Source organism: Arthrobacter sp. P1_B3 (genome assembly GCF_056406615.1).
Genome location: NZ_JBFTZV010000012.1, coordinates 1 through 57,671, shown reverse-complemented (window position 1 = coordinate 57,671; position 57,671 = coordinate 1). Strand labels below are relative to the sequence as shown.

The window sequence follows — 57,671 nt, the reverse complement described above, 5'->3', positions numbered from 1 at the left end:
AATGCACGACGTCAAGACTTCCGTCACGGGCCAGATCCATTAGCCGGGTCCCAGGATCTGCCAGCGAAACCGCGGGACGGGACGGCAACGTCTGGAGCGCACCGTATCTTGCCTCATCGAGCGCAGGCTTGTAGTATCAGGCGCCGTTCTGGGCAGCCATGCTGCCTTGGGCCGGATCACCATCACGGTCCACGAATTCATACCCGCTGGATTCTCCAGGCTCGCAGCGTCAAAAGTATGTACCTGATCGGACTGGACAGCCTCCATGTACCCCAGCTCAAGCGACGACAGAGAGCGGGACAAGTAGCCGCCCGCCGGACCACCCCGATGGCCGTAGACCGTCGCCGATTCAAAGACCGATCCCAATGGCTGACCTGGCCGATCCGCAGTAGTCGCGCTGCCGTCGTGCCGGTAGGCGAACGCCATCGACCCCACCGGGCAATTCGCTCCGACGGCTGCACGCGGGAAGTGGTGGAACATCAGCGGTCTGCAGCACAGACGATACGTCCGTGCCTCGAAGCCGAACCGACAGCGGGAGAAGGGATCCTGCCGGCGATCGCGCTCTCCGGAGTCGTCCGGGGCGCTGTTGTCCCCACGGTACTCGCCGTAGTCGAGGACTAGCGTGACCCTCCAGCGGTCCGGTGCCAGAGTCTCGTGCACAAACTGGCTGTATCGGTTCCCGTGGTGCATAGCTTTGAGATAGCGATTGGCGAAGCAGCCCGGACCGCGGTGCTGTTCGTGCGCGGCGGTGAGATCCACTCCGTCACTGTTCTCGGCAACGTACTCGTATTCGCCGGCATTGCCCTTGTTGTCGTAACTGGCACAAATCAGCCAGGTGAAGACGTGCTCGCTGCAGGCCCAACGTTCGATGCGGGTGAACAACACCTCGGTTCGTGGGCGGTATCGCAGTACAGGATACCTGAAACCGCCGGCCGTCCGTGGATGCTCGTCTGGCTTGCCTGTGGCGTCAAACATGGGCACGAGGTGCACAGTCCCGGACAGCAGAAACCTATCGTCCTCGTCGTAGCGGCGCACCCGCCTGTCGGTCGTCCGCGAGATTCCCGGCAGCGCCAAATCCCAGCCGAGCCCGAAGACGCCGTGGCCCTGCCCAGAGTCATATGTGAGCGAAAGATCCTGCGTGAATCCAGGACGGCCCGGGCTCAGCGGCAATGGAATCGTAAGGTGTGTGGACCCTGTCGCCGGACTCGCGGAGAACTTCTCGCCGATACCCCTTGCCGCGCTACCGCCCTTCGGAATGGTGACAGTGGGGGCCACCGCAATGCTAGGCAGTGGTGGGGCCGCGAAGTTCGGGCCAGGCGACCGCCGCAGCCCGTCACGGCCGCCGACTGGCGCGCCGCTGCGAGCCAGGGCCGTACTCAGTGACTTCTCCTCTGCGGTCAATGCATCGCCTCCGACCCGTCGCGTCGAAATTCCATGCGGAAAGCCGGTACCGCGACCACGTGATCGGGTTGCTGGCACGGCGCCAACCGGCTGGTCCAGAGCCGGCGCTGAGCTTGATTAGACACGTCCGCGCGTTACCGCGCCGTTACTGCGGCCCCTCAAGCGCGGAGCAGTAGGTCGACGCCTCCCTCCGTGGCGCGACTGCTTCGCCGCGGGCGCCAAAAAGGCACGTAACAGGTCCTGTTTGGAGAATTTCTGACAACGGTACCGATGGCCGGCGCAGAGACCTTCTTCGCCATAGAGCTTCACCAGATGCCTCTGCGGTGCGCGCAGCTAAACAGTATGAATCGGGTGGGTGGAGCCGGCCTCCTCGCATGACGTCGGATAGAAGCTCATGCGGTCGGGATGGGTCATCCGGATCATGTTGCAGTTACCTTCACCAGGCCTCTTCACAGTAGCTGGGGATCACGGTAGGGCTGGCAACCTGCCTTAGATCTCGAGCGCCGATGATCTTCCCCAGCCGCCCCTCTGTGGCGGCATTCCCCTTACTGATTCCTCCGCGCCGTTATGGCGCATGCCCTCTTCCCCCGGCTCTTTCCACAGTCGGCCCATGACGATGGCCGACCTCTCGACTGGAGAATCCTTGTCAGATACATCTTTCCGCACCGAAGACGCAGCCCAGGAGGCAGAAGAAAGTATCCGGTCCATGTATATGGAACGGCGCGCAGCGGCGAACCTCTCGGTCGTGTTATGTACGATCGCGGGCTACCGCCAGGTGGTCGACGGGTCATCACTAAAGAGCCCGGTAAAGAGAACGCTGCATGTCATGGTCGACAACTCCGTCGGCAACCAAACCACCATTGACAGGGCAAGCCTGTGTCTTCTCACCGGGAAACGGGATGTGTCCACTCTCATCGACCACTGGAATAGGGCTCGCGCCGCCGGCCTTCTGGAGGGTCAGCCCAGATTCGACAACAGCTCCATCCATACGTTTCTCATCCCCGGGACCAACGCTTCTGCGGGAACACCGGTTAACTGGCATTCCTGGACAGCCGACGAAATCGCGTGGTGGGACAGCCTCGATCCGGAGCACTGGACCCTCCTCCATGGCATCCCTGGCAGGGCCAGAAGCCGCCCTTCTAAAAATCCCACTCTAAATAAAGAGAGCTATAGCCGTAAGGCTTGCGAACTTTATGGCCGTCCAGTGGCATCAGGGCGCTGCGGCCAAGTGCGCCCTGATGCCAAAATCTTCCGGGACGAATAACACGAAAGATTCTTAGGCCGTGTGGTCGCATTGGCGACCACGGCAACGCCGGCTCGATTCGACACGGTTGCCCGCCAAGGGCAACCGGTATGCGGGGTGTCGAACTGTCCTCGACACATTATGTGTCGCGGACGGACCGCGTCAGGTGCGGTTCCTGACCCGTCGGCCCACAAAGGCCGACGGATCGATGGATTACCGAACCGGGACGCTGCCGGGGCGTCGTTCGCCCCGGCCATCAAGGTGCAGGAATAAATCTTATTTAATGGCTTCTAAACCCGTACGCGATACGAACCGCTATGACGGCCGGGCGGGACGGCCGGACGCGTGGGGGGTCACCCCCACCCGTCCAGATAGGTGGCGCATGGTCCCGCGACAGGACCGCTCACCGCCAATTTAGTCCAGCACCGGGCAGGCCCCCAGCCTGACCGCCAGCGTCCCGACACCGGCACCTTCCAAGTGCCGGTAAGACCATATCAACGTCGTCATTACCTAAGACAACGTAGGTAAGTGGCGCCGGTCCAGACAGCTGTGCGGCGCGCGGCTTCGGCCGGGCCAAGGCCAGAAGGTGGGTGCGCGCATCTCCGTGGAGGGCTCTGACGCCGCTCGCGGCCCCGGTCAACACAGCGAACCTCTACATTTGGAGGGACGAAGACGAGCCCTTGGCCGAGCTGGCCGACTCGGACCCAAGGGCTATGAGAGAAAGCAACGTGGCGGTCCACAATTGATGGTGGACCGCCGCGTCCGCGTCACCGGTTCGGCTACACGACCGTCTCCCGGACCAGCGCGGCGCTCACCGCACGCTGACCCAGGCCGCTGACGCTTGGGATGCCTCCTACGGATGAACTGAACCTAGCCCCCGGATCACCTGTTGCTGAGTCTTATGCGTCCTCCGGGGCAGGCAAGAACAAATAGCCCGGCCGTGCAGGGCCCCGGATCACAACGGTTCCGGGGCCAGGAAGCACAACGACCACTTTGACATGGTCGACGACTTCCTGCTCGGCGCTCGGACGCCACTCAGCGGCCCTGCGCTGCTTTCCTTTGACGCCCTGAAGCGTGTCCTGGATCTGAAGGGCTTGGAAAGTCCGTGTCGTCGATTTAGCGCTGACCACCAAGGCCAACGTCCTGGCCATTGCCGCCGGCCCGCACTTCCGCGGGGTGATGGGTGTCCTGCAGCGAGATGTCTATGTCAGTGCTGACGATGCGCGGGCCGGCCATTTGCTCTTGACAGAACCTCACTTGTGACTTGCCGGACGTGTGACCCATGTGTGACGTGCAGGTAATTGGATACGATGACAAGGAATAGTGACCTGACCTCCGCAGTAGGCGTCACACAGTGACCGACCGATATACTCGAGAACGTCAAGTGACTCACCCTTCCGAGAAGGCTTCTCGTGACGCGTCTTACGACGTGTCGCGCAGGGCAAGCCCGGCCCTGAGTATGTTGTCCGCCGCATTGAAGTCGGCGTCGTCCCGATGCCCGCACGAAAGACACTGGAATACCTTGCCGTTCCGGTTGGCCTTCTCCTTGTGCCCGCATTTAGGGCAGGTCCGGGAAGTGTAGGCGGGGTTGACCTGGATGAACTCACGACCGGCGCTTTCAGCCTTGTTGCGTATCATGCCCAGGAACATTCCCCAGCCTGCATCGAGTATGGACCGGTTGAGTCCGGTCTTTGCACTCCCTCCGTTGTGTTCGTAGCCGCCGGCCCCGTCGGGCCGCGGTGCCGCACGTCGGGTCATGCCGGCGATGTTGAGATCTTCGACGACGATGACGTCGTAGCTGTCCACGAGCCGGCGGGACGTCTTGTGGAGATAATCGCGCCGCTGGTCGCGGACCTTCCGGTGAACGCCGGCAACCTTCTCCCGGGCCTTGCGGTGACGGTTGGATTCCGGCTCGGTACGAGACCCTGACTTCGTGCGGTCCAAGGCCCGCTGGGCGGCAGCCTCCGTGACCTCGGCGGCCCGCCTGTAGGCCGGGTTCCCTATCCGCTCCCCCCGGGACGTGTACGCCAGGCCGTTGGACCCGGTGGCGAGGTCTATGCCGACCACGGCGCCGGTCTTCGGCAGCGGCGCCGGCAGGTCCTGCTCCGCATAGAGCACCACATACCACCTGCGACCCTCCCGCTTGACGGCGATCCTAGTGATCCGCAGGGCCACGACCGGGCGGTGCTGTTTGACTTTCACGTGACCGACGCCCTGGAGGTAGACCCGACCCTGGCTGGACTCCTGGGCGGGGATCCACTTGGCCCCGCCCCCGTTGCGGTGGTCCGCCGTATTGAAGCGGCCAGCCTGCTTCCACCGCGGATAGCCCGGCTTCTCGCCGGCCTTCACCCGGCGAAAAAAGGCCTGATAAGCCAGGTTGACCCGGCGGAGAACCTGCGTTTCGGCGTCATAGGACCAGCGGGAGTAGTCCGGGTCGTTCGCCCGGATGTCCTTCAGCTGGGCGTCCTGGCCGGCGAACCGGATCCTTGCCCGGGACTGTTTCCAGGCGCCCTTGCGCTCCTGCAGGGCGGCGTTGTAGAGGAACCGGAAGTCATTCAGCATCGCAACGAGCGAGTCATCCTGCTTCGCCGTGGGGTACATGCGGAACTTGTACGCGCGGATCATGGCATCCGCTCGTGGGCTTCCATAGTTCGCACCGTCTTTCTCTCCATGAGATGGACCGAATTGATGCATGTATCACTAGTAGAGCAGACAAGACTGACGTTGTCAGTTGACATGGATAAATGCCCACCCGCCCGCACCAGTCCTCCGAGGAGCAGACAAGCCGGTGGACGGAACGCAGGGCGATGGTCGGGGCACGAATACGAGAGCTGCGGCTCGAACAGGCGCTCTCTCAGGAGGCTTTGGCCCTGGAGTCCGGATTGAGCCGGAACATGATCATCGGCATCGAGTGGGGACGGAAGAGCGTCGCTTACGAGCGACTTTGGGATATCGCCGACGTGCTTGAAGTACCAGTTACCGCCCTACTCCTCCCTCCAGATTCGGCGGTAACGAAAGCGCCATACCGTGGGGGCCGACGACCAATGGGGGCGTAACCCGGCGGGAAGCCGCGAATCGTTGCCCCCGGGAGGCATCGATACGCACAGCAACGAGGCATCAGGAGCGCCAGGTCAGTCCCAGGGAGGACCGTCACATTCGCTTACCCCGGCTCCCCGCTTTGCTGCGGGATGGAATATATGACTACGGCCTCGGTTCGCCGAGCCAGTAGAGCGCGAGATCGACATCGCTCGCATACCAGATGCGACGAGGCGAGTCACTGTCGACCGCAGAAACCGGAGACCGATTATGACCCGGGGATGGAAGGCTTGGCCCAGCTGATTGCCGAGGGCGAGTCCATCATTCCTGAGCTCGTGGCCACCGTCTAGCACACAAGTGGTTCGGCGAGGGTACAGAGCCGGAGTAGCCCGCCGCCGCAATGAAGGCCCTGGCGGCCGACCTTCGGGCCTCGGAACATCCAAGAAGCTGGCATAGCCGGGCGGGACTCGCGGGCGACTCCATCGCCGTCTGGATCCAGATGCTTCGTGTAACCGGGCTCGCCTTCCTTTGACGGACCTTGGCCGCCGGCCCCCACGTCGTAGCAGCTCGCAACGCATAGGCGCCAGAGTCATTGACCGGCGCCGCCCGCACCGCCTTGGGCTTCTTGCAAGGCGTAGGATTGGTCGACGGTTGCGGTTCGGCCGCGGCCGTTGGCACCGGTGCTGCTCCACTGGCTGCCCCCAGCAGCCCAGATCAGACGGCTGGCCTTCCGGAGCTTGGCGGCCTTGCGGGTACTGGCGCATTCACGTAGACCATGCGTAGAAAGCTGGCCGGCGCCGGTGGCTATTTCTATAACCCCGTAGCTCGAAGGGGTTTGGGCAAGAGCTGCGAGGGTGCTGTGCCGGCACCAGCCGGTGTATTGGCGGAACTGGTGGGTTCAGCCCCGTTTCGCCTTTGGAGGTTTGGAAGGCCTTCCTCGGTGGTCCAACGGGGCGCCGGGATCCGCACCAACAACGCTACTGACTCCGTGCAAACAGGGGCGGTCACCGTCCTCCTTTCTTGATCGTCTCAGCGATCGTCTTGTGGATGCGCGCGACGTTGACGATCACGCTTCCAGGGCCGAAGACCCCCCAGGGGCCCGTGATGCATACTTGGTACACCAAGAGCCCAGGCGTGACGAGTGTCGGTTTGAGATCAACCTGGAACGGGCATCCGCTCACGGTCAATGACCGCCCCAGGGGAATGGTGTGCTTAGGGTTGTATGCGGTTCCTGGCCCATAAGGCAGTCGGAAGTCTGCCATGAGCCCAGCAATCTGGGTGAGTTTGGCGCCGCCGGCGGGGACACCGGTGAGCGAGTACGGCTTGATCTCGTAGTACTCGCGGGGAGAAGCGAAGCTCACGATGTCTGGTCTGCTCTGCGACCGCACGCGCTTGCGGAGTTCCGCCTCCCTCGGGTGTAGGTGCGGATTGTGCCGCACCAGCCCCAGCGTGAGCAGGTCGGCTCGTTCGGATTCGTCGAAGTAGACATCGACACCCTCCACGCATCCCTCGCCCAAGACACGGCAGAAGTCTTTCTGTATGAGTTCCTCGGCGACATTGCCCCATATCGCCGCGATGTCAGACCCTAGGATCGTTCCGGGGGCGACGCAGATGGTTCTCGGATCACCGCAGTTGTCCTTCCTGCGTGCCGCGGGCTGGTCTTCGATACGTGGCGCTCGATCGGGCGTCGGTGGCACCACTGGGTCGATGGGACGACCGAGCTCGCGCAGTCGTCGCCCCAGTTCCTTTGCGGCGCTCACGTCTTCGCTCCCAGGCGTGGGCCGCGGAGCAAGCGCGGCCGAAGCGAGCACAGCAGCACCCAGAGCCACGATCACCGCAAGCGGGTTCCCGACCGTCGTGGTAGCGCTCACGGGCCCGAACCCGCCACCGCCGGTCGTCCCAATCGCTTCCCGGTAGATCTCAAGGGCAGCCTCCGCGCTTCGAATGCGTGCGTGTATTTCGACGAATTGACGCCAGGTGACCTTCCGCGATTTGTAGGCCAGTATCGCTTCTCTGCGGGCGCGGTCGAGAGCAGCCTTTGCTGCCCGAGACGTCGCATTGTCTCCGGGCTTCACTCGCGACGGGATCACTCGTTGCGCGACAACGTTACTAGTGGGCAGTGTGGAGGTGCGAACAGCCCCGTGATTTGTCGCGCCCGCAAGCGATCGACCCTGGATCGACTGCGTTGCTACCCGGGCGTTCGACGTTGCCGTGGTGTTGGGTCTTGGGCTGATCCCCGATGTAAGCAACGCATGAACAGGCGATAGGAAGCCCGAAGAGTCACCCTCCCCAGCCCTTCGCTGCAGTGGCGCCTGGGCCGTCTCCGGATTCTCGGCATCCTGCTGGTGAACGTCCTCCTCGAGATGCTTCGCCGCGTATTCAGCATGCTCCTCGTCCGAACAGTTGCAGGGGGTAGGACCGCATCGCTGGAGTTCGAGGGCACCCGGGTGATTTCGGCCAACCGCCGAAGATCGCTGCATAGGCAGGTGTCGGGCCACGGCGGCGTTGCCGGCCGTCCGTTGCAGCCCCAAGACCAAGGCGGCCAGCGGGTCGGGCCTCGAGCCGACCACTGGCTTACCCCGGAGGCGCGCCTGGGTGACCGGCGCTCGACCGACCTCGAGAAGAGTTTGCGTGTTCATCCAGTCCCTCCATGCCACCCAAATTCATTCTCCTTCCCGACAGTTGAGCATGAAAGATGCGAGGGCATGAACTGCCCCTTCGGGCAGCGGGTTCGGCAACGCGCACGAGAATGTATGGGCGCAGGCAGCTTCCAACGTGCTGAAGAGGATTGACAGCACGGAGACGGACGAGGGTGCTCAATTCGGACGAGCCCGCTACATGGAGCTGTCTACGGTTGGCCTGCGAAGCGAGTCCGCACATTCACCCAACCAAGGTCCTTGGTCAGCACAGCTAGGGGGTCACATCCCTCTACTCTTTGCGTCGGCGTGCTCGTGATGCCGGGTCATGGCAGCACGCCGTCTTCGATTTCCCCGGCCGCGATCTTCTCCGCTGTGACCCGGTATGCCTCGGCGACGTAATTGTCCAGGTCAGCGTTTGCAACGCGCCACAACCCGCGTTTATCCTGACTCGATTCCTGCTGTGAGGATCGTGCGTTTGGGCAGGATCCCCCTCCTTTGCTGACACTTTTCCCATGCGTGTGAGGATGGCAGCGGTGGCAGACATGACACCTGCCCGGGTACCTTTGCGCGCGCTTTCACCGGAATCCCCAAGCGCACTGAATCGGAGCATCGGCGCCCTTGCCGGTGGGGACCGTCTCATGCAGCAACAAGCGTGAGTACGGTCAGGTCTGGTGCCTGTTGGGTTTCGGGACGCCTGTGGCCGAGCTGCCAGGATGTCTGGCCGTTCTTCTAGTCCTTGCGCAGTATTCCGGTGATGCCGGCCAGCAGTAGCGCGGTGAGCAGCCAGGCGAAGCCCTTGATGGCGGCGAAAACGCCCGGCAGCCAGGTGTTTCCGGTGATGTGCCATGCACTGGTCTGGCCGGTCGCAGCCGCTGGGATGGCCGTGTCCACAGCGTACAGACCCTCGTTGAACTGCGGGTAGTTGGAGGGAGGTTCAGTGGCTCCCGTGGCAGGAACTCTTTCCGAGCCGTTGTTCGTGGTGATGGTGACCATGGAGGCGCGGGAGTCACTGGGGGTAAACGCCGAGGCGTTAAGGCAGCTCAGTACTAGGACGGTGAGCCACAGCGCAGCCAGCCAGCCGATAACGATTAGCGGGTAGTAACCGTATCCGACCAGCGCGGCGTACGGCCATCGGACCAGCTTCGATGTCCAGGGCGCCACCCGTGTTGTCCTTCGGGCAGCCCAGAACCGGAACCGGCGGGCATCTTCTGGCCGTCCGATCTGGTCATAAATCTTCGCCATCTCCTTCCACGGCTGGGACTCGAATTCCTTCCTGCCCCCGGTGCGGGGCAGGGTATCGATGGTGTCCAGCCATGCGGAGGCACTTCTCCAGTCTCTCCGCAGGAAACCGTGGACCGTGCCCAGCGTCCAGCCCAGGGCGCTCGACAGGGGCGGCAGCCCCCTGTCGGGTTTTGTCACCCCCACCGACAGGATGCGGATGGACGCGAAGGAAAAATCTATTCGACCCTCCGCGATGTGGGCACCTTTCAGGAAAAGGGTCCCGAGGGTCGCACCCGAGAGATTGAGCGCGATTTTGTCCGGGTTGCTGAGCTTCGCCCCGTAGAGGACAAGTCGGTGATCGATGCGCGCGCTGACGGCCCGGAATTCTCCGGTAGTCTCCATTCCGTTCAGGAACGCGCCGAGGGTGATGTCAGCCCCATCGAGGGTCAGCGCGTTCCCGCCCTTGTTGCTGAGCTTCCCCCCTCTCAGGACAAGCTGGCCGCCAATGTGCGCGCCGCGGGCTCGAACTTCGCCCGTGGCCACTAGCACGTCCAGGAACGCGTCCCCAGTGATGTCAGCCTGCTCAGTCCCGCCCAGAAACGCGTCCCCGGTGATGTCAGCCCCATCGAGGGTCAGCGCGTTCCCACCCTTGTTGCTGAGGTTCGCACCGTTCAGGACAAGCTGGCCGCCAATGTGCGCGCCCGAGGCCCGGACTTCGCCGGTGGCCACCAGGCCGTCCAGGACCGCGTCCCCGGTGATGTAAGCCCCGTCGAGGGTCAGCGCGTTCCCACCCTTGTTGCTGAGGTGCGCACCTTTCAGGCGGAGCTGGCTGCCGATGCGGGCGGCGAGGGCCCGGACTTCAGCGTCGGCCACCAGCCCGTCCAGGAAAGCGCTGCCAGCGATGTCGGCCCCGTCGAGGCTCACCGCGTCCCCGTCCGGGTTGCTGAGATTTCCCCCTCTCAGGAGAAGGTTGCCGCCGATGTGGATGTTTTGTGCGGATACTTTCCCTGTCGAGCGGAGGCCAGTCAGGTCGGCGTCACCGGTCAGTCGGGCTGAACGCAGCAAAAGGCCCGGTAGTGCAACGCTTTCGAGGACCAGTTCAGGCAGGGTTGCCTGCTCGAAGATAGGCGCAGTTTCGAACCGGCAGTGAGTGAACACCAAGCGGCAGGGGATCTTCGCGTGGTCGAGGTCCAGTGTCCCGGTCACGAGTGCTCCGCGGACCTGTAGACCTCGGGGATCAGTCCTTAGGTCCGGTTCCAGCAGCAGTGCCCGGATGTCTTCGGCGGGAAGCTGCCGTGCGAACACATCGGCGCCGACGTCGGGCGGATCGGCCTCGTCGTCGATGATACCCGGAGCCAGATCAACTGGTTCCCCCGATCCTGCCGCCTTGCGCAGCCGCTCCATCCACGTCGCACGATCTCCGGTATCCGCCGTCATGGTCAAGTCATACCACCCGGGCCCTTAGCGTGACACTGCCGTTCGACATCATGGAATGTCCCCACCCCCCGGCACGTCGGGACAGTTCACTCAAGTGAAACAGGGACTGCATGCCAGGGTCGGGCACTCCGCCAGTGACCGGCCTCCGGCTTCCGTTTGGAGGCCAGCCGGGAAAGTGCCCCCACAGCGTTCGGCTTACAAACCAGCGAAATGGCTGAGCGACAGTGTTTTCTCGCTTCAGTCGGACCGTCCGCTTCTCAGGATCTCGCAGAGAGCCAATGGACCCAGGAATCGCTCATATGCCGAATCGCCGTCTCAAACTATGCAGCTGGATCCCCTAGTGTTCCTTACGAACCGCACAGAAAACTGAACACCGTCAGTGGCACTGCCCAATGATTGCGGGGCAGCACTGGCCGTGACTGAACAATTTGCACAAGATAACCACGCCCGCCAATCTGGATCCCCCGAAGCTCTCCGGACTTCAGCAGCATCCGCACGGTAGGCAGCCCCACATTCAACTCATCGGCAACCTGTTCAATTGTCAGGAACCGGGGCCGCTTAGTCGCCCCATCTGCAGCGCAGTTCATGCCGGCTACGAAAAATTCTTGAGTATGGCGCCGAGGTTTGAGTGAAGAGCCTTCAGTCCGTCCAGTTCCACGTGCAAGCTGGAATTTTGTTCCACATCATCCCCGGCCTCAAAGAACTGGAGGTCCATTATGGGGTGTTCGTCTTCTTCATCCTGACTCGCGACAAAAGCGATCCACGAGATGTCTGCGGGCCACCCACCGAGGGCCTGCAATTGAGCAGCGGGGGATCCCGGCGCGGGCGCCGTTTTCTCTTCAGTGCCGTCATCGTAAATCACGAAACGCGTGTAGCACTCGCTCATGCCGGAATCTTGATGGTCAGTGCACCAAGGCTTGCAGTTCGGTGTCGCAGTCATGGCTTCCCCCAAATTGATTGTTCCTGAACCTAGGCTACTGACAGTACGGTAGCTTGCTCCGCCTGTCCTTGCAGCGATTCGGGTTGTCAGGCCCCCGGCCTAGTATGCGTCCCGAGGTGAAAATCGACCCGGATGCCGTAGCCCGGATGCTGACCCGAGGCACGTATGTTTACGGCATGGCTTCATTCACGCTCGACGGCGAAACGCACGAGTACTTAAGACCGGACCCGGACCACCAGCCGGAAGACACAAAGTCATGGGCCTACGGAAACTTTCCTAAAGTGCTAGCCGCCCTGCCCCTCGCTGGCGGCGGCACAGTCGCTGTCTACGCCGTCGCGGAAAGCTGGAACCCCTCACACATTCTTGTGAGCTGGGCAGACGACGGCCGGCACGCTCACTGGGCATGGATCCCTGCCGACAACGTCGAACGCGTCACCCGATTCCGAATGGGACATTGAGGAATACCGACGCTGCCCGGTTAATCTACGCGCTGTGCGTTGGGGAAACTGTTTACCCGGATTCCTGTCCCCATAGCTGAAGCGGACCCAGCAGGGCTGGGCCCAGCCGAGGATCTAACGATAGCGATCAGCAAGGTATCTAGGGGACCGTCTGGTATTGCTGGGAAGAGGCCGCACCGTCGCTTGGCAGGACCGGGCCCGCCGGGAGCTAAAGCTGACCTCAACGCCACCGCCTCAGAACTTCGCCTGATGCTCCGCGAACGGAGCCATCATCCACCAGGAACCAATCAGGTGAGGATGGACGCGGACAGGCGGGACTTCATAGCTGAGTGTGGGGAGGGTCGAGCTGGTCCAGCCTGGGTGTTGTGCTTACGGCTACCTGTCCGAGGATGCGGTGACCGCGGCGCCTGGCCCCAACCGCCCGGCTGAGACGGCCGACTGCACCAGCGGGACGCCCGAGAGCACAGCAGTAGACCGGTGTCGGCTGCACTCCCAGCCCGGCCGTGGCAGGATGAGGTCCATTATGGACAGGCGGTTGCGGCGAGCTCCTGACGCGGAATGGGTGCTGATGTACCGGCTCGGGCTGAGCCGGAAACGCATCGCTGCCCTCGTCCGCGTACCGCCCGCCGTCGTCGGATACCACCTGGTTATCGCCCGCAGCCTGGATCCGGAACTCGAGGCTAAACATCAGGCCGTCGCCGGTACCGTACCTTACCCGTCCCACAGGGATCTCGCCCGTATGAAGGAGGTCATCGCCTGGGTGTCGGCCGAAGGCCGGTTCCCTGAAGGCCGTTCCGGCGACCGGGGCGAACGGTCGATGGCGCGGTGGCTGTCGGTGCGCCGGCGCGAAGCGGCCGAGGGGACCCTTGCCCCCGCCTACCGTGACGGGCTTGCCCGGGTGCCCGGGTGGCTGGACAACCGCAGGGAAGCCGAGGACGAGGTCCGCTGGCACCACCGCCTCGCCCAGCTCATCGCCTACCGCGAGGACGGCAACGACTGGCCCCGCCACCGGAAGACCGACTCGGAACGTGAACACACCCTCGGGGTCTGGATCCACACCCAGCGGTACAAACGCCGCCGCGGCGAACTCGACCCCGTGAAACTCAAACTCCTGGACGACGCCGTTCCCGGATGGCAGTCAGGGAGGACCAGGGGCCGGCCTCCCCGGCAGTAGCGCCGGTTGTACCCACTGTGGGCCTGGCGTCCCTGATCCAGGGCCCGCATCCGGGTGGCATCCACCGCTTCTTCCGGTTGGCGGTTCATGCGGCACGGTCAGCGGAGATCACTGGTTAACGCCAGGCCTTGCCTCAGTGCAGCAGGTAACGGCTGTCTCTCAAGAGCGCGTGCTCCGGGGGAGTCATTGCGAGCCCCTGGAGATTGCCCGCAGCCCCGGCGCGTGTTTGATGCGAACAGGTGGAGCAGGAGGCCTGGTATGTTCGACCCACGGCTAGGTGCTGAACAAGTGCATGAGCGCAGGTGACATCTGACTCAAAGTGTCCAAATGGGGATGAATGAGAGGTCGACGACCGGCTTGGATCACGCGACTGTATCGGCCACGCTCCGACAGGCCGGGCCGAAGGATCCACTCCACACGATGTTGCGCGGCAGTGAGGTTTTCCGATTCCGTCGATGCCGCATGACATCCTGAACACAGGCGGATCGTTGCGCATAGCGGTCCAGTCAATCGAACGAGTGTTGGGATTACGTTGTACTGCGAAACATATATGGGACTTGGCTATCAGCCATCTGCAACTTACGACAGCTCCGAAGGAGGTTTTTCCTGGTGGCGCGCCTGACACTGCCGCAGCTTGAGCGGCACCTGTTCGCCGCAGCTGACGTTCTCCGCGGCTCCATGGAGGCCTCGGCGTACAAGGAATACATCTTCGGCATGCTGTTCCTGAAATATGCCTCCGACGAGTTCGAGGCGGCCCAGTCGCAGGTCATCGAGGAGCAGATAGCCAAGGGTCGGACGAAGGAAGAAGCCGAAGCACGCGCTGAAGCCCCGGCGTTCTACCGGGGTACGTTCTACGTTCCGGATGAAGCCCGCTGGCCGCACATTCACGGTCACCTCCACCAAAACATCGGTGACGGCCTCAACGCCGCGCTACAAGCACTTGAGAACCAGAACCGCTCGCTCGAAGGCGTGCTCCAGCACATCGACTTCAACCGCAAAGTCGGTCAATCGAGCATGTCGAACAAGAAGCTGCGCGAACTGATCGTGCACTTCAACAAGGTGCCTCTGCGAAAGGCCGACTTTGAGTTCCCGGATCTGCTCGGCGCCGCTTATGAGTACCTGATCCGCGATTTCGCTGACTCAGCAGGCAAAAAGGGCGGCGAGTTCTATACGCCGCGTGACGTCGTCCGCCTGATGATATTAATCGCCGACCCGAAGCCCGGCATGAGCGTCTACGACCCATGCCACGGCTCCGGCGGCATGCTCATCCTGTCCAAGGACTACGTCGAGGAGAACGACGGCGATCCCCGTGACCTTGCCCTTGCAGGCCAGGAGAAGGACGGCAGCGTCTGGGCGATCGCCAAGATGAACATGCTGCTGCATGGCATCCCGGATGCGGACCTGCGCAACAATGACGACGGCACGCTCGAGGACCCCGCCCACGCCTCCGGCGGTGAACTGCAGCGCTTCGATCGGGTGATCACCAATCCGCCGTTCTCACTGAACTACAGCAAGGACGGCATCCAGTTCCCCGAGCGTTTTGGCTACGGATTCACTCCAGAGAAGGGCAAGAAGGCTGACTTGATGTTCGTCCAGCACATGCTGGCCGTCACCCGCCAGAACGGCCTTGTCACCACCATTATGCCGCACGGTGTGCTCTTCCGGGGCGGTGACGAAGGCAGGATCCGGACCGGCCTGCTCAATGACGACATCGTCGAGGCTGTTATCGGGCTGGGCCCACAGCTGTTCTACGGCACCGGCATCCCGGCCTGCATTCTCGTGCTGCGGCCGAAGGGATCCAAACCGACTGAGCGCATGAACAAGGTGCTAATCATCAATGCCGACCGCGAGTATCGCGAAGGTCGAGCCCAGAACTACCTCGAGCCCGAGCACATCGAGAAGATCGTTTCGGCATACCGGGAATTCAAGGACATCCAGAACTTCAGCCGCGTCGTCAGCCGCAACGAGCTCAAAGATAATGACGACAGCCTCAACATCCGGCGCTACGTCGACACCGCGCCGCCGCCGGAGCCACAGGACGTCCGTGCTCACCTTCACGGTGGCGTTCCCAAGGCTGAGGTTGAGGCCAAGGGCGATCTGTTCAGCTCCCACGGATTCGACGTCGCCAAGGTATTTGTTGAACGAAACGCCGACTACTACGATTTCGATCCGAAGTTGGCGACCATGCGCCAGCTGAAGGATCTTGTCGAATCCGACTCAGGGTTGCGCGCCGCCGAGACGGTTATCACGGACACAATCGACAAGTGGTGGGCCGCCGAGCAGTCGCGTCTCGACAGCTTGAAGTCGACTGCGCAGCTCGTGCCCCTGCGTCAGGAGTGGCTCGCGACGTTCGCCGAGTCGTTGGCATCGACCACAATGCTCGACCGTTTCCAGGTCGACGGCATTATCGCTTCATGGTGGGGTAAGTCCTTGGCTGATTTCAAGACTCTAGCGACGCTCGGTTACAAGGGCTTGATCGAAGCGTGGGTCTCGACGGTGCTTGACGCCCTCGCGGAGGAGAAGGCAAAGATCGATCCCCTCGACCATAAGGTCGCCAAGGCCCTCCTGCATGACTACCTAGACGGACTGGCCGAGATTGAGGCCAAGGTTGCGGAGCTGGACTCAACGATCAAGGCGACGACTGTCGGCGACGGCGAAGAAGGCGAACCGGCGGACGAAGACGCGCTATCCGATGCTGAAGTCAAGGATCTCAAGAGACAGCTCACGGCCGCGAAGCGAAAGCTCAAGGCCGAGCGAGCTGTGTTTGGAAAGATGCTGGCCGCCGCATCCGCCTCGCTTGACGATGCTGGAGCACGCGAGCTCGCGTGTCGAACATTCAACGCGGAGCTCCAACGGGAGTCGGCCGTGAGAGTAGCCAGGCAACGTCGCGCCCTATTAGAAGCACTCACTTCATGGTGGGACAAGTACAGCGTGACATTGGCCTCGCTCGAAGCCGAGCGACAGTCGGCTGCCAGCCGCGTGGAGGCCTTCCTAAAGGAGCTCGGTTATGAGTAGCCGGGTTTTGACGGCGCCGTTGTCAGACTTCGTCACTCGTGTAGTGGGAGGAGGGACGCCCCCTCGGTCCGTGGAAGCAAATTGGGAGGGCACGATTCCGTGGGTTTCGGTCAAGGACATTGTCGAAGGCCAGACTGAGCTATCTGCCACTCAGGAACACATCTCGGAAGGTGGCCTGTACGGGTCAGCGGCGGCCTTGATCCCTGCGGGTACGCCAATCGTGTGTACACGCATGGCGGTCGGACGATCGGCTATCCCGACCGTCGACGTCGCGATCAACCAGGATCTGAAGGCCCTCTTTCCTGCCCACGATGTTGACGGTAGATATCTGTTGCACTCACTAACCCACCTGCGTCCCCGACTTGACGCGATAGCAACGGGCTCGACCGTCCGTGGGATCTCAGTTCGCGAGCTGCTGGCGTTCGAGCTCCCTAAGCCCGATCTTGGGTCACAGCGACGAATCGTTGAAGGTCTCGATGCCATCGACCAGCAGATTGCACTCACCAAGCGTGTGATCGCCAAGCTCGACGGTTTACGTCGAGGGCAAATCGCTGACATGTTGTCGACAAACGATGCCGACTCGACTGTTCCGCTTGGGAAGATCGCGAAAGTTGCGTCCGGGGTCACTCTAGGTTCCGAGCCAAGTGGTCCGGGCACGGTCCGGCGACCATATCTACGAGTCGCRAACGTGCAGGATGGCCATCTTGATCTCGCCGAGATCAAGTTCGTCCGAGTTCGGTTGTCGGATCTCGAGAGGTTCGAGCTCTCTCCAGGCGATGTGCTCATGAACGAGGGCGGCGATGCTGACAAGCTGGGGCGAGGGACGGTTTGGAGGGGCGAGATAGCTGGGTGCCTCCATCAGAACCATGTCTTCCGCGTGCGTTGCTCACTTTCGGTGCTCGATCCTGATTACCTATCGATCGTCACCGGCTCGGAAATCGGAAAGCGCTATTTCATGGCGGCTTCTAAGCAGACAACAAACCTTGCCTCGATCAACTCGACGCAGATCAAGGCGTTCCCCGTTCCACTGCGTCCGCTTGCACGTCAGCAACAGATCGTTGACGCGTTGCGTGCAACCGAAACGCTTGCCTCGAAGGAGCGAGCCGCAGCCATCAAGCTGAAGATGCTTCGATCGGCGCTCTCGGATGATCTGCTGTCTGGCCGAGTCCGTGTGATGGGAGGTGACGCGGCATGAACAACGGCGCTGAGTACACTCAGGTCGAGAGGCCTCTTCTCGATCAACTTGTCGGGCTCAACTACACAACATTCGTTGGCGATAAGTACGATCCCTCGGTCACCGATCGCAGCAACTTCCGTGAGGTGATCCTGCAAGGTAGGCTCCGCATGGCGCTCCACGACCTGAACCCTGGACCCGACGGCAGCCCGTGGCTCGACACTGCCCGTATCTCGGAGGCAGTTTCGGCTCTCACTCGTCCTGGAGTAGGAAAGCTGCTTGAGATCAATGCGCGTATGACGAACCTGCTGCATGAGGGCATACCGGTCTCCGGTCTGCCCGGCTGGGACCAGGGCCGCAACCAGCGGATCCACTTCATCGACTGGGATAACCCAGAAAACAACGACTTTGTCGCGATCAGCCAGTTCCGGGTTGATGAGCCGGGCGGCCAGTCGAAGAAGTTCATCCTGCCAGATGTCGTTCTGTTCGTGAACGGTATCCCGCTGGTCGTCATTGAGTGCAAGAGCCCGTACATCGTTGATCCGATGGGCGAGGGCATAAACCAGCTCCGTCGCTACACGAACCAGCGCGATCTCGGGATGCCGGAAGGCAACGAGAGCTTGTTCTGGACGAATCAGTTCATGGTCTCGACATACGGCGACAAGGCTCGCGTCGGAACTTTCACGTCGATGCCTGAGCACTTCCTGGAGTGGAAACATCCGGCGCCACTTACCAAGGACGAGCTCGCCCTGCAGCTAGGAAAACCAGCCAATCAGTTGACCGGCCAGGAGTTGATGGCCGCAGGGATGCTGACGAAGACCAACCTGCTCGACATCGCGCGCCATTACACCCTATTCACTGAGTCTGGTGGCAAGCGCTTCAAGATCGTCGCCCGCTACCAGCAGTACCGGGCGGTGGGACGCGCGCTGCAGCGGCTGCGGACCGGCAAGACCCGGCTGCAGGACGGCGAGCACGACCGCCGCGGTGGCCTCATATGGCACACGCAGGGGTCGGGCAAGAGCCTGACAATGGTCTTCCTTGTGCGAGCCATGCGTTCGGACCCGGTCTTGCGCGTGTTCAAGGTTGTCGTAGTGACAGACCGAACTGACCTGGAAAGGCAGCTGTCCGAGACCGCCAAGCTGTCCGGTGAGGTTGTCGAACGCGCCCGCAAGTCTTCCAAGCTCAAGGCGCTGCTCACCGAGCACGGACCAGCGCTCGTCTTCGCCATGATCCAGAAGTACCGGGCCAACGACGTCGCCGTCGCGGGTGAGGGCGGGCTGGCCGACGACGACGCACCTGAAGCTTTCGGTGAGCTCAACGCCGATGAGTCGATCGTCATTCTGGTCGACGAAGCCCATCGCTCGCAGACTTCGACCTTGCACGCCAACCTCATGGCCGCACTGCCGAATGCCGCAAAGGTGGGTTTTACCGGCACGCCGATCATGAAGGAAGGTAAGAAGAAGACCGAGTCGATCTTCGGCACCGGAATCGACAGCTACACCATCCGGGAGGCCGAAGCCGACGGCGCCGTCGTGCCAATCTTCTACGAGGGCCGCACGGCAAAGGGTGCCGTGAAGGGCGGAAGCGACCTCGACGAACTGTTCGAGGACATGTTCGACGAGCGGACTTCTGAGGACCTTGAAAAGCTCAAGGCGCGCTTCGCGACCACCGGCGCCGTGCTCGAAGCGCCGCTTCTTATTGCCGACAAGGCTCGTTCGATGATGTGGCACTACATCTCGACTGTCATGCCGGGTGGCTTCAAGGCCCAGGTCAGCGCGACCAGTCGGCTCGCCGCAGTGCGCTACCGTGAAGCCCTGATGGCCGCCCGCGATGAGATCGTCGATCAGATCGAAGCCCTGTCGCCGGATCTTATTGTGCAGGTCGTGGAGGGCAACGTCGACATCGACTCGCTTGAACGCAAGACCAAGATCCTGCTGCGCGCCCGCCTGCACCTCGAGCTGATCAAGGTGCTCGAGTTCGTGCCGGTAATCTCCGGCGACCACAATGACGACCCCACCTGGGCCGAATGGACTGACAAGCCTAAGCAGGAGACGGCCATCGCCAACTTCAAGAAGGCGCTGGGACCCTTGAGCGACAAGAACAGTCCGGTTGCCTTCTTGATCGTTCGCACGATGCTCTTGACCGGATTCGACGCCCCGATCGAACAGGTGCTCTACCTCGATCGCTTCATTCAGGACGCGGAACTGCTGCAGGCCATCGCCCGCGTTAACCGAACTGCGACAGGAAAGAACGCAGGTCTCCTTGTCGACTACTACGGTGTGGGCGCCCACCTGCAGAAGGCCCTCGCCGCCTATGCGCCTGAGGACGTGGCGGATGTGACCAGCGCGCTTACCTCGATCGTCGACGAATTGCCGAAATTACGGGACCGCCATGCTCGCGCCGTGGCTGTCTTCGCTCCGGCCGGCATCGAGACGTTTGACTTGGCGGAGGACATCGAGGCAGGCGTCGGCGTCCTGGCGGACGAGTCGCTGCGGGCGAAGTTCAGCGTGCTGCTCAAATCGTTCCTAACCACGCTCGACACGGTCTTGCCGCGCCCCGAAGCGTTGCCGTACGTGCGCGATGCCAAGCAGCTCGGCCTCATCCAGAAGATCGCCCGCCGTCGCTACCGCGATGACGGTGGCGACTTCGACGCCTCTCTATACGGCTCCAAGGTGCGCGAGCTCATTGACGAGCACGTCACCGCCCTCGACATCGCAACCAGGATTCCACCGGTGTCGATCACCGCACCGGACTTCATCGCTAAGGTGAAGGGACTGAGCTCCGACAAGGCCAAGGCATCGGAAATGGAGCACGCGCTCCGCTTCCACATCCGAAAGAACTTCGACGAGGACCCCGCCCGCTACACCAAGCTGTCCGAACGGCTCGATGAGATCCTGAAGGATCTCACGGGCAAATGGGACCAGCTCGTACTGGTTCTCGAGGACCTTACCAACGACACGAAAGGCGGAGACGCGAATCCAGCCCATGATGATCCGCTCGTGGCACGCTTCGTCGGCGTGCTGGAAGCCGAGTTCGTGACCGACGCGGATTTCCACGACGGTGGTCGACTGAACCTCCTCGATCTCGCTGAGGCGGTCGCTACTGTCGTCGTCCATCGGGCTCTGATCGTCCGCTTCTGGCAAAACCTGCACGCGCAGGACGACCTGCGAGCCGAGCTGATCAACTTGCTCGACGACCGGGACATGTTGCCCTTCGAAAAGCTGCCATCGGTCGCTGACAAGCTCGTTGAACTCGCGAAGGCAAATCAGCCGCTGATTTCCCAACGCCGGCCAGGAGTAGATGCATGACGGGTGTGCTCGTGCTGGATGGCATGACTGTCCCTGTCGAGCGGGCGGGTGGCAGCCGCCGCGCCCAGTTGACGATCGAGCGCGACGGCAGCCTGCGACTGCGGGCGGCTGATGACGTCGACAACGACGAGCTGCTGTCCTTCCTCCGCTCAAAGCGTAAGTGGATCTACACCAAACTCGCAGAGAAGGAGCGGCTACACTCCGAGCCGATAGCCAAGAAGCTAGTCGACGGGGAGGGCTTCCTCTACCTCGGACGTAGTCACCAGCTCCGTGTCATAGACAACGGGGCCGAGCACGTGCAGCTCGAACGTGGCCGGCTCGTCCTGCCGAAGGAGCAGCTCGATCATGGCCACGAGCTCATCATCGACTGGTACCGCAGCCGCGGCCTGAGGTGGCTTCTTCCGAATGCGTCGAACTGGGCGCTGCGGTTGCGTGTCCAGCCCGAGCGCATTGAGGTCGCCGACCTCGGTCACAAGTGGGGCTCTGCGACGCCAGACGGGCGCGTCCGAATCCACTGGGCGACACTGCAGTTGCGGCCAAACTTGGTCGACTACGTCCTCGCCCACGAGCTGGCACATCTGCAAGAACCGCATCATGGACCTGCGTTTTGGGCGCTACTTGGCCGGGTCATGCCGGATTATGAAGATCGGCGCGCGCGACTCGCGCGAGATGGTTCAAAGCTGTGGTTCGGTACCGTAGCTGCAATCGGCTCAAGCCAGGAGAGATCATCCAGCCATGAATAATCGTGTCACTGGAACCGCATGTGGTGCCCGTCCCGATATGCGTCGAGAATCGCGCCGATGAACAGCACGTTCATCGGCGAGACTTCATAGGCCCTCGCATCTCGCCGTTATGGCGAACTAGGGAATTAAAGACGTTCGCCTCTATCTGGAGACGCTGAGTGGCCCCCTCGGGAACCCGCATCACCGATACGCGAAGTGAGAAGCGGCAGGAAGTCCTAGCCCAGGAATCCAAGGCTGCTGTTTCGTGCACGAGCCGTGGTGGCACGGCCGGCACCTGACGGTGGGTGACGTCGTGGGATATCCGCATCCACGCCTCCGCGTCGACAGTGCCGATAGACGAACGGTCCCGGTTCATGAAGCCTGGGGGCCGGGGCAAGGTACTGGCCCAGGCGCGGCGGGTGGCTTCGCCAAGGCTCGCGTGCACTCTGCTCGACCCACTCCCGAGCATCCGCAGGCCTAGCTCACCCAGTTTGCTGCCCTGTGGATGCCGATTTTCATCGCGCTCTCTGCCATTGTCCGAATCAACGCGGCGTCCACTGAGTTTTCGATGAGCCTAAGTGCAAGGGAGTTGAGCTCGTGGTCGATGTGGCCGTCAGCTTGCGGCGTTACGTGAATTCGGTGTGTCACAACTTCTGCGAGCAGGTTGGAGTCGGCGCGGAGAACCGCCTCTGGAATTTCACTGAAGGTCGTCCCGGGACCCAGCGGACCAGGTGCGGTGTCACACAGCACGAGGGCCTCGACCATCGGCGTGCCAATCCGAAGGGCCATATCTCCCCATGCAGACTTTTCTGCGAGCGTTTGGACCCCGGGTGGGGATTGAGAGCGTTTGTGGATCGTATCGCGAATCCAAGAGTTCCAGGCCTGATTGGCTTCGAGATCTTCAGCGTCCGCCAGTATGTCCGCCAAGGCGCCAATGAAGCTCACGATTTGAGCACCTGATTGTTCTGCTGCGAGTCGGTCGATGAGCTGGTCCCGATGGACGGCGGTGGCGCTTGAGTGAATGCAGATGGAAGCGAGCATTTGCCAGTACTGCCGATCGATATAGTCGTCGGGGAAATCAGAAGTATGCGCGCTGATGCTCTGTAGAAGCTGCCAGAAGCCGGCGTCGAGAAAGGCGTCGTTGGCCCGGGGATTGTGCAGGTAGCTTGTCCAAGCGTGTGGTGCACGGGTGTCCAGCTCCATGGCGAATATCGGGAAGAGGTTCGCGGCTGTGTATGCCTCATCTGCGGCGAAGAGGAAGTAGACCTCCTTAGCGAGTATGGCCAACGCCGGGTTTCCAGCTGCTGTTTTTGCTGTGAGCATTGTCGAGATCGTGGTCTTCTCTGGGGTGGAGAACCCCTGCCAGTCATCGCGCTCAGCACGCCAGCGCAGTCGGATTTTGTTGATCCAGTATTGGGCAAGAAAGCCGGGCCAGGTGTTGAGGCCCACCATCAACCAGTCATCGGTCCGGCTGTCATCGAACGTGGCTGCATGGGCGTTCCAGAGCAGAGAAGCGAGGGTGTCTAGTTCCTCTAGGAGCTGTGGCTCCCGTGTCTCGGCTTTCTCCACTGCTGACAGACAGAGCTCGCTGATCGGTTGGGCGAACTCCACTCGGTCGACCAGGTCTTTGACGCTTTGCAGTGCGTCGTGCATCGTTCGATCAGGCAGAGTTGTATCGCTCCATCCGCTTATGGTGGCGAAGATGAGGTCGTCTCTACGTTCTGCCTTCTGTAGCTCGGCGGCGGGAAGTAGGAGGTGACCGATGTCTGGGCGCTTCGCGACGACCTGACGGACAAGGGAGCACGCATCATCCCATGTCGGCTCGTCGAATCTCCGCTCGCTGTAATCGCGGCTAACGAGCTGTCGGAGGCCCTCGTCCGGTCCATCGCTGTCGATGAGTTCGCTGAACTCGTCGACGTCGAAGGGGAGCTCTCCGTCCCATGTGCCAGATTCCATCCAGCGGCCAAAGTCCGGGTGCTCCCGGACGCGAATCCCAGGGCGGTTAGTGCGGATCTCGGCGATTGCAACGTCCAGTTGCTGCCAGCCTTGTACATAACGGCTTAGCCATTCTGCAACGTCAAGAATGCTCTGCTGGCGGAGTATTGCCTCGGTTTCATGGTCTACGTCGATGGGCGGCGGTCCTTCAAGGATCTGAGCGAGCAGGCGCTCTCTGTCCTCTCCATTGAGTCCGGCCGCGATTCTGGCAAGGAGTCGGTACACCTCATGTTTGACTGCCCTATCGAAGAGATGCTGGCCGTCGAGCAGCGTCTTCAGCTTCTCCTGATCGCTGGTGCTCATGTCTTCCGTCAGCAGATGAATACCAAGACGCCGGAACAGGGCATGAGGGTCCAATAGCCAGCGCCCCACTATCGATTTGTCCTCAGCGGTCAAGAGCACACCTACGTCACGGAGGCCGTCGATGAGTGTGTTCTCGAAGTATGGCGCCCGGTCTTGGCTGTGGGGTTCTATCGCGGATCTGCTGAAGCTCCAGCGGTCCCAGGCCGTGTGACCGTTGAACGTCTCGAGCATCTCGTAGGCGTCCCGCAGCGACTGTTCGAATATCTGGAGAACGGAAACGGCAACTGTGGAGAGCTCGTCTCGGACCGAATCCCAAAGTTTCTTCACGTCCGACTTACGGCCTGACCACGCGATTTCGCCTTTCACCCGTGTCGGCTCTTCGGACAATTCCGTCGCGAACCATAGCCTGTCTTCGCTCAGGACAAGGCGTGGTCGCGTGGCCCGCCTCAGAATGGGGACGGCGGAGGCCCCGGTAATGGTCGATCCGTAGGGGGATAACCAGATTTCCTCAGGGTTCGCGGTGTGGGTGACCAAAGCACCGGAAACCACTGTTGACCATTTCCGGGCGAGTTCCGGTGAGGATTTACCGAGGAAGTATACGGAGCGGGCCATCTCGCGCATCACCTCGTTACAAACAATAGGACCAAGACGGGCGAGCGTTCCGAGAGCCAGATCTGCTGAATCCTGATCTTTCACGTACCTATCAACAAACCAAGAGACGAGCACTAGAGATTCATCGGACGAGCACGAACCACCAGCAAACAGGTTCGCGAAGACTGGCTGGTCCTCCGCCCACCGAAGCCACTCGGCGCCACGGGCCTCCTCAGCAAAAGCTCGAACTCCTGCAGGAGTTGTTACTGCGTATGCGATGTAGTCGGCCTCCACGGGCAGTTTAGGGGGAGTGCCGCGCACGATGTCCTTGACCTGGGCCCGGTGGTCTAGCTGCCCCATCTGGAGTCTGTCAGCCCAGGCTTCGAGAACCGCAGTCAGCGCCGCATGTTTGTTCTCTTCGGGGTAGCTCACCGGAGTAATTCGCAGGTCCTTCCATTTCGGGTCACCCGGAATTTCCGTCAACGCGAATCGGCTGGTCGTAGGTGGAAGACCTCGCGCGAGGTACTTCATGACTAAGTCATTGTGGCTGTAGCCGACAAAGAGCACGGTTCGGTTCATGAACAGGTCTTGTACAAACGTCCGTGCCCAGCCGTCTGTCAGATACGCCCGGCCGAAGTCATCGTCGGTCAGCACCATCTCGATCGCCGGTCTTGACACTCTTCCATGCAGGTAAACCACCCCAGTAAAGTCCCGGCCAAGCGGCACAGCGGGTCCGTGGTAGACGTCTCCGACATCGATGCCAGCGTCATCCGCGGCTGACGTCAGGTGCTCGTCGTAGTTGGTTGTGACAAGGCGGAAGGCTGCAGATGCGTTCGCCAACCGCACGATTGCTCGATGTGTGTCATTCGGCCGAGAAGTTGGTGCCGAAATGATTGCGCGGGCCTGTTCGCGGACGACCGGGGCGTTGTCGCAGAGTCGTCCGACGAATGCGTCGGGCGGGACGTCCTTTTCGAGGGCAACGCCCTGCAGTTGCGCAAGGCTCTTTGCCAGACCATCGAAAAGGGGTAGATCGGAGGGCGGGTTCAGCGACACCCCTGCGCCTACGAAGACCACAAGAGATCCGTCACTCGCGGCCCCGACTAGCTCGTCGGGGATGTCGACCTCTGCAGTGATCCTCATGGAACCATTTCACACTACCCATAGCCAAACCCCTGCAACCCGGTCGAAATCCACCGTCTTGCTCTCCATGTCGACTGTCGGGACGCTTCGCGTGACCGGGACGGGATCCTAGAAGGCGAACCACTCCGGTCGAGCAGGCCGTGGTGACGAAAAAAGTACGGAGATGCCGGTAACTGATCGAAAATGGTGGGAATGCACAGGTGCGCGGCACTGTCAAGCAAAACGACAGAACCCCCGGAAATCATTGATTTCCGGGGGTTCTTCCCGAGCTTCCTGCCAGAATCGAACTGGCGACCTTCTCATTACGAGTGAGACGCTCTACCAACTGAGCTAAGGAAGCAACCACATGAATGCCCGGCGAACCGGGCGGATCATGCAAGAGACAACTGTAATAGAGTCCCGGCGTCCGGGTCAAAATGAGCGGCAGAAGCCGCCTTGCGGCCCCATCGCGGTCCTAGCAGACAGTGTTGTCCGCCGGGGCTTTGCCGTCCACCAGGTAGTCGTCGACGGCGTTGCCGATGCAGCTGTTGGAGCGGCCGTAGGCCGTGTGGCCCTCGCCCTTCCATGTCAGCAGCGAGGCGTTGCCGAGCTGCTTGCGCAGGGCGCTGGCCCATTCCACGGGGGTAGCCGGATCGCCTGTGGTCCCAACAACAACAATCGGGGCCGAGCCCTTGTACTCAGCCGCGGCAGGGGTCCGGGCGTTCTTGTACGGCCAGTCCTTGCAGTTGCTTCCGCCGTAGGCGAAGTAGTAGCCCAACGTTGGCGACAGCTGGCGCAGCTTCTGGTCCTCGGCCCGCATGGAAGCGGTGTCGGACACCATCGGGTAGTCCAGGCAGTTGATGGCGTTGAAGGCGAAGGTGCTGTTCGACGTGTAGGTGCCGCTGGGGTCCCTGTCGGCGCCGAAGTCGGCCAGCTGGAGCATGCCCGTGCCGTCGCCGGCCAGGGCGGTTGCGAGCGCCCGGGTGAGGATCGGCCAGTTGTCATTGTTGTAGAGCGGGATGATGAGGCCGCTGACAAACGTCGAACCCGAGACCTTCCGGCCGTCCTTCGCCGGCAGCGGGTTCGCCTCCGCCGCGGTGATGGCGTTGTGGATCTGCTGGACGCCTTCCTCGGTGCTTCCCGTGAGCGGGCAACCGCTGCTCTGCTGGCATTTTGCGACGTAGGCGTGGAGGGCCTTCTCGAAGGCCACGGCCTGCCCGCTGGTCAGTTCCTCGTAGCTCAGGGACGGGTCAATGGCGCCGTCCAGGACCAACCGGCCAACGTTGTCCGGAAACAGCGATGCATAGGTGGAGCCCAGGAGGGTTCCGTAGGAGTAGCCGAGGTAGTTCAGCTTCGCGTCGTTGGCCACTCCGCGGAGGATGTCGAGGTCCTTCGCGGCGCTGATCGTATCGATGTGGGCCAGGACCGGGCCGGTCTTCTCCACGCACTTGGCCGCGATGGCCTTGTTGTCGGCGAGGGCCGCGTCCAGTCCGGCGTCGGTGTCCAGAGCGTAGATCTTGGCGCGGGACGCGTCGCGTTCCTTGTCTGTCAGGCACGTGACCGGGGCGGAGCGCTTCACGCCGCGGGGGTCGAAGCCCACGATGTCATAGGCGGAGCGGACCTTGTCCGAGATGTTGGTGTTGGCCGCGTCCCGGACGAAGTCGTAGCCCGAGCCGCCCGGGCCACCCGGATTGACCAGCAGGGTGCCCTTCTTGTCGCCATTCGTGGCTAGCTTGATGGCGGCAAGCTCAATGCGGTCGCCGTCGGGCTTGCTGTAGTCCAGCGGAACCTTGACCTTGGCGCACTGGAAGCTGCCCTCACACGGCTTCCAGTCGACCTGCTGGGAGTAGTAGCTGCGCAGGTCCTCGGGCGCCGCCGCCACAATTGATGGGTCCGCCTGCCCCGGTGTCCCCGATTTGGCGGCACTCGGCCCGCCGTCGCCCCCGCCGCCGAAAAGAGTGCACGAGGCCAGTGAGAGGGCCAGGGCCGCGGCACCGACGGCCCGCATGCCGATCGCCAGGGATCGGGATCTTGCGGACTGGGGTCGAGCAGGCTTCATGCGGTTCTCCTTGGAGGATAGGAACGGAGCGAAGATGTTCGTTGGAGCGGCCGGGACCGTCAAATAAGGCTGGACGCCATGGACTCGATCGTCAGCAGCGGAGCCACGTTGGTGGTGGTGATCCGCGTGCGGGCCTTGTTGACGGCGTCCATGCGGGCAAGGGTCACTTCGGCGGTGGAGCGGGAGGCGAAGTCTTCGAGTTCGCTTCTGAGTTCAACGTTGACGAGCTCCACGGCGTTCCCCATCTGGATGATCAGGACATCCCGGTAAAAGGACAGCAAATCCGTCAGGGTGCGGTCAAGGGAATCGGTGATGGAGCGCTTGGCCCGGCGCTTCTGGTCGTCCTCGAGCTGCTTGACCTGGCTCCGCATGGCCGGCGGCAACGTGCCGCTCTCGGGCGCCCCGAGGGTGGCCAGCAACGCGGTCTTCTCGGCGGCGTCGCGCTCGTCATTGGAGCTGTTGGCTTCCTCGGTGGCGATCTTGACCAGCTTTTCGGCCATCATGACCGCCGCGGTGACGCCGCGAAGGGACAGCGGAAACCGCACCGTCTCAAGGCGGCGCTCCCGGGCCTCCGGGTCCCGGGCCAGGCGGCGGGCGATCCCCACGTGGCTTTGCGCGGCGCGGGCCGCGCGCTCGGCAACCGCCGGGTCCACGCCGTCGCGCTTAACCAGCAGGGCCGCGACGGCGGCGGCCGGCGGAAGCCGCAGCGCCACTGGCCGGCAGCGGGAGCGGATCGTCACGAGGACATCGGCGGGGGAGGGCGCGCAGAGCATCCAGACGGTGCGGGGAGTGGGTTCCTCGATGGCCTTGAGCAGCACGTTGGTGGTCCGCTCGGCCATCCGGTCCGCATCCTCCACCACGATGATCCGCCACCGGGCCGACGAGGGCCGGTTCCCGGCGGTGGACACGAGCTCGCGTGCCTCATCGATGGTGATAGTGACCTTCTCCGTGCGCACGAACGCGACGTCGGAATGGGTCTCGCCGAGGATGGTCAGGCACGCCGGGCATTCGCCGCAGCCGCGCAGGCTGACGTCCTCCTGGTCACAGTTCAGGGCCGCAGCGAAGGCCTTCGCGGMGTTGGAACGGCCGGAGCCGGGCGGGCCGGTGAAAAGCCACGCGTGCGTTAGCCCCTCACCCTGGGCCGCCTGGCGCAGCTGGGCCACGACGGCGTCCTGGCCCTGAAGATCGTCCCAGACGGTCATGCCATGCTGCTTTGGGTGACAGCCAGCAAGGTTTCGACGCGCTCGAAGATCCGGGCCGCGAGTTCGGCGACGGGCAGACGGGCGGGCAGCACCAGATAGGCTTCGGGCCTTGCCGCTGCCAGGTCCAGAAAGGCCGCCCGGATCTTGGCGTGGAATTCGTCGGCCTCGGACTCGAGGCGGTCTTCGGGGGCTTCGCCGGCTGTGCGCCGTTGCCGGCCAACAGCGGGCTCGACGTCGAGAAGTACCGTCAGGTCCGGCTGCAGGTCCGATGTCGCCCAGGCATTGATGTCCCGGACCGCCTCCGTCCCGAGGCCGCGGCCGGCGCCCTGGTACGCGACCGAAGAGTCGATGTACCGGTCCGTGAGGACGATCTCGCCGCGTTCCAGGGCGGGCCGGATGACCTGGCTCGCGTGCGCGGCACGGGACGCCGCGAAAATAAGGGCCTCGGTATGGGCGTCGATGTGGCCGTGGCCGTGATCCAGCACGAGGGAACGCAGCTTCTCGCCGATCGCGGTGCCGCCCGGTTCCCGGGTCCGCAGCACTGTGAAGCCCCCTGATTCCAGCGTTTTGGCGAGTTCGGCCGCCTGCGTGGACTTGCCGGCGCCGTCTCCGCCCTCGAAGGCAATAAACAGTCCGGGCAACGGTCGGCGGGCCGCTCCGGGGCTCTGGGTAGTCACCGTTCAAGAGTACCGACAATCACCGACACTTCAGTGCCCGGCGTAACGCCTTGGGTACCCTGCGGGGCGCCCACGTACCCTGTCTCCATGAGTCTTTCTGAACAACAGGCCGCCGCGCTTTCGCCGGATTCCCTGGTTGTGGCGGCAGGGCGCCCGCCGCGCACCCGCGACGAACCCGTCAACCCGCCGCTTGTGCTGTCCTCGACCTACTTCGGCACCGGACCGCTGGGGGACGGCGATCGCGGCTACGGCCGGTATTCCAATCCCACGTGGGACCCCTTCGAAGAGGCGCTGGGCCAGTTGGAAGGTGCGGAGCTGCCGGGGCTGCTCTACGCCTCTGGGCTCGCCGCCGTGAGTTCGGCACTGTCCCTGGTGCCCGCCCAGGGCGTGCTCGTGATGCCCTCGCACAGCTACGCGGGCTCGGTCACCATGGCCACCGAACTGGCGGCCAAAGGCTTCCTCGAGTTGCGGACGGTGGACATCGCGGACACCGACGCCGTCGTGGCCGCAATTGCCCCGGCCGGCGGCCGCGCCGCCAGCATGCTGTGGCTGGAGAGTCCCACCAACCCCATGCTCGGCGTCGCGGACATGCGGGCCCTGACCGCCGCGGCGCATGAGGCCGGTGCGATCGTCGTCACGGACAACACCTTTTCCACGCCCTTGGTGCAGCAGCCCCTGAGCCTGGGCTCCGACGTCGTGCTGCATTCGGTGACCAAATACCTCTCCGGCCATTCCGACGTCGTGCTCGGTGCGCTGGTGACCTCCGACGCCGGTCTCCGCGCCGCGCTGCTGCACCACCGCACCATCCACGGCGGGATCGCCGGACCGTTCGAGGCGTGGCTGGCGCTGCGCGGGCTCCGCACCCTGGCGCTGCGGATCGAGCGTTCGCAGGCGTCGGCCCAGGTCCTGGCCGAACGGCTCCACGGTCATCCGCGGATTGCCGGCATCCGGTTCCCCGGACTGGCCTCGGACCCCGGCCACGTGCGGGCTAAGGAGCAGATGAAGGGGTTCGGGTCCATCCTGTGCATTGAGGTTGCCCCGGTAGCTGGGCGGGACGGTGGCATCAGCGGCGCCGAGGCCGCGGACCGGATGATCCGCGCCCTGCACCTCTGGCTCCCCGCCACGTCCCTGGGTGGGGTGGAATCCCTGATCGAACGCCGGCGCCGGCACACGGCCGAGCCGGAGAGCGTACCGGACAACCTGGTCCGGATGAGCGTGGGCATTGAGAATGTGGAAGACCTTTGGGCCGATTTGGAGCAGGCGTTGGGCACTCTGGACGGCTAGGCTGGGGGAGTGGACGGACGCATGCTGATTTACTTTGTCGAATCCGGGGTTTACCTGGTCCTTGCCGTGGTGGCCTTTGCCTTGGAGGCGTGGGCGTTTTTCGATTGCCTCCGGCACAAGGCCAACGCGTTCGAGGCCGTATCGAAGCGGACCAAGACCTTCTGGCTGGCCCTGACCGGCGGCGCGTTCGCCGTGGGCCTGTTCTCCCTGCTCTCGCAGTTGGGCAGCGGTGGCGGCGCCAGTTCGCTTGGCATTTTCGGCCTTGCGGCGGTGACGGCCGCGTCCGTGTACCTCGCCGATGTCCGCCCCGCGGTCAAGGACGCCGGCCGCGGCCGCGGCAGCAACATGGGCCCCTACGGGCCCTGGTGATCCCCACCAGCCCCCTCAGCTCGCAGGCTCGCTGAGGGAACCCTGCCGGCGTGGGCCCAGCACCAGCCCCCTCAGCTCGCAGGCTCGCTGAGATCCGGAACCGGCTAGCTTCCCGGGGCCACGGCTTCCCAGCTGACCGTTACTTCGCCCAGCCGCCAGCGGGACGGGCCGTCCTGGATGGGCCAGCCGGCGTCTAGCAGTGCACGGCACATTGCTGTGAAGCGCTGCCGGCTGCCGAACGACGCCAGCGGCGCCGCTTCCAGCCAGGCCTTGTCCATTGCCTGCAGGTAGGCGTGGATCTTCTCGCCGGGCACGTTGCGGTGGATCAGGGCCTTCGGCAGCCTTTCGGCGACGTCTGAGGGCAGCGCGAAAGCACCGAACCGCATGGACACGCTCAGGCTCAGCGGCCGCTCGACGTCGAGCGCCACCCAGGCCGCTCGGCGCCCGATTTCATCGCACGTGCCGTCGATGAACAGCCCGCCCGGAGCGAGACGGTCCTGCACCAGCTGCCAGATGCCGGCCACGTCGGCTTCCTCGTACTGCCGCAGCACGTTGAAGGCGCGGACCAACACGGGATTTCCGGTCACCGGCAGCTCGAAGCCGCCCAGCTGGAACATCAGGCCGGGCCGTTCAAGAGCTTGGGCCTGCCGGACACGCTCCGGTTCGATTTCGATCCCCACCATCTGCATGTCCGCGCGGACCCCCGCGAGGCGTTCGAAGAGTTCGACGGCGGTGGCCGGCGAGGCGCCGTAGCCGAGGTCGACGGCGAGGGGATGGGCCGCGGCGCGCAGCCGCCACGCCTGCGGCCCGGTCAGCCAGCGGTCCACCCGGCGCATCCGGTTGGGGTTCGTGGTGCCGCGGGTCACGTTGCCCACGGGCCTGCCGCCGCGCGCGCCGCTTCTCGTTCCGCCCTGGTTCCGGGGGGACAGCACCCGTTCAGCCTTCTGCACCACCGCCCAAGCCTATCCTCCAACGCGGGGTCACTTGTGGCCATGGTGAGCCGCGGGATGGGCGCGAGGTGACCGTGCATTGCGGTGAGGGCGTGGTGAAACCCGGCCGTCAACCGCGCGGCGTGTAACGCACGGCACCGCCGCCGACCGCTCGGCTAGGATGAAAACCATGACTTACAAGCTGATTCTGCTGCGCCACGGCCACAGCGACTGGAATGCCAAGAACCTCTTCACCGGCTGGGTGGACGTTGACCTCAACGACCAGGGCCGTGCCGAGGCCGTGCGCGGCGGCGAGCTGCTCGTGGAGAACAACATCCTCCCCGACATCCTCTACACCTCACGGTTGAAGCGGGCCATCAACACGGCGAACATGGCACTGGAAAAGGCCGACCGCGGCTGGATCGACGTCAAGCGTGACTGGCGGCTCAACGAGCGCCACTACGGCGCACTGCAGGGCAAAGACAAGGCCCAGACCCTCGCCGAATTCGGCGAGGAGCAGTTCATGCTGTGGCGCCGGTCCTACGACACCCCGCCGCCGCCCCTGGCCGACGATTCCGAGTTCTCCCAGGTGGGGGACCCGCGCTACGCGGACCTCGGCGACGCCGTCCCGCGCACCGAATGCCTCAAGGATGTCCTGATCCGGCTCATGCCGTACTGGGAATCGGACATCAAGGAAGACCTCAGGGCTGGGAAGACCGTCCTGGTCACTGCCCACGGCAACTCGCTCCGCGCCCTCGTCAAGCACCTTGACGGGATCAGCGACGAGGACATCGCCGCACTGAACATCCCCACCGGCATCCCGCTGGTCTACGAACTGGATGAGGACTTCAAGCCGCTGAACCCGGGCGGCACCTACCTCGACCCCGAGGCCGCCGCCGAGGCCATCAAGGCAGTTGCCAACCAAGGCAAGAAGTAGGCGGTTCCCGCCCCGAACGGCGCCAAGCGCAAAGGATACAAACAACGGCGTCCGGCCACCCCCAAGGTGACCGGACGCCGTCGTTGTGTCAGCGCAGTTGCCCCAGCGCGGTTGTGTCAGCGCGGGGCCGGCGTCAGATGTGTTCGATGCTGTTCGGCTGCCACGCGCCGGTGACGAGGTACGTGACCTTCTGGGCAACCGAGACGCCGTGGTCGGCGAAGCGCTCAAAGTAGCGGCTGGCCAGGGCAACGTCCACCGTCGTGGCCGGCGACTCCTGCCAGTCGCTGCGCGCGATCGCCTTGAAAACGCTCAGGTGAAGGTCGTTGACCTCGCTGTTGGCCTTCATGATTTCCCGGGCCACGCCGAGGTCGCGGGTTGCCAGCAGTTCCGTGAGCTTCTGGGCGATCAGCAGGTCCAGTTCCGCGAAGCTCTTGAAAGTCTCCCGCAGCTGATCCGGAACCACTGACTCCGGGTAGCGCAGACGCGCCAGCTGGGCCAGGTGGCGGGCGAGGTCGCCCATGCGCTCCAGCGAGGCGCTCATCCGGAGCGAACCAACCAGCATGCGCAGATCGCTCGCCACCGGACCCTGGAGGGCAAGGATGTCGATGGCGCGCTCGTCGAGGCTGTTCTGCAGGAAGTCGATGCGGGCATCGGCGGCAATCACGTCCTCGGCGAGGTCGATATCGGCGCCCTCGAAAGCTGTCGTGGCCTTGTCGATGGCCTCTGTGACCAACGCTGAGATCTCGACGAGCTGTTCCCTTACCTGGGCGAGCTCCTCCTGAAAAACCTTACGCACGTGTGCGTCCTTTCCTCGGAAATATTGCCTGCAGTCGAAGCGGCGGGCCTATTTCGGTTCACCTACCGGCGCTCCAACTGTCAACTCTTTCAGTATCCGGTGAACTGTTACGCCCCAATAGGTGAACGTTAGCTGAACCGGCGCCCGAATCGCAGGAGATTTCGGTTTCGGTCGTGTGGCAGAGCATAAGCTGGAGCCGTGGATCCAATGCTCATCGGCGTGATCGCCGGCCTGATCGGCCTCTCGTTTGGCATGTTCGGCGTACTCGCGTTCCGGGTGAGTGAGCAGCAGCGGCACATTGTGGACGTCGACGTCGACGACCCCTCGCTGCCCGAGGGTGCCGCGGAGGTGCTCGCCGTCCTCGGCCGCGCTTTCGTGGTGGTTGACGCGATCGACGGCGTGGTCCGCGCCAGCCCGGCCGCATACGCCTATGGCTTGGTCCGCGGGCACACCGTGGTGCACCAGCAGTTGCTGGAGATGACGGCCAAGGTGCGGCGGGACGGTGTCATCCTCGAAAAGCAGCTGGAGCTGCCGCGCGGCCCGCTCGGACAGGGAACGATCGTGGTCCAGGTCCGGGCCGCCGTCATCACGGAGGAATACATCCTCCTGCTGGCCGATGACCGGACGGAATTCACCCGCACGGAGGAAGTCCGCAACGACTTTGTCGCGAATGTCTCCCACGAACTGAAGACACCGGTCGGGGCGATCTCGCTCCTGGCCGAGGCGCTCGAGTCGTCCGCCGACGACCCCGAGGCGGTCAAGCGGTTCGCCAAGCGCATGCATAAGGAATCGACCCGGCTTGCGGCCCTGGTCCAGGACATCATCGAACTCTCCCGGCTCCAGGGCGCCAACGTCGCGCAGCAGGGCCGCCCGGTGGACATCAACACTGTGGTCAGTGAGGCCGTGGACCGCTCCCAGCTGCCGGCCGAGAGCAAGAACATCCAGCTGGTGGTCGGCGGGCACGCCGACGCCATGGTCTACGGCGACCAGGACCTCCTCGTCACCGCCCTGCGCAACCTGATCGACAACGCCATCCGCTACTCGCCGGAGAACACCAAGGTGGGTGTGGGCATCCGGGCCAAGGACGGCCTCGTGGCGGTCTCGGTGACGGATCAGGGCGACGGGCTCAGCGCCGAGGACCAGGAGCGCGTCTTCGAGCGCTTCTACCGCGTGGACGCTGCCCGCTCCCGGCAGACCGGAGGCACGGGGCTTGGCCTGAGCATCGTCAAGCACGTCATTTCCAACCACGGCGGCGAGGTGACCCTGTGGTCCCAGCTCGGCCAGGGTTCCACGTTCACCATTCGACTTCCCGAGATGGAAGGGCAGGACGACGGCGACGCCTCTGATGCGGGCAAGCCCGCGGCCCACACCTCCAGCCGGGACCCCAGACCGCAACGACGTGACGCCGCCGGCGTCCATGAGCAAGGAGCTACCGCTTGAGCCGGATTCTGATTGTCGAGGACGAGGAGTCCTTCAGCGACCCCCTGTCCTATCTGTTGGGTAAAGAAGGGTTCGAAGTCGAGGTGGTGGACAACGGACTGGACGCCATCACCGAATTCGACCGCAACGGCGCCGATCTCGTACTCCTGGACCTGCAGCTGCCGGGCCAGTCCGGCACGGAGGTCTGCCGCCAACTCCGGCAGCGCTCCGGTGTGCCCGTGATCATGCTGACGGCCAAGGACTCGGAAATCGACAAGGTGGTGGGGCTGGAACTGGGCGCCGACGACTACGTCACCAAGCCCTACTCCTCGCGGGAACTCGTGGCCCGGGTCCGTGCCGTCCTGCGGCGCCAGAGCGAGCCGGAGGAACTCGTCTCCAGCACGGTGCAGGCCGGTCCTGTCCGGATGGACATTGAACGCCATGTGGTGAGCGTCGGGGGCGAGCAGATCGCCTTGCCGCTCAAAGAGTTCGAGCTGCTGGAAATGCTGCTGCGGAACTCCGGCCGGGTCCTGACCCGCGGTCAGCTGATCGACAGGGTCTGGGGCTCCGATTATGTGGGGGACACCAAGACCCTTGACGTCCACGTCAAGCGGCTGCGCAGCAAGATCGAGCCGGATGCCTCCGCGCCGCGGTACCTGATCACGGTCCGCGGGCTGGGTTACAAGTTCGAGCCCTAAAGCCGGACGAAGCTGCCCGGCGGCCCGGCCGGGCAGCTGGAAGTCCACGCAGTTGGACGTCCACGCAGTTGGACGTCCCGGGCAGCAAGTCCAGGGACATGCAAAAGGAGGGGCACCGGCAGGTGCCCCTCCTTTTGCATAGGTCCAGCCGCTGGGCTAGTGGCCGGCGGTGCTGCTCGGCGTCGGCGTGGCCGTCTCGGTCGAGGTTGCCGTCTCGGACGACGATGCCGTGCTGGCGGCGGTGGGCTCCGGCGTCGGCAGGTACGTCTTGTAGTCGACGATCGTCCCGTCCAGGACCGGAACCTTGAACATGGCGTCCTTGTTGGTGCCGTCCTCGGAGATGGTGACTTCCGCCATCGCGCCCGGCTTGGCTCCGGAGGTGCTCAGGATCGCGGCGTCCGTGGAATCATTGAGCATGGTGTAGGAATTCTGCTTGACCGGAACCTGGGTCTGCGAGCCCTCCGCACCCTTAATGGTCAGCACCACGTCGTTGGAGGACGTGTTGTACACGGCGCCGATCACGCGGCCCGGTTTGTCCTCGCCATCGGAGATGATGATGAAGTTGCGCAGCTGCAGCGCACCGAGATCAGTCCGGGTTCCGTCCGAGGCCGAGTACTGCGCCGTGGTCTGCTGGGCGTTGAGGTAGCCGCAGCCGGTCAGGGACAGCAGGCCGATGCCAAGTGCCGCCGTTGCCATTGCCAGCTTGCCGCGCTGGCCCCGGTTCATCGCAGTGAAACGCACGTCACGCACTCCTTGAGAGTCTTGAAACATTATTCAGCCATAGCCTAGCCGCAATCGGCCTCAAACAAGGATTCGGCGCCTACACACAAGCGCGGGTAGCCGTGCGTCTCCGGCGACGAGACCCGGCTTGGCGGGGGCCGGAAACCTCTTGGCAGTTAAGGCTGCAGGCACTATTATCCGCATTCGTCAAGGGGTTTGAGGGGGTGGATTGCGGCCATTTTCCCCGGATTCATGCGGTTCCCGGCACGTTTAGATGCCAGTTGTATGCCTTAATCGTGATAAACTGGTCTGCGGGAAAGGGGAATGTCCACATGGTTTTTGAGGTCGGCGAGACAGTAGTTTACCCTCACCACGGTGCAGCGAAAATTGAAGAAATCAAGATGCGCACCGTCAAGGGCGAAGAGAAGATGTATCTCAAGCTCAAGGTGGCTCAGGGTGATCTGACCATTGAAGTTCCAGCAGAAAACGTTGACCTGGTTGGGGTTCGGGACGTAGTGGGCAAAGAAGGCTTGGAGCATGTGTTCGATGTGCTGCGGGCCGAGTTCACTGAAGAACCCACCAACTGGTCGCGTCGTTACAAGGCAAACCTGGAAAAGCTTGCTTCCGGTGACGTCATCAAGGTAGCCGAGGTCGTTCGCGACCTCTGGCGCCGTGATCACGACCGGGGTCTCTCCGCAGGAGAGAAGCGCATGCTGGCCAAGGCCCGCCAGATCCTGATTTCGGAACTGGCACTGGCTGAAAAGACTGATGAAGAGAAGGCTGCAAGCGTTCTCGACGAGGTCCTGGCTTCCTAACACAGGGCCGGCCCCAGCAGGGCCGGCGCAGATAAGAATCGAACCCCGGTGGCGTAAGGCCGCCGGGGCTTCTTTTTGCCCTTTTTCAGCCGCCGCCCCTCGGTTGCGCTATCAGTTGTGGCTGCCCTGGGTGCCCCGGAACAGCCACAAGTGCTAGCGCAACGGGATGCTCCGAGGCGCGGGGACGTAGTCTTGTGCCCATGGATACTGCACCGACGAAAACGTCACCGGCCGGTCCCGCCACTGCGGTCATTGTGGTGGCCGCCGGCTCCGGCCAGCGCCTGGGCTACGGCATGCCGAAAGCTAAAGTGCCTCTCGGCGGGGACAGCATCCTCACCCACGCCCTGCGCGGCGTGGCAGCCGCGGGGATCGCGCAGCAGATCTGCATTGCGATCCCCCCGGGAGACACCGAGCTGCGGGCGCTGTGCGAGGCCTTCACGCAAGAGCTTGCGGCCGGGCAGGTGCGCACCGCGGAGTCCCCTTACGGCGTCCAGGTTCCGGTCGTGACTGTCGTCGACGGCGGTGCGAACCGCGCCGATTCGGTCCGTGCCGCGATGGCGGCCCTGCTGCCTGGTACCGAATCAGTCCTGGTCCACGACGCCGCCCGGGCACTGGCTCCGGAGGCGGTCTTCCACCGGGTGGCAGCGGCGCTTGGCGCCGGCGCCTCGGCCGTCATTCCGGTGATACCGGTTGTCGACACGGTCAAGACCGTCGAACCGACCACCGGCGACGGCGCCGCGGTGGCCCCCGAACTGGTCACCGGGACAGCGCCCCGGGAGTCGCTCCGCGCCGTGCAGACGCCGCAGGGATTCGCCTTCGCCACCCTTAAGCGCGCCCACGAGGCTGCCGCCGGGTTCGACGCCGGCCAGGCGGCCCTCGTCACGGACGACGCGATGCTCGTGGAGCTCATCGGCGTCCCCGTCCACGCCGTTCGCGGCGCCAGCCAATCCCTGAAGATCACCACGCCCCTGGACCTGATCCTGGCCGAAGGCCTCCTCGAAGGCCCCTTGGGCGCGCGCTGGGTGGAGGGATGAGCATGTCCACCAATGCGCCGCTGATCCCCAGGACCGGGATCGGGATCGACGTCCATGCCTTCGCCGCCGAAGACAAGCCCCAGCCGTTGTGGCTCGGCGGCCTCTTCTGGGAGGGGGAGCGGGGACTGTCCGGCCATTCCGACGGTGACCCCGTGGCGCACGCCGCGGCCGACGCGCTCTTCTCGGCCTGCGGGATCGGGGACCTGGGCACGCATTTCGGTACGGACCGGCCCGAATATGCCGGGGCGTCCGGCGTGACCCTGCTGGCCGAGGCCGCCAGGATTGTTCGCGCCCACGGATTCGAAATCGGCAATATCGCCGTCCAGTTCGTGGCCAACCGGCCCAAATTCGGCCCGCGGCGGGAGGAATCCCAGCGTGTCCTCAGCGACGCTGCCGCAGCGCCGGTCAGCGTCACCGCCACCACGAGCGACGGACTCGGATTCACCGGCCGGGGCGAGGGGATCTCGGCCGTCGCAACAGCGCTCGTCTATCCGGCCAGCTAACCACCGCAGGTTAGTCACAGGAAGTTAAACACCGCAGGCCAGCCACTGCAGGGTTAAACGCTCCCAGCCCCGGTCCCCTAGGCTTGAGGGTGAAGACCAAGCCTGACCGCCAGTTCCAAACAGCCAGGAGACCTGCCGTGAAAAAGCTGCTGACCGCCGTCGTACTCGTGGCAGGGACCATGCTGAGCGGCTGTGCCGGCTCGACGGCGACGCCCAGCCCCACGCCAAAGATGAGTGTCGAGGAAAGCTGCAAGTTCCTCAACACCGATACCTTCGTGCCTACCGGGAACGCGAAGGAGCAGGCCGGGCAGATTGGCCAGCACTACCAGGAAGTTGCGGACAAGGTGGCGCCGGAAGTGGGCGCCCCCATCCAACAGATGGCCGAGATCATGAAGCAGGTCGCGGCAAGCCCCACGGGAACCAAGACCGACGAACAGACCGCCCAGCTCACGGAGCAGATCAACAAGATCGGGCAATACTGCAAGTAGGTTGCCGGAGCGGTGGTTCCAGATTCCCGGTCGCCAGCAAAGCGTCAGTAACGCCGCCAGCAATGCCGCCGGTAAGGCCGCGGAGCGCCATCGGCTAATCTGGAGCGGTGACCCTGCGCTTTTACGACACTGCATCCGCCGAAGTCCGCGACTTCGTCCCCCTGGTACCTGGCCACGTGAGCCTGTACTACTGCGGAGCCACCGTGCAGGGCATGCCGCATGTCGGCCACATCCGCTCAGCCATCGCGTTCGACCAGCTGACCCGCTGGCTGCAGTACCGCGGCTTCCGCGTGACGGCGGTCCGCAACGTCACCGACATCGACGACAAGATCCTCGCCAAGTCCGCCGCGTCCTTCGGCCCCGATTTTGAGGACGAGCCCGGAGCCCAGCGCAACGAGGAATGGTGGGCCCTCGCCTACCGCTACGAGCAGGAATTCCTCAAGGCCTACGACACCCTGGGCGTCTCCCGTCCCACCTATGAGCCCCGCGCCACCGGCCACATCCCGGAAATGCATGCCCTCATCCAGCAGCTGATCGACCGCGGCCACGCCTACCCGGCCCTCGACGACTCCGGCGACGTCTACTTCGACGTGCGTTCCTGGTCCAAGTACGGCACCCTGACGCGCCAAAAACTCGACGACATGCAGGGTGCCGCGGACGCCGACCCGCGCGGTAAGCGGGACCCGCGCGACTTCGCGCTGTGGAAGGGCTACAAGGACGGGGAGCCGACGACGGCGAGCTGGTCCTCCCCGTGGGGCCCCGGCCGCCCGGGCTGGCACCTCGAATGCTCCGCGATGGTCACCAAGTACCTCGGCACCGAGTTCGACATCCACGGTGGCGGACTGGACCTGCGCTTCCCGCACCACGAAAACGAAATGGCACAATCCCAGGCGGCCGGCCACGGCTTCGCCAACTTCTGGATGCACAACGGCATGGTCACCTACGCCGGCGAAAAGATGTCCAAGTCCATCGGCAACACCGTCAGCCCGGCCGAAATGCTCGAACTCGCCCCGCCGCGGGTTGTCCGGTACTACCTCGGGCAGGCGCAGTACCGGTCCGTGCTGGACTACCAGCCGACCTCCCTGCAGGAAGCCGCCGCCGCCGTCGAACGCATTGACGGGTTCATCAGCCGCGCACTTCGGAGCGCGACGACGCACGACGGCGCCGTCGGCTTCTTCAGCTACGGCACAGTTCCGGATGCCTTCGCGGCCGCCATGGACGATGACCTCAACGTGCCGCAGGCCCTCGCCGTCCTGCACGACACCGTCCGCGCCGGCAACACCGCGCTCACCGAAGGAGACCTCGACGCCGCGGGGCAGGCACTCGCCAGCGTCACCGCCATGGTGGACGTTCTCGGCCTCAACGCCACCGCGACACCGGCCGCCGACGAACAGGCCAACACCGCCCTTGGCGTTCTGGTCGAGGCGCAGCTGACGGCGCGGGCCCACGCCCGGGCGGCCAAGGACTGGGCCGCCTCGGACGCCATCCGCGATACGCTCGCCGCCGCCGGCGTCGTCGTCGAGGACGGCCCGGACGGGGCGAGCTGGAGCCTCAAGCGCGGCTGATCCTCGTTGACGGCGGCCGGAGAAGTGGGCCGTCGTCGTCCCTTCCGGTCGAGGATTTTACTCGAGTCAGTAGACTGGAGGTCAGACTTATCAACGAATCGCGTATTTAAAGGGTGAAACTCATGGCCAACAACGGTCGCCGCTCGGTCAAATTGAAGAAGGGCCCCTCCGTCGGAACCGGCGGTCACGGCCGCAAGGCACTTGAGGGCAAGGGCCCCACGCCGAAGGCGGAGGACCGCCCCTACCACAAGGCGTTCAAGAACAAGCAGCTCTCGGAACGCTCCGAAGCCAAGCGCGCCAGCGGAAGCCGCACCACCAGCGCCGCCGCCCGCACCGGCCGCTCCGGACCCAAGGGCCGCGCCACGGAAGAGGTCGTCACCGGCCGCAACTCCGTGGTCGAAGCCCTGCGTGCCGGCATCCCGGCCAAGGCCCTGCACGTCGCCGTCCGCATCGAAATGGACGACCGCGTCAAGGAATCCCTGAAGCTCGCCGCCGAACGCGGCATCCCGCTGATGGAAACCGGCAAGCCCGAGCTCGACCGCATGACCGACGACGCCATCCACCAGGGCCTCGTGCTGCAGATCCCGCCGTACGAATACCAGGACGCATACGAGCTCGCCGAAGAGACGATCGAGGCCTGGAAGAAGGGCCACGTAGCCAACGCCCCGCTCTTCGTTGCCCTCGACGGCATCACCGATCCCCGCAACCTCGGCGCGATCATCCGCTCCGTCTCGGCCTTCAGCGGCCACGGCGTCATCGTCCCGGAACGCCGCTCCGTGGGTGTCACGGCCTCGGCCTGGAAGACCAGCGCCGGCGCGGCCGTCCGCGTCCCCGTCGCACGCGCGGCCAACCTGAACAACACGCTCAAGGCCTTCAAGAACATGGGCATCTACGTCCTGGGTCTCGACGGCGACGGCGACGTCTCGCTGCCCGAGCTCGCCCTGGCAACCGAACCGGTGTGCATTGTCGTTGGTTCCGAGGGCAAGGGCCTGAGCCGCCTGGTCCGCGAAAACTGCGACCAGATCGTCTCCATCCCGATCGACTCCGCCATGGAATCACTCAACGCCTCCATGGCAGTCGGCATCTCCCTCTACGAAATCTCCCGCCAGCGCGCCGCAAAGTAATCAGCGTTAGCTCGGTATCGGGCCCGCCGCAGCGCTCGTTGCGGTTGGGTCCGCCGTAACCGGAGTCGTGGCTGGGTCCGCCGCAACCAAAGTTTTGCCGTCGCTTAGCGGTCAGCCCCTTCCCAAACTTCGCAAGCTCAGTTCGGGGCCCTCGGGGCTGTCCTTCCTCCCTGCACCTCGTGCGGCCGCTGGCGGCCTTACGCGGTTCCGGTCGGCGATGCGCTCCTTAGCAAAACTCCGGTTCCGGCGATGAGCCTCGCTCACCTTTCGTCGTAAAACGTCAAACGCTGCCTCACGTTTCGTCGTAGGTCGGCCAACGCTCCCTCACTTCTTGAACTGCTCCCCGGAAGTTGGACTGAGATATTCAGTTCCAGCTTCTGGGGAGCAGTTCATCTCGTGAGGGAGCAGTTGCCTTTAATGCTCAGAATCGGGGTTCTCCTCGGTTCTGATGTTCCTCCGAAGTACATCGACGCAGGACGCACGTTCCTTCCTGCGACGCGCATTTCCCTCTGCGACGCGCTGATCTCTTCCCGCGACCCGAATACCCCTAGCACCAGGGCGTTTGCGCGTCGCCAGGCTGAATAGGCCGCGGAAGTCGTTGTGAATACCGAAGTGCTAGACGCGGGTTGGGCTGAATTCGAGCGGGCAGCGGTGTCTTGCTAAGGAGCGCATCGCCGACCAGAGCCGAATGAAGCCGGCCGCGGCCGAAGTAGGCGGCGGGAGGAAGGGGGCTGACCCCTAAGCGACGGCAGGGCGCCGTTGCCTGCGGAGGTGACCACGGGAAAGGCGCCGGTGACCGCGGGACGTAACCACGGAAGACCTGACCACGGCGAACCGTAGCCGAGTTCTTAGAACTTGTGGCGGTTGACTAGGACCGGGAGTTTGGTTCGGGCTTCCTTGACGGTGGCGGTGTCGAGGTCGGCGAACAGCAGGCCCGGGGCGCCGTCGAGCTCTTGCAGGATGTCGCCCATGGGGGAGACCACCACGGAGTGCCCGACGCCGGTGGGGGCGGAACCCTTGACCGGGTGACCGACGCTGGCGGGGTCGCCCTGGCCGCAGGCGAGGACCAGAGTGGTGGAGTCCAGGGCGCGGGCGCGGGCCAGGAGCTTCCACTGATCGGCCTTGCCGGGGCCCGAACCCCAGGAGGCGCACACAATGTTGACGTCGGCGCCGCGATCCGCGTTTTCCGTGAACAGGTCCGGGAAGCGGACGTCGTAGCACGTGGCGAGGCCGAAGGTCACGCCGTCGAGCTCGAACGTGACGGGGGCGGTGCCAGCGTCAACCGTGTCCGATTCGGCGAAACCGAAGGCATCGAACAGGTGGATTTTGTCGTAGCTGGCCTCGAGGCCGGGGCCGGTGACCAGCAGGGTGTTGCGCACCTTGGAGCCGTGACCGGCCGTGCCCGGGGTGAACATCCCGGCGACGATCACGATGCCGAGTTCCGCGGCGAGGGCGCGCACGCGTGCAGCCCATGGGCCGTCCAGAGGCTCGGCGATATCCAGGAGCGAATTGCCGAAGGCCCGCATGGTGGCTTCGGGGAACACCACCAGGTCCGCGCCGCCGGCCTTGGCCTGGCGCGTGTAGGCGTCCACGAGGGCCAGGTTCGCGGCCAGATCGCGGCCGGTGATGATTTGGGCTAATGCAACGCGCACAATTACCTCCAACTCGGCGCTCCATTACAGTATGCAGTGCGGCGGTCCGTACACTGCAAAACGTCATGAAAACGAAAACGGGGGCCATTTGTCCGGCCCGGCTAAGCTTTAAGCAATGGTTATGTCTTACATAGATACAGCTTCCACCGTAGACGCTTCGCGGGCGTTTCCGCTGGGGATCAGCATTCCGCACACCGGCTCACCGGCAGTGGACGATCCCCGGGGTGAGTTCGCCAACGTGGCCGTCTACGCGCCCGGCGTGACCACCCTGGAGATCGCGTATCAGGCGCCCGGGGGTACCTGGCAGGTAAAGACCCTGCCCAATTACACCGACGGCGTCCACCACGGCATTGTGGAGGGCATTCCCGCCGGTTCGCGCTACGGTTTCCGGTCCTCCCCGGAACACGAGGCCCTGCCGCTGTCCATGCCCGCCACCGATTTTGATGCCGTCGGCGAGCAGCCGCTGTTGATGGACCCTTACGGGCGGGCCGTCGACGAACGTGAGGGCCTGATCACCAGTGTCCGGGTCGGCAGCGACTTTGACTGGGGCCTGGACCGCAGCCCCCGCGTCCCGTGGCGCAACACCATCGTCTACGAGGCCCACGTCCGCGGCCAGACGAAGCTTCACCCGGATATTCCGGAGGAATTGCAGGGGACCTACGCCGGGATGGCCCACCCGGCCATGATCGAGCACCTGATCTCGCTGGGCGTCACGGCGATCCAGCTCCTGCCCGTCCATTTCCACGTGGATGAGCCGCACCTGCAGCAGCTCGGGCTGACGAACTACTGGGGCTACAACACGGCCGCCTTTTTCGCACCGCACCCCGGCTACGCCACCGAGGCCGCCCAGGCCGCCGGCGCCCATGCGGTCCAGGACGAGTTCAAGGGCATGGTCAAGCTGCTGCATGCCGCCGGGCTCGAGGTCATCCTCGACGTCGTGTACAACCACACCGCCGAGGGCGGCACGGACGGTCCCACCCTGAGCTTCCGCGGCCTGGGCGAGATGCAGTACTACCGCAACGACGGCCACGGCAAGTATGTCGACACCACGGGCTGCGGCAACAGCCTGAACTTCGGCGAACCCCGCGTGGTGCAGCTGGTGCTGGATTCCCTGCGCTACTGGGTGAGCGAGTTCCACATCGATGGCTTCCGCTTTGACCTTGCCGTCACGCTTTGCCGCAACAGCGCCAACGAATTCGATCCGCGGCACCCCTTCCTCGTCGCGGTGGGCGCCGATCCTGTCCTGTCCGGCGTGAAGTTGATTTCCGAACCCTGGGACGTTGGCTACGGCGGCTGGCAGACCGGCCGGTTTCCGGCAGGATGGGTGGACTGGAACGACCATTTCCGCGACGCCGTCCGCAGCTTTTGGTTGGCTGACCGCGCCGCGATCGACGGCGGCGGCAGCGGCGGGCCGGTGGCCCGCCTCGCGGACGCTCTCTCTGGTTCGGCCCGGCTGTTCGAGTCTTCGGGCCGGTCCCGGCTTGCCTCGCTGAACCTGGTCACGGCCCACGACGGCTTCACCCTGGCCGATCTGACGGCGTACGACCGCAAGCACAACGAGGTCAACGGTGAGCAGAACCGGGACGGCCACGGCGACAACCGCAGCTACAACCACGGCTTCGAGGGCCCCACGGAAGACGGCGACATCCTCGCCCGGCGCGCCCAAAGCCGGCGGAACCTGATGGCCTGCCTCATGATTTCCCAGGGCGTGCCCATGATCACCGCCGGGGACGAGATCTGCCGGACCCAGCAGGGCAACAACAACGCCTACTGCCAGGACAACGCCCTCACCTGGATCGACTGGACCAGCACCACCGAATCCCACGCGATGCTGCGCACCACCAAGCGCGTCATCCGGCTTCGCAAGGAGTTCCTGGCCAGCCAGCCGCATGATTATCCGGCGCGCGACAACCAGTCCTACTTCCACTGGTTCGATGTGGACGGCAAGCCCATGTCAGCCGACACGTGGCATGACCCCGGCCACCGCGTGATCCAGCTCCTGCTCGGCTCCGACGACGGGCACATCGACGGCCTCGTGGTGGTCAACGGCGGCGCCGACGACGTCAAGGTCACGTTGCCGCCGCAGCTCAGTAACGAGGACGGCACCGGACACCGGCTCTTCGAGCTTCGCGTGACCACTTCCGAACTCCATGACCGGCGTCAGGGCGCCCGAGTTGCCTCCGGTGAGCGGGACCTCGTCCAGGCCAACACCATCAATATTTACCGCACCTAATTATTTCGAGATTAAGGACCCCATGAAGATTTACTCGGCTGAGACCTGGACCATCGAAGAACTCACGGCGCAAATCGACGACGCCGGCCGCCGCGCCCTGGTGGTCCCCGCCGCCGATACCAAGCAGGCGGTCCTGGACACGTTCGGCGAGCTCCTGGACGTCCCGGACGACTATGGCACGGACCTGGATGCCCTGCACGATTCGCTGCACGACGTCGCGGATGCCGTGACGGACGACGGCGAGGCCCCCGTCACCTTTATCTGGCAGGTGCCTGCCGCCCTCCGAGCGGACCGCTCCTTCGCCGTCATCTGCGAAACGCTGCAGGACGCCGAAGGCTACGCCGGCAAGAGCCTGGACGTCATCGCCGTCTGCCTCTAGCCGACATCAGGCCTTGACGATCAGGCGCTGACGATCAGGCGTTGACGATCAGGCCAAGTTCCGCTTTGGACGCCAGCGCCTCATTCTTGGGGAGCACGCGCACGGTGTAGCCGAAGGACCCCGAACGGTCGATCACCAGCGTGCCGCTGAAGAGGTGCCGGCCCTTGCCGAGGTCTTCGGCGGCCTTCAGCTCCGCGACCGTGATGTCCGTCAGCTCGTCCGTGTCCTCGGCCCGGCCGTAGGCCACTTCAACATAGACGTCGTCCGGGGAGAGCTCACGCAGGGCCACGTACGCATTGACCTGCAGCAGGTCGCCGATCTGCGGGTCCTCGGAGACCCCCACCGAGTCGACGTGTTCCACCTGGATCTGCGGCCAGGCGGCCCGGATCCGAGAGGTCCACGCCGCCAGCGCCTTGGCCTGGGCGTAGCTATCGGCCACCGCGCGGCGTCCTGCGATCGCGGCGGGCCGGTACAGCACGTTGACGTAGTCCCGGAGCATCCGTTCCGCGGAAACCGCCGGGCCAAGGTGGGACATGGTGTGCTTGATCATGGAGACCCAGTGGGTGGGAACCTTCTGCGGGCCGGGCTGGGACGGTCCCGCGGCTCCGGCCGCGTCGGACACGGTCAGCCCGTAGAACCGCGGTGCCACCTGCGTCTCGAGCAGCTCGTACAGTGCCGCCGCCTCGATGTCGTCACGTTCTTCCGGGGAAGCGTCGTTGTTGGCGGTCGGGATCGCCCAGCCGTTCTCGCCGTCGTACATCTCGTCCCACCAGCCGTCCATGACCGAGAGGTTCAGCGAACCGTTCAGGGCAGCCTTCATGCCGGACGTTCCACAAGCCTCCAGGGGGCGCAGCGGGTTGTTCAGCCACACATCACAGCCGGGGAACAGCGTCCGGGCCATGGCGATGTCGTAGTTGGGCAGGAACGCGATCCGGTGCCGCACAGCGGGATCGTCGGTGAACCGGACCAGGTCCTGGATCATCTTCTTGCCGGCGTCGTCGGCCGGATGCGACTTCCCGGCGATGACCAGCTGGATTGGGTGCGTCTTGTGCAGCAGCAGCGCCTTGAGCCGTTCGGGGTCGCGCAGCATCAGGGTCAGCCGCTTGTAGGTCGGCACGCGGCGGGCAAAGCCAATGGTCAGGACGTCCGGGTCCAGGACGGAGTCCGTCCACGCCAGCTCGGCGTCGGCCGCGCCGCGCTTCTTCCAGGCGGCCCGGAGCCGGCGGCGTACATCATCCACCAACGAGACCCGCATCTCGCGCCGCAATGCCCAGAGATCCTCGTCGGTGACGTTGTAGGCCAGGTCCCAACGGCCCTGCGCCTCCGCTTCGGTGCCGAACTGGTCCCGCGCCAACGCGGAGATCCGGGGGTCCACCCAGGTGGGGACGTGCACGCCGTTAGTGACGGACGTGATGGGGATTTCGGAGTGGTCGAAGCCCGGCCAGAGGGCGGAGAACATTCCGCGGGAGACTACGCCGTGCAGTTTGGCCACACCGTTGGCCCGCTGGGCCAGCCGCAGTCCCATGACGGCCATGTTGAACACGAACGGGTTGCCGTCGGCGAAGTCCTCACGGCCCAGATCCAGGATCTTTGCGACCGGGACGTCCGGGGCGAGTCCGGCTTCGAAGAAGTGCTGGATCTGGGAGATCTCGAAACGGTCGATGCCCGCCGGGACCGGCGTGTGGGTGGTGAACACCGTGGACGCCCGCCCGGCGGCCAGGGCTTCCTCCCAGCTGAGCGGCTCCGGGCCGGACATCAATTCCTGGATCCGCTCGACGCCGAGGAACCCGGCGTGGCCTTCGTTGGTGTGGAAGACCTCCGGCGCGGGGACGCCCGTGAGCCGCTGGAACTCGCGCAGCGCCTTGACCCCGCCCATGCCCAGCAGGAGTTCCTGCTGCAGCCGGTGGTCACCGCCGCCGCCGTACAGGCGGTCGGTGATGCCGCGGGCGGATTCGTCATTGCCCGGAACGTTGGAATCCAGCAGCAGCAGCGGAACGCGTCCGACGTCGGCCCGCCACACGTGCGCCAGCAGGCGCCGACCGTTGGGGAGGGGAAGGGAAATCTGGATCGGTTTGCCGTTGCCGTCCGGGGCGGCCTCGCGCAGGAGCGTCAGGGGGAGCCCGTCCGGGTCGAGGACCGGGTAAGTTTCCTGCTGCCAGGCGTCCCGGGACAGCGACTGCTTGAAGTAGCCGGCCTGGTACAGGAGGCCGACGCCGATCAGCGGCACGCCAAGATCCGAGGCCGCTTTCAGGTGGTCTCCGGCCAGGATGCCAAGGCCGCCAGAGTACTGCGGCAGGACCTCGGTGATGCCGAATTCGGGCGAGAAGTAGGCGATGCACGCCGGTGCGCCGTCGCCCAGGCTCTGGTACCAGCGTGGCTGTTCCAGGTACTGGTCGAGGTCGTCGGCTGCGGCATGAACACGCTGCACAACGTCCTGGTCCGCCGCGAGGCGCTGCAGCTCTTCCCGGCTTACCAGGCCGAGAAAAGTCACGGGGTCGTGGGCGCTCTCCGCCCAGATCCCGGGATTGAGCCCCTCAAAAAGCTCCCGGGTGGGCCGATGCCAGGACCACCGGAGATTGGTGGCGAGCCGGGCCAGCGGCCGGATCGACTCCGGGAGAACGGTTCGGACAGTAAATCTGCGGATTGCCTTCACCTGCGAAACACTAACGGACAAGTCGTTGCCCCGGAACCGCTTTAAGATTCTTTCCTGTAAATGACGAATATCGGTCCGACCAGAACCGGAAACCTCCGGAAAACGTTCGAGGGCTTAGCATTCTGGCCGTTTTGTAGATAACGTCGAGGCTGTGACGAATAACTCGCGAACCAGCGCCGTGTCCAAGCAAAAGCCCAAGGCCCTGATCACGGATGGCCTTCGATTTGGCCGCTTTCCGATCACCGCCGTGCGGCCTTCGGTGGACGGCGGAAAGTTCCCCGCCAAAGCCGTCGAGGGCCAAACCATTGTCGTGGGAGCCACCGCGTTTCGGGAGGGACACGATCAGCTCGGCGTCAGCGCCGTCCTGCTCGACCCCCGCGGCAAAGAGCGGCAGCGGGTCCGCCTCGCCCCGCCGCGCGGACCGCGAGGAATGGGCACGGACCGCTGGGAAGGCCTCCTGACCCCGCCCGCCACCGGCAACTGGTCCTTCGTCATCGAGGCCTGGCACGACCGCTACGGCACCTGGCACCACAACGCCGAGGTCAAGGTGGAGGCCGGCATCGACGTCGAGCTCATGCTGGCCGAAGGTGCCGCACTGCTGGCGGAGGCCTCCGAGGACGCCTCGCGCCCCTCCGGTGACCGCCGGACGCTGCGGATGGCCGTCGTCGTCCTCTCCGATACTTCCCGGACACCCGAGGAGCGCCTCGCCGCTGGCTTCGGCGCCGACGTGGCTGCCGTCGTCGAACGCCAGCCCATCCGTGAATTTGTGACGGTTTCCGAGCCCTACCCGCTGCTGGTGGAGCGAACGCTTGCCGGGTCCGGCGCCTGGTACGAATTCTTTCCGCGTTCCGAAGGTGCTGTGCGCAACCACGAAACGGGGGAATGGACCTCCGGTACCTTCCGCACCGCCGCGCAGCGCCTCGACGCCGTCGCCGCCATGGGTTTTGACATCATCTACATGCCGCCGATCCACCCGATCGGTGTCCAGCACCGCAAGGGACCGAACAACACCCTGATCGCCGGGCCGCATGATCCCGGTTCGCCGTGGGCCATCGGGTCCCATGAGGGCGGCCACGACGCCATCCACCCGGACCTGGGCACCTTCGAGGACTTCGACGCCTTTGTGGCGCGGGCCGGCGAACTGGGACTGGAAGTGGCCTTGGACCTGGCGCTGCAAGCTGCGCCGGACCACCCGTGGGTGCAAAGCCATCCGGAATGGTTCACCACGCGCGTCGATGGGACTATTGCCTACGCAGAGAATCCGCCGAAGAAATACCAGGACATTTTCCCGCTGAATTTCGACAACGACCCCGCCGGGCTGTCCAACGAAATTCTCCGGATCGTCATGCTCTGGGTCAGCCACGGCGTCAAGGTTTTCCGGGTGGACAATCCGCACACCAAACCCGTGTGGTTCTGGGAATGGCTGATTGGCAAGGTCAATAAGAAGCACCCCGACGTCGTCTTCCTGGCCGAGGCATTCACCCGCCCGGCCATGATGCACGCTCTTGGCCGGGCCGGCTTCCAGCAGTCCTACACGTATTTCACCTGGCGGAACACCAAGGAAGAACTGGAGAAGTACTTCCAGGAGGTCAGCCACGAATCGGCGGCCTACTTCCGGCCGAACTTCTTCGTCAACACCCCGGACATCCTCACCGAATACCTGCAGTTCGGCGGCCCGGCGGCCTTCAAGATCCGTGCCGCCCTGGCCGCGACGGCGAGCCCCATCTGGGGCGTGTACGCCGGCTTTGAGCTCTACGAACACGTGGCACGTCCCGGCGCCGAGGAGTACATCGACAACGAGAAGTTTGAGTACAAGTCCCGCGACTGGGACGCGGCGGCCGAATCCGGGCGCACCCTGGCCCCGTACCTGACCCGGCTCAACGCGATCCGCCACGCGCACCCGGCCCTGGTAGATCTGCAGAACCTGACGGTGCACCAGAGCTCGGACAGCTCCACCGTGGTGTACTCCAAGCACAAGACCCTCCCTGACGGGACCAAGGACACCCTGATCATCGTCGTCAACGTGGACCCGCACGGCACCCGGGAGAGCACCGTCTCCCTGGACCTGCCGGCGCTGGAACTGGACCCGGAGAACTTCACGCACAACGGCCGTTTCATGGTTGATGACCTGCTGACCGGCGAGAGTTGGGAATGGGGGGAATACAACTACGTCCGCCTGGACCCGCACGTCGAGCCCGTTCACGTTCTTAGCATCCGGAGGTAGTGCCAGTGAGTTTCAGCCCGCAGAACCCCAGCCAGCACTTCAGCCCGAGGGGGAGCTTTGAACTGAACGCTCCAGGGCTCCAGCATGATCCCCTCTGGTACCGCAAGGCGGTCTTTTACGAGGTGCTCGTCCGGGGCTTCGCCGACGGAAACGGAGACGGCTCGGGCGATTTCCACGGCCTGATCGACAAACTGGACTACCTGCAGTGGCTGGGCGTGGACTGCCTCTGGCTCCCGCCGTTCTTCCAGTCACCGCTGCGCGACGGCGGCTACGACATCTCGGACTACAACTCCGTGTTGGACGAGTTCGGCACCATCAGCGACTTCAAGCGGCTTGTGGCGGAGGCGCACGCCCGCGGCGTCCGGGTGATCATCGACCTTCCGCTGAACCACACCTCCGACCAGCACCCCTGGTTCCAAGAGTCGCGCAAGGACCCCGACGGTCCCTTTGGCGACTTCTACGTCTGGAGCGATACGGACGAGAAGTATGAAGACGCCCGCATCATCTTCGTGGACACGGAGGAATCCAACTGGACCTTCGACCCCATCCGCCGGCAGTTCTTCTGGCACCGGTTCTTCAGCCACCAGCCCGACCTCAACTTTGAGAACCCCAAAGTCATTGACGCGCTCTTCGACGTCGTGCGGTTCTGGCTGGACCAGGGCATCGACGGCTTCCGGGCCGACGCCATTCCGTACCTGTTCGAGGAGGAAGGCACCAACTGCGAGAACCTGCCCCAAACCCACGAATTCCTGCGCCAGCTGCGCCGGATGGTCGATGAAAGCTACCCGGGCCGGGTAATCATTGCCGAGGCCAACCAGCCGCCGGCCGAGGTGGTGGAGTACTTCGGCACCGAAGAGGAACCGGAGTGCCACATGGCGTTCCACTTCCCGATCATGCCGCGCCTCTACTACGCGCTGCGTGACCAGAAGGCGGCCCCCATCATCGAGACGATGAAGGACACCCCTGACATCCCCGAAGGCGCCCAGTGGGGCACGTTCCTGCGCAACCACGACGAACTGACGCTGGAAATGGTCACCTCCGACGAGCGCGCCGCGATGCTCGGCTGGTACGCGCCGGATCCGCGCATGCGCGCCAACATCGGCATCCGACGCCGGCTGGCCCCGCTGCTGGACAACTCCCGCTCCGAAATCGAGCTCATCAACGCCCTGCTGCTGTCCCTGCCGGGCAGCCCGTTCCTGTACTACGGGGACGAGATCGGGATGGGGGACAACATCTGGCTCGAGGACCGCGACGCCGTCCGCACCCCGATGCAATGGAACCCCGACCGAAACGCCGGGTTCTCCGGTGCGGACCCCGGCAAGCTGTACCTGCCAGTGATCCAGTCGCTGGTCTACAACTACAGCATGGCGAACGTGGAAGCCGAGGCCGCCCATTCGGGGTCACTGCTGCGCTGGACCCGGCAGATCCTGAGCGTCCGCAAGAACCACCCCGCCTTCGGACTCGGCGCATTCAAGCACGTGGAGGCTGACCACGACGTCGTCCTCGCTTACCTGCGTGAACTCCCGGAAGGCAACGCTGCAGGCGCGGACGCCGAGACCATCCTTTGTGCCTTCAACCTCTCCCAACACCCTGTGGCGACCACGCTGCGCGTGCCCAGCTTCGCCGGCAGGGGCCTTCGGGACGTCTTCGGCGGCCAGGCGTTCCCGGCCATCGGCGAGGACGGAGCGCTGACGCTGACCTTGGGCAGCCACGATTTCTTCTGGTTGCGGATCCGTTCCGCCGCCTCCAACCCGGCATCCCCGTTCACGCAGGCGATGCCTATCCTGTCCATCGAGGGTTGAAAAATGACTCGACCGAACCTTGCCCCGGCCTTGAGCGGACTGCTCGGCGCCTGGCTGCCGCGCCAGCGATGGTTCCCCGTCAAGACTGCCGAGTTCACCTTCGAGCCGGCGGGCGGCCTGCGCCTTGAGACCGCCACGGGCGAGGGTACCCCCGGCGGGGCAGAATTTGAGGTGTTGCTGGTTGCGGTGTCCTACCCCACACCCGGTGGCAGCCGGACCGACATCGTCCAAGTGCCGCTCAGTTTCCGGCCAGAGCCCTTGCCGGGTGCAGAGCGCGCGCTGATCGGCGAACTTCCTGGCACGCGCACGGATGCCGCCCACCGGTGGGTCTACGACGGCGTCCATGACGCCTCCTTCGTCGCCGCCTGGCTGGAGCTCATGCGCCATGGCGGGAGTACGCCGTCGGGGAACGCCACCGGCCACCTGGTGGACTCCGGCTACCGCCTGCCGTTCGCAACGGGCAAGGTCAAGGTGCTCGCCGGCGAGCAGTCGAACAGTTCGGTAATAGTCGACGACGACGACGGCGGCACAGTCGCCATCGTGAAGTTCTTCCGCGTGCTGTCCGAAGGCCAGAACCCCGAGGTTGAAATCGGTGCGGCGCTGACGGCAGGGCGCACCGAGGAGGTCCCGGCAACCCTGGGCTGGGTAACCGGCGAGTGGGAGACTCCGGCCGCTGCACTCGGGGCGGAGTCGTCCGAAGCCGCCCGTCCTGCCCGCGGCGAGCTCGCTGTGGCGCACGAATTCCTCGCCGGCGGACTCGATGCCTGGCGGCTCGCCGTGGATGCGGCCAGCCGGGGGATCGGGTTCGCTGCCGAAGCCCACGCTCTGGGCGCGGCGACGGCCACCGTGCACCGGAGGCTCGCCGAGGCACTGGGCACAGCCGCCGAATCTGCGCCGGGGCAGGACATCGCTCCGGGAGTAGCCCAGCGCGTCCGCCAGTCCTGGGCCCAGGCGTCCAACGCCGTCGGGCCGTACGAAGAAGCGCTGGACGGTCTCCTCGGCCGGCTCGAAGGCGCCAGCGCCGGGCCGCTCCAGCGTATCCACGGCGACCTCCACCTCGGGCAGATCCTGCAGGTCCAGGGCAGTACCGTCCCGGGCGAGCCCGGGGCGCCGCGCTGGGCCATCCTCGACTTCGAGGGCGAACCTCTGCGCCCCATCTCCGAACGCAGCTTCCCCGACGTCCCACTTCGCGACGTCGTGGGCATGCTGCGGTCCTTCGACTACGCCGCCGGTGCCGCGGTCCGCGAAAATCCCGGTGCCGTGGTGCCGGGGACCTGGGTGGACGACTGCGCTGAGGCCTTCCTGGCCGGCTACGCCGAAGTAATCCCAGGCAGCATCGACCGCGACTCGCCGCTCTTTGTGGCGCTGTGGCTCGACAAAGCCCTCTATGAAGTCATCTACGAACTAAGGAACAGGCCGGACTGGCTCCCCATTCCGGTGAATGCATCGCGTCGTCTCCTCGGCAGTACAGGTTCCGGCGTCGCCGCCGAAACCGCATCGGAAGGTATAAAAATGACAGGATCAGCACGTATCGATCGGCCCGGCGCACCACTGCCCGTGGACGTTGAGACCTTGGCGAGGGTCGCGACCGGCGAACACCATGCGCCCCACTCGGTCCTTGGTGCCCACCTTGATGACCACGGCCACGTCACGATCCGGACCGTGAAGCACCTTGCGGAAGCCGTCTCCGTCGTGACCTCGGCAGACACGGTGCCCATGACGCACGAAGCGGACGGCGTGTGGGTGGCAGTGATGGAACCGATCGAGCGCGGCCACGTGCCGGACTACCGCCTCGAGGTGACGTACAAGGACCACGAACCGCAGGTCATGGACGATCCCTATCGCTACCTGCCGACCATCGGCGAAGTGGACCTGCACCTGATCGGTGAGGGCCGGCACGAGCGCCTGTGGGATGTTCTCGGCGCGCATGTCCAGCACTACAAGTCCTCGCTGGGCGACGTCGACGGCGTGTCCTTCGCCGTCTGGGCCCCGAACGCCCAGGCAGTGCGCGTCAAGGGTGACTTCAACGGCTGGGACGGCCGGGAACACTCCATGCGCTCGCTGGGTTCCAGCGGCGTCTGGGAGCTCTTCATCCCAGGCGTTGTAGCAGGGGCGTGCTACAAGTTTGAAATCAGGACCCGGCACGGATACTGGGTGGAGAAAGCGGACCCGCTGGCCTTCGGGACCGAAATCCCGCCCCTGACGGCTTCCCGCGTGGTGGAGCCCTCCTACGTCTTCAAGGATGCCGAGTGGATGCAGGCCCGCACCGAGCGCGATCCCCACAACTCGCCCATGAGCGTCTACGAGGTCCACCTTGGCTCGTGGCGAATGGGGCTGGGCTACCGCGAACTTGCCAAGGAACTCGTGGAGTACGTCAAATGGCTCGGCTTCACCCACGTGGAATTCATGCCTGTGGCCGAGCACCCCTTCGGCGGCTCCTGGGGGTACCAGGTCACCTCCTACTTCGCGCCGACCTCGCGCTTTGGGCACCCGGACGAATTCCGGCACCTCGTCGATGAACTCCACCAGGCCGGCATCGGCGTCCTCCTTGACTGGGTTCCGGCACACTTCCCCAAGGACGAGTGGGCCCTGGCCCGGTTCGACGGCGAACCCCTGTACGAGCACGCCGATCCGAACCTCGGCGAACACCCGGACTGGGGAACACTGATCTTCGATTTCGGCCGCACGGAGGTGCGCAACTTCCTGGTGGCCAACGCGCTGTACTGGCTCGAAGAGTTCCACATCGACGGGCTGCGCGTGGATGCCGTCGCCTCCATGCTGTACCTCGACTACTCGCGCGAAGAGGGGCAATGGCAGCCCAACCGCTTCGGCGGCCGCGAAAACCTTGAGGCGATCTCCTTCCTCCAGGAGGTCAACGCCACGGTCTACAAGACCCACCCCGGTGCCGTCATGATCGCCGAGGAATCCACCGCATTCCCCGGTGTCACCGCACCCACGAGCGGCGGCGGCCTGGGCTTCGGCCTCAAATGGAACATGGGCTGGATGCATGACTCGCTCCAGTACATGGCCGAGGACCCGTACAACCGCAGGTGGCACCACGGCACCATCACCTTCTCGATGGTCTATGCCTTCTCGGAAAACTTCCTCCTGCCGATCAGCCATGACGAAGTGGTGCACGGCAAGGGCTCCATGCTGCGCAAAATGCCAGGGGACCGGTGGCAGCAGTTGGCCAACCTGCGCGCGTTCCTGGGCTATCAGTGGGCCCACCCGGGCAAGCAGCTGATCTTCATGGGCACCGAATTCGGCCAGGAAGCGGAGTGGTCGGAGCAGTACGGCCTGGACTGGTATCTCGCCGACATCCCGGCACACAACGGCATGCAGCTGCTGACCAAGGACCTCAACGAGCTGTACCGTTCCACGCCGGCCCTGTACCAGCAGGACAACCAGCCCGAGGGCTTCCAGTGGATCAACGGGGGAGACTCGGACCGGAACGTGCTGACGTTCATCCGCCGCGATGCGGACGGCAACCCGCTGGTCTGCGCCGTGAACTTCTCCGGCGGCCCGCACACGGACTACATCCTGGGCGTCCCGGCGGCCGGCGAATGGCAGGAAGTGCTCAACACCGACGCCGCCAGCTATGGCGGTTCCGGGGTGGAGAACACCGGAACCCTGACTGCGACGAAGGACGGCCTCGACGGACAGCCGGCCGCGCTCGTCGTGACCCTGCCTCCGCTCGGGGCGGCGTACTTCAAGCCGCTGGGTTAGGCGCACTCGGGTTAGGGCGCACCGCCCGGACAATCTTCCGGCCGGCCGACGTCGAGGAGCACCCTGAGGAGCCCGGAATCCCCGTGATTCCGGGCTTTTCTGCGCCGTCTTCCGGGCGGCTTTGTCAGCGGAGCCAAGTGGTGGTAGAGTTTATTTCCGCGCTGCTCCCCGGAGTTGAACGGCCACAAAGACCCAGAAGCCTATGGCAAGACTGAGTTTGGATCGCCGATTTGACTAGGGTGAAGCGGCCGGGTAAGTTTGAAAAGTTGCTCCGGAGCGATCCTCGACCGAAATGTGGTTGTGGTGGTGCCGGGTGTGTCTGTTGTTTGAGAACTCAATAGTGTGCCAAGTTTGTTGATACCAATTTATTGTAATGGATTGGTTGAATGTGCCGGGCCCGCCACCCCGTGGTGTGGTCTGGTGTTTTTGGCTGGTTTCAAATTTTGTGCAGCCATTTTCTCCCGTTTTCCCGGGGGTGGTGGTTGTGTCTGTTTTACTTCAACGGAGAGTTTGATCCTGGCTCAGGATGAACGCTGGCGGCGTGCTTAACACATGCAAGTCGAACGATGACCCGGTGCTTGCACCGGTGATTAGTGGCGAACGGGTG

40 protein-coding genes, 1 tRNA gene, 1 rRNA gene and 1 pseudogene (1 of these 43 running past the window's edge) are annotated in these 57,671 nt (G+C 64.2%); 25 read left to right on the top strand and 18 right to left on the bottom strand.

Annotated features, from left to right (window positions below):
- Positions 1 to 40 carry the beginning of a hypothetical protein gene (locus AC1D2F_RS14020; protein WP_476966973.1) on the bottom strand. It extends 236 nt beyond the left edge of the window, so only the first 40 of its 276 coding nucleotides appear in the window; its start codon is at positions 38 to 40; the stop codon falls past the left edge of the window.
- Positions 40 to 1,275 (bottom strand): SpvB/TcaC N-terminal domain-containing protein, encoded by a 1,236-nt coding sequence (locus AC1D2F_RS14015; protein ID WP_476966972.1) that lies wholly within the window; start codon positions 1,273 to 1,275, stop codon positions 40 to 42. The genes AC1D2F_RS14020 and AC1D2F_RS14015 overlap by 1 nt, the downstream gene beginning before the upstream one ends.
- Before the next feature lie 736 nt (positions 1,276 to 2,011).
- Between AC1D2F_RS14015 and AC1D2F_RS14010 the strand changes: the two genes are divergently transcribed.
- On the top strand, positions 2,012 to 2,665 hold the full coding sequence (locus AC1D2F_RS14010; protein WP_476966971.1) for a hypothetical protein: 654 nt from the start codon (positions 2,012 to 2,014) through the stop codon (positions 2,663 to 2,665).
- Positions 2,666 to 4,066: 1,401 nt separating this feature from the next.
- Here the strand turns inward: AC1D2F_RS14010 and AC1D2F_RS14005 are convergent.
- Entirely contained in the window at positions 4,067 to 5,269 is a 1,203-nt protein-coding gene (locus AC1D2F_RS14005; protein WP_476966970.1) for an RNA-guided endonuclease InsQ/TnpB family protein, read from the bottom strand.
- 119 nt (positions 5,270 to 5,388) lie between these two features.
- Here AC1D2F_RS14005 and AC1D2F_RS14000 point away from each other — a divergent pair, with 119 nt between their 5' ends.
- A complete protein-coding gene (locus tag AC1D2F_RS14000; RefSeq protein WP_476966969.1) occupies positions 5,389 to 5,700 on the top strand; it encodes a helix-turn-helix domain-containing protein in 312 nt (103 codons plus the stop codon).
- 326 nt (positions 5,701 to 6,026) lie between these two features.
- On the opposite strand, the gene AC1D2F_RS13995 is transcribed toward AC1D2F_RS14000, so the two are convergent.
- The 5 genes and pseudogenes from AC1D2F_RS13995 to AC1D2F_RS13975 all read right to left on the bottom strand — a co-directional run bounded on the left by AC1D2F_RS13995 (position 6,027) and on the right by AC1D2F_RS13975 (position 11,863).
- A complete protein-coding gene (locus tag AC1D2F_RS13995) occupies positions 6,027 to 6,236 on the bottom strand; it encodes an excalibur calcium-binding domain-containing protein (RefSeq protein ID WP_476966968.1) in 210 nt (69 codons plus the stop codon).
- Positions 6,237 to 6,684: 448 nt separating this feature from the next.
- Positions 6,685 to 7,755, bottom strand: a complete 1,071-nt coding sequence (locus tag AC1D2F_RS13990) for a hypothetical protein (RefSeq protein ID WP_476966967.1) — start codon at positions 7,753 to 7,755, stop codon at positions 6,685 to 6,687.
- A 1,293-nt stretch (positions 7,756 to 9,048) separates the two neighbouring features.
- Complete coding sequence (locus tag AC1D2F_RS13985; protein WP_476966966.1) at positions 9,049 to 10,977, bottom strand: hypothetical protein; 1,929 nt, start codon at positions 10,975 to 10,977, stop codon at positions 9,049 to 9,051.
- Between the two features lie 443 nt (positions 10,978 to 11,420).
- Positions 11,421 to 11,564: pseudogene (locus AC1D2F_RS13980) on the bottom strand (excisionase family DNA-binding protein); the annotation flags it as partial.
- A gap of 5 nt (positions 11,565 to 11,569) precedes the next feature.
- Complete coding sequence (locus tag AC1D2F_RS13975; protein WP_476966965.1) at positions 11,570 to 11,863, bottom strand: hypothetical protein; 294 nt, start codon at positions 11,861 to 11,863, stop codon at positions 11,570 to 11,572.
- A 230-nt stretch (positions 11,864 to 12,093) separates the two neighbouring features.
- On the opposite strand from AC1D2F_RS13975, the gene AC1D2F_RS13970 reads away from it, so the two are divergent.
- The 6 genes from AC1D2F_RS13970 to AC1D2F_RS13945 all read left to right on the top strand — a co-directional run bounded on the left by AC1D2F_RS13970 (position 12,094) and on the right by AC1D2F_RS13945 (position 21,789).
- Positions 12,094 to 12,375, top strand: a complete 282-nt coding sequence (locus AC1D2F_RS13970) for a hypothetical protein (RefSeq protein WP_476966964.1) — start codon at positions 12,094 to 12,096, stop codon at positions 12,373 to 12,375.
- A 535-nt stretch (positions 12,376 to 12,910) separates the two neighbouring features.
- Complete coding sequence (locus AC1D2F_RS13965; RefSeq protein ID WP_476966963.1) at positions 12,911 to 13,549, top strand: helicase associated domain-containing protein; 639 nt, start codon at positions 12,911 to 12,913, stop codon at positions 13,547 to 13,549.
- Positions 13,550 to 14,158: 609 nt separating this feature from the next.
- Complete coding sequence (locus tag AC1D2F_RS13960) at positions 14,159 to 16,564, top strand: type I restriction-modification system subunit M (protein WP_476966962.1); 2,406 nt, start codon at positions 14,159 to 14,161, stop codon at positions 16,562 to 16,564.
- On the top strand, positions 16,557 to 17,759 hold the full coding sequence (locus tag AC1D2F_RS13955) for a restriction endonuclease subunit S (RefSeq protein ID WP_476966961.1): 1,203 nt from the start codon (positions 16,557 to 16,559) through the stop codon (positions 17,757 to 17,759). Before AC1D2F_RS13960 ends, AC1D2F_RS13955 begins: the two co-directional genes overlap by 8 nt.
- Entirely contained in the window at positions 17,756 to 21,046 is a 3,291-nt protein-coding gene (locus AC1D2F_RS13950) for a type I restriction endonuclease subunit R (RefSeq protein ID WP_476966960.1), read from the top strand. Before AC1D2F_RS13955 ends, AC1D2F_RS13950 begins: the two co-directional genes overlap by 4 nt.
- Positions 21,043 to 21,789, top strand: a complete 747-nt coding sequence (locus tag AC1D2F_RS13945; protein ID WP_476966959.1) for a M48 family metallopeptidase — start codon at positions 21,043 to 21,045, stop codon at positions 21,787 to 21,789. Before AC1D2F_RS13950 ends, AC1D2F_RS13945 begins: the two co-directional genes overlap by 4 nt.
- Before the next feature lie 456 nt (positions 21,790 to 22,245).
- Here AC1D2F_RS13945 and AC1D2F_RS13940 read toward each other — a convergent pair whose 3' ends face one another.
- From AC1D2F_RS13940 to tmk, 5 genes are all read right to left on the bottom strand, one after another.
- Complete coding sequence (locus AC1D2F_RS13940) at positions 22,246 to 25,797, bottom strand: SIR2 family protein (RefSeq protein WP_476966958.1); 3,552 nt, start codon at positions 25,795 to 25,797, stop codon at positions 22,246 to 22,248.
- Between the two features lie 267 nt (positions 25,798 to 26,064).
- A tRNA-Thr gene (locus AC1D2F_RS13935) sits at positions 26,065 to 26,137 on the bottom strand.
- Between the two features lie 114 nt (positions 26,138 to 26,251).
- Positions 26,252 to 27,835, bottom strand: a complete 1,584-nt coding sequence (locus tag AC1D2F_RS13930) for an alpha/beta hydrolase (RefSeq protein ID WP_364748175.1) — start codon at positions 27,833 to 27,835, stop codon at positions 26,252 to 26,254.
- 59 nt (positions 27,836 to 27,894) lie between these two features.
- The gene (locus tag AC1D2F_RS13925) at positions 27,895 to 29,037 is read right to left on the bottom strand and encodes a DNA polymerase III subunit delta' (protein ID WP_476966957.1); all 1,143 of its coding nucleotides are present in this window, start codon (positions 29,035 to 29,037) and stop codon (positions 27,895 to 27,897) included.
- Complete coding sequence (gene tmk / locus AC1D2F_RS13920) at positions 29,034 to 29,714, bottom strand: dTMP kinase (RefSeq protein WP_364748172.1); 681 nt, start codon at positions 29,712 to 29,714, stop codon at positions 29,034 to 29,036. The genes AC1D2F_RS13925 and tmk overlap by 4 nt, the downstream gene beginning before the upstream one ends.
- An 87-nt stretch (positions 29,715 to 29,801) precedes the next feature.
- Between tmk and AC1D2F_RS13915 the strand changes: the two genes are divergently transcribed.
- Together AC1D2F_RS13915 and AC1D2F_RS13910 are read left to right on the top strand one after the other, a co-directional pair.
- Positions 29,802 to 30,998, top strand: a complete 1,197-nt coding sequence (locus AC1D2F_RS13915) for a trans-sulfuration enzyme family protein (RefSeq protein WP_476966956.1) — start codon at positions 29,802 to 29,804, stop codon at positions 30,996 to 30,998.
- A 9-nt stretch (positions 30,999 to 31,007) separates the two neighbouring features.
- The gene (locus AC1D2F_RS13910; protein WP_229992759.1) at positions 31,008 to 31,367 is read left to right on the top strand and encodes a DUF2516 family protein; all 360 of its coding nucleotides are present in this window, start codon (positions 31,008 to 31,010) and stop codon (positions 31,365 to 31,367) included.
- Between the two features lie 104 nt (positions 31,368 to 31,471).
- Here AC1D2F_RS13910 and AC1D2F_RS13905 read toward each other — a convergent pair whose 3' ends face one another.
- Positions 31,472 to 32,320, bottom strand: a complete 849-nt coding sequence (locus tag AC1D2F_RS13905; RefSeq protein ID WP_229992760.1) for a class I SAM-dependent methyltransferase — start codon at positions 32,318 to 32,320, stop codon at positions 31,472 to 31,474.
- A 166-nt stretch (positions 32,321 to 32,486) separates the two neighbouring features.
- On the opposite strand from AC1D2F_RS13905, the gene AC1D2F_RS13900 reads away from it, so the two are divergent.
- Positions 32,487 to 33,233 carry a phosphoglyceromutase gene (locus AC1D2F_RS13900; RefSeq protein ID WP_229992761.1) on the top strand — a complete coding sequence of 249 codons (747 nt, stop codon included), beginning with the start codon at positions 32,487 to 32,489 and terminating at the stop codon, positions 33,231 to 33,233.
- Positions 33,234 to 33,366: 133 nt separating this feature from the next.
- Here the strand turns inward: AC1D2F_RS13900 and phoU are convergent, their stop codons facing one another.
- The gene (gene phoU, locus AC1D2F_RS13895; protein WP_229992762.1) at positions 33,367 to 34,029 is read right to left on the bottom strand and encodes a phosphate signaling complex protein PhoU; all 663 of its coding nucleotides are present in this window, start codon (positions 34,027 to 34,029) and stop codon (positions 33,367 to 33,369) included.
- Positions 34,030 to 34,236: 207 nt separating this feature from the next.
- On the opposite strand from phoU, the gene AC1D2F_RS13890 reads away from it, so the two are divergent.
- Positions 34,237 to 35,469: a sensor histidine kinase gene (locus tag AC1D2F_RS13890; protein WP_229992778.1), complete on the top strand. Its 1,233-nt coding sequence runs from the start codon at positions 34,237 to 34,239 to the stop codon at positions 35,467 to 35,469.
- Positions 35,466 to 36,146, top strand: a complete 681-nt coding sequence (locus tag AC1D2F_RS13885; RefSeq protein ID WP_090583992.1) for a response regulator transcription factor — start codon at positions 35,466 to 35,468, stop codon at positions 36,144 to 36,146. The genes AC1D2F_RS13890 and AC1D2F_RS13885 overlap by 4 nt, the downstream gene beginning before the upstream one ends.
- A gap of 156 nt (positions 36,147 to 36,302) precedes the next feature.
- On the opposite strand, the gene AC1D2F_RS13880 is transcribed toward AC1D2F_RS13885, so the two are convergent.
- On the bottom strand, positions 36,303 to 36,872 hold the full coding sequence (locus tag AC1D2F_RS13880; protein ID WP_229992779.1) for a hypothetical protein: 570 nt from the start codon (positions 36,870 to 36,872) through the stop codon (positions 36,303 to 36,305).
- 326 nt (positions 36,873 to 37,198) lie between these two features.
- On the opposite strand from AC1D2F_RS13880, the gene AC1D2F_RS13875 reads away from it, so the two are divergent.
- The 6 genes from AC1D2F_RS13875 (at position 37,199) to rlmB (ending at position 42,395) form a co-directional block, all read left to right on the top strand.
- Positions 37,199 to 37,681 carry a CarD family transcriptional regulator gene (locus AC1D2F_RS13875; protein WP_026266570.1) on the top strand — a complete coding sequence of 161 codons (483 nt, stop codon included), beginning with the start codon at positions 37,199 to 37,201 and terminating at the stop codon, positions 37,679 to 37,681.
- Between the two features lie 200 nt (positions 37,682 to 37,881).
- Positions 37,882 to 38,715, top strand: coding sequence for a 2-C-methyl-D-erythritol 4-phosphate cytidylyltransferase (gene ispD, locus AC1D2F_RS13870; RefSeq protein ID WP_229992763.1), 834 nt, complete (start codon positions 37,882 to 37,884; stop codon positions 38,713 to 38,715).
- Positions 38,712 to 39,218: a 2-C-methyl-D-erythritol 2,4-cyclodiphosphate synthase gene (gene ispF, locus AC1D2F_RS13865; protein ID WP_229992764.1), complete on the top strand. Its 507-nt coding sequence runs from the start codon at positions 38,712 to 38,714 to the stop codon at positions 39,216 to 39,218. The genes ispD and ispF overlap by 4 nt, the downstream gene beginning before the upstream one ends.
- Positions 39,219 to 39,355: 137 nt before the next feature.
- Entirely contained in the window at positions 39,356 to 39,706 is a 351-nt protein-coding gene (locus tag AC1D2F_RS13860; RefSeq protein ID WP_229992765.1) for a hypothetical protein, read from the top strand.
- 107 nt (positions 39,707 to 39,813) lie between these two features.
- Positions 39,814 to 41,271, top strand: coding sequence for a cysteine--tRNA ligase (gene cysS / locus AC1D2F_RS13855; protein WP_229992766.1), 1,458 nt, complete (start codon positions 39,814 to 39,816; stop codon positions 41,269 to 41,271).
- 122 nt (positions 41,272 to 41,393) lie between these two features.
- Complete coding sequence (gene rlmB, locus AC1D2F_RS13850; protein WP_229992767.1) at positions 41,394 to 42,395, top strand: 23S rRNA (guanosine(2251)-2'-O)-methyltransferase RlmB; 1,002 nt, start codon at positions 41,394 to 41,396, stop codon at positions 42,393 to 42,395.
- Positions 42,396 to 43,243: 848 nt separating this feature from the next.
- Here the strand turns inward: rlmB and AC1D2F_RS13845 are convergent.
- Positions 43,244 to 44,047 (bottom strand): carbon-nitrogen hydrolase family protein, encoded by an 804-nt coding sequence (locus AC1D2F_RS13845; protein WP_229992768.1) that lies wholly within the window; start codon positions 44,045 to 44,047, stop codon positions 43,244 to 43,246.
- Positions 44,048 to 44,162: 115 nt separating this feature from the next.
- On the opposite strand from AC1D2F_RS13845, the gene glgX reads away from it, so the two are divergent.
- Positions 44,163 to 46,280, top strand: a complete 2,118-nt coding sequence (glgX, locus tag AC1D2F_RS13840; protein ID WP_364748159.1) for a glycogen debranching protein GlgX — start codon at positions 44,163 to 44,165, stop codon at positions 46,278 to 46,280.
- Between the two features lie 22 nt (positions 46,281 to 46,302).
- Positions 46,303 to 46,659 (top strand): barstar family protein, encoded by a 357-nt coding sequence (locus AC1D2F_RS13835; RefSeq protein WP_229992770.1) that lies wholly within the window; start codon positions 46,303 to 46,305, stop codon positions 46,657 to 46,659.
- A 34-nt stretch (positions 46,660 to 46,693) separates the two neighbouring features.
- Here the strand turns inward: AC1D2F_RS13835 and glgP are convergent, their stop codons facing one another.
- The gene (glgP, locus tag AC1D2F_RS13830) at positions 46,694 to 49,312 is read right to left on the bottom strand and encodes an alpha-glucan family phosphorylase (RefSeq protein ID WP_229992771.1); all 2,619 of its coding nucleotides are present in this window, start codon (positions 49,310 to 49,312) and stop codon (positions 46,694 to 46,696) included.
- A 151-nt stretch (positions 49,313 to 49,463) separates the two neighbouring features.
- Here glgP and AC1D2F_RS13825 point away from each other — a divergent pair, with 151 nt between their 5' ends.
- The 4 genes from AC1D2F_RS13825 to AC1D2F_RS13810 form a co-directional block, all read left to right on the top strand.
- Entirely contained in the window at positions 49,464 to 51,536 is a 2,073-nt protein-coding gene (locus AC1D2F_RS13825) for an alpha-1,4-glucan--maltose-1-phosphate maltosyltransferase (protein WP_476966955.1), read from the top strand.
- A 5-nt stretch (positions 51,537 to 51,541) separates the two neighbouring features.
- Entirely contained in the window at positions 51,542 to 53,338 is a 1,797-nt protein-coding gene (gene treS / locus AC1D2F_RS13820) for a maltose alpha-D-glucosyltransferase (protein ID WP_229992773.1), read from the top strand.
- 3 nt (positions 53,339 to 53,341) lie between these two features.
- On the top strand, positions 53,342 to 57,064 hold the full coding sequence (locus AC1D2F_RS13815) for a 1,4-alpha-glucan branching enzyme (protein WP_476966954.1): 3,723 nt from the start codon (positions 53,342 to 53,344) through the stop codon (positions 57,062 to 57,064).
- 498 nt (positions 57,065 to 57,562) lie between these two features.
- Positions 57,563 to 57,671, top strand: a 16S ribosomal RNA gene (locus AC1D2F_RS13810); the annotation flags it as partial.

Excerpts from the sequence above, each read along its gene's own strand:
- AC1D2F_RS14010 (WP_476966971.1), top strand. The coding sequence starts at position 2,012 with ATGACGATGGCCGACCTCTCGACTGGAGAATCCTTGTCAGATACATCT.
- AC1D2F_RS14005 (WP_476966970.1), bottom strand. The coding sequence starts at position 5,269 with ATGATCCGCGCGTACAAGTTCCGCATGTACCCCACGGCGAAGCAGGAT.
- AC1D2F_RS14000 (WP_476966969.1), top strand. The coding sequence starts at position 5,389 with ATGCCCACCCGCCCGCACCAGTCCTCCGAGGAGCAGACAAGCCGGTGG.
- AC1D2F_RS13985 (WP_476966966.1), bottom strand. The coding sequence starts at position 10,977 with ATGACGGCGGATACCGGAGATCGTGCGACGTGGATGGAGCGGCTGCGC.
- AC1D2F_RS13975 (WP_476966965.1), bottom strand. The coding sequence starts at position 11,863 with ATGAGCGAGTGCTACACGCGTTTCGTGATTTACGATGACGGCACTGAA.
- AC1D2F_RS13970 (WP_476966964.1), top strand. The coding sequence starts at position 12,094 with ATGGCTTCATTCACGCTCGACGGCGAAACGCACGAGTACTTAAGACCG.
- AC1D2F_RS13950 (WP_476966960.1), top strand. The coding sequence starts at position 17,756 with ATGAACAACGGCGCTGAGTACACTCAGGTCGAGAGGCCTCTTCTCGAT.
- AC1D2F_RS13945 (WP_476966959.1), top strand. The coding sequence starts at position 21,043 with ATGACGGGTGTGCTCGTGCTGGATGGCATGACTGTCCCTGTCGAGCGG.
- AC1D2F_RS13940 (WP_476966958.1), bottom strand. The coding sequence starts at position 25,797 with ATGAGGATCACTGCAGAGGTCGACATCCCCGACGAGCTAGTCGGGGCC.
- AC1D2F_RS13930 (WP_364748175.1), bottom strand. The coding sequence starts at position 27,835 with ATGAAGCCTGCTCGACCCCAGTCCGCAAGATCCCGATCCCTGGCGATC.
- AC1D2F_RS13915 (WP_476966956.1), top strand. The coding sequence starts at position 29,802 with ATGAGTCTTTCTGAACAACAGGCCGCCGCGCTTTCGCCGGATTCCCTG.
- AC1D2F_RS13900 (WP_229992761.1), top strand. The coding sequence starts at position 32,487 with ATGACTTACAAGCTGATTCTGCTGCGCCACGGCCACAGCGACTGGAAT.
- AC1D2F_RS13890 (WP_229992778.1), top strand. The coding sequence starts at position 34,237 with ATGCTCATCGGCGTGATCGCCGGCCTGATCGGCCTCTCGTTTGGCATG.
- AC1D2F_RS13880 (WP_229992779.1), bottom strand. The coding sequence starts at position 36,872 with ATGAACCGGGGCCAGCGCGGCAAGCTGGCAATGGCAACGGCGGCACTT.
- AC1D2F_RS13875 (WP_026266570.1), top strand. The coding sequence starts at position 37,199 with ATGGTTTTTGAGGTCGGCGAGACAGTAGTTTACCCTCACCACGGTGCA.
- ispD (WP_229992763.1), top strand. The coding sequence starts at position 37,882 with ATGGATACTGCACCGACGAAAACGTCACCGGCCGGTCCCGCCACTGCG.
- ispF (WP_229992764.1), top strand. The coding sequence starts at position 38,712 with ATGAGCATGTCCACCAATGCGCCGCTGATCCCCAGGACCGGGATCGGG.
- rlmB (WP_229992767.1), top strand. The coding sequence starts at position 41,394 with ATGGCCAACAACGGTCGCCGCTCGGTCAAATTGAAGAAGGGCCCCTCC.
- glgX (WP_364748159.1), top strand. The coding sequence starts at position 44,163 with ATGGTTATGTCTTACATAGATACAGCTTCCACCGTAGACGCTTCGCGG.
- AC1D2F_RS13835 (WP_229992770.1), top strand. The coding sequence starts at position 46,303 with ATGAAGATTTACTCGGCTGAGACCTGGACCATCGAAGAACTCACGGCG.
- AC1D2F_RS13815 (WP_476966954.1), top strand. The coding sequence starts at position 53,342 with ATGACTCGACCGAACCTTGCCCCGGCCTTGAGCGGACTGCTCGGCGCC.